Below are 52,256 nucleotides of genomic sequence, written 5' to 3'. Positions count from 1 at the left end.
AAAATGTCTCCTGTTGAATTTGAAAATAATTGGTTTGTTGAAAGTACTTTCAACAAACCAATTATTACTATCTTTAATAATGAAGTTAATGTTTAAAAAACGGTCAACTGTATTTAGGGATGTTCATTTCCTTTCTTCTCTCTTCTTTCTTCTTTCTTCTCTCCAATCAAAAATTAGTCAATTTTGAAAGTCAAAACTGAAATTGGTGAATGGTTAACTAAGTCTTCGCTAATACTTCCGTTAAAGAAGTGTGCCAAGCCTGTGCGACCATGCGTAGCGATAGCGATTAAGTCGGCATCTATTTTTTTACAGTAGTTTAAGATTCCTTTTTCTACATTGATGTCGTTGTAGATGCTTAGGTCAAATTCTTTATCTGTGATATCTTCTAAGAATGATTCTAGTGTTTCTTCTGCCACATGTGTAGGTTTGAAGCTATTGGGTGTGTTAACCATTAATAGGTGTAAATCTGCGCCTACTACTTTGTTTAACGCTAAAGTGCTTTTGAAAGAATCTTTCATTTCGCTTGTAAAATCTGAAGCGAAAACGATGTCTTTGATGCAGCTGTCTTCAAATTCTCCTTTTACTACAAATACTGGTACAGGAGACGTGCGTACTACTTTTTGTGTATTAGATCCCACAAAGTACTCTTTCATTCCACTTGCTCCGTGAGACCCCATAACGATTAGGTCTACTTCATTGTGTACCGCTGATTTAGTAACTCCTTGAGAGGTGCGGTCTAAGATCAAACTTGTTGAAACCGTTAATCCCTCGAATAACGGATCTAGTGCAATCTGTTGTAATTTTTGTTCCGCAGCGTTTTTGAAAAACATCACTTCCGGTGCAGGTGTACCTTTGCTAATACCATCACTTGCTTCTTGAGGCAAATCTAAGATGTGTAGTAAGATGATTTCTGCATGGTGTTTTTTTGCAAAATTCACTCCCGCTTTAATTGCGTTTTGTGCTTGTTGTGAAAAATCGGTTGGTATTAGTATTTTCTTCATAATTACGTATAAAAGTGGATTAAGTATTTAACATGTTTTTTTGGTGTTCTAAATTTAAGCATATAATTATCAATACACAAAAGTTTTTATTACTACAAAAAAAATAGTATATTTGCACCGTTATTTATTAAAGAAGTTAAATAATGAGGGGACGTAATAGTCCCCTCTTTTTATAGCATATGACATTTAAAAACAAAGTACAAGAGTTGTTGGATGCAGCTTTAGCGGAAAAGCAAGAGTTGTTTTTGATTGAAATGACAATTTCTCCAGACAATAAGATCATGGTGACCTTAGATGGAGATCACGGGGTTAATTTGCAAGACTGCATTGATGTAAGCAGAGCTATTGAGCACAATTTAGACAGAGAAGAACACGATTTCGGTTTAGAAGTTGCTTCAGCTGGTGCAACATCACCGTTAAAATTGTTGCGTCAGTATAAAAAGAATATTGGTCGAAAAGTGAAGTTAGTAACGTTGAACCAAGAGAAATACGAAGCAACAATAACGGAAGTAAGAGAAGCATCGATCGTATTACAGTGGAAAGCTCGCGAGGCAAAAGCTGTTGGAAAAGGAAAGGTTACAGTTGAAAAAGAAGCTGTTATACCATTCGAAAATATAAAAGAAGCTAGTATAATAATTTCATTTTAAAAAAATATCAGATGGAGAATAGTGGTTTAGTAGAATCGTTCTCAGAATTTCAAGAGTTAAAATACATTGATAGAGTTACGTTAATGGCCATCTTGGAAGATGTATTCAGAAATGCATTGAAAAAGAAATATGGTGATGACGATAACTTCGATATCATTATTAACCCTGATAAAGGAGATTTCCAGGTTTTTAGAAGCAGAATCGTTGTAAATGACGGGGAAGTAGAAGATGATAAATACGAGATTTCATTAAGTGAAGCGAGAAAGATTGAATCGGATTTTGAAGTAGGAGAAGAAGTTTCAGAAGAGGTGAAATTAGAAGATATTGGTAGAAGAGCAGTATTAGCTTTACGTCAATATTTGAATTCAAAAGTAACGGAGCATGACAATGCTACGCTATATAAGCAGTTTAAAGAGGTAATCGGAGAGATTTACGCAGCAGAAGTGCATCATATTCGTCCAAAAGTTGTAATTTTGATGGATGATGAAGGAAATGAGATTGTTTTGCCAAAAGAAAAACAAATTCCTTCTGACTTTTTCAGAAAAGGAGACACGGTAAAAGGAATTATTGAGGCAGTTGAATTGAAAGGAGCAAAACCTCAGATTATCATGTCTAGAACATCTAACCGTTTCTTAGAAAGATTATTAGAACAAGAAATTCCTGAAATTGGAGAAGATAAAATTTTCGTTAAGAAAGTAGTTCGTATCCCAGGAGAAAAAGCAAAAATTGCTGTTGAAGGATCAGACGATCGCATTGATCCAGTTGGAGCATGTGTGGGAATGAAAGGATCTCGTATTCACGGTATCGTAAGAGAACTAGGAAACGAAAATATCGATGTTATTCATTACACAGCTAATACAGACTTGTTTATCAAACGTGCTTTAGCACCGGCAAAAGTAAACAAGGTTGTATTTGACGAGGAGACGAAAAAGGCAAATGTATATTTAGATACAGAAGAAGTATCTAGAGCAATTGGTAAAGGAGGGCAAAACATTAAGTTAGCAGGAATGTTAACAGGATTTGATATCGATGTGATGCGCGAATTGAACCCAGAAGACGACGATGTTGAATTGAGAGAATTCAGCGATGAAATTGACGTGTGGGTAATTGAAGAGTTTGCTAAGATTGGATTAGATACAGCAAAAAGCGTGTTGAACTTAAGTGTTGAAGAGCTAATCAAACGCACCGACTTAGAAGAAGAGACCATTCAAGATGTTCTCCGTATTCTGAAGGAAGAGTTCGAAGATTAAATCGACACTTCTAGGAACAACACAACACAAATAATACACTAAAAAGATAATATGTCTGAAGAAAGAGCAATAAGAATAAATAAAGTTTTAAGGGAATTAAATATTTCTCTAGATAGAGCCGTGGACTTTTTGAAAGGCAAAGGGTATGAAATCGAGGCAACTCCAAATGCTAAGATTTCCCAAGAAGAATTTAACGTTCTAAATAAACAGTTTTCTGCTGATAGAGGGAAGAAGGAAGCTTCTATTGAAGTAAGTGAAGAGAAGAGAAAAGAAAAGGAAGCGCTTAAAGTTGAGCGTGAACGCGAATTAGAAGAAAAAAGAAAACAAGAAGAACAAGCTCGTATCAAGAAAGAACAAGAGATCATTAGAGCCAAAGCAGAAGAGCAAGTTGCTATTAAAACTGTGGGGCAAATTGATCTTGAACCTAAAAAAACTTTAGAATCTTCTTCAGCCGTATTGGATAAAGTTGTGGAGAAAGAAGAGATTAAAGCTGAGCCTGTAAAGAGAGAAGAACCAGTTGCGAAAGAAAGCGTTGCACAAGAAAAAGTAGAGGAGAAAGTTCAAGCTGCTCCTGCTGCTGAGGTTAATGTCGATTCTAAAACTGATTCAGCAAAAAATACGACAAAAAAAGGTGAAACTAAGAAAGTAGCCAATAAAGAATCAAAAGTAAAAGACAAACCTGTGGAAGAAAAGCAACATAAGGAGTCTGCTAAAGTAGCAAACGAAGAAACTAAAGTAGTTGAAGACGATAAGGTTGATGCGAAGTTAGGTGATGAGATCATCAAAACGAACTATCAAAAACTTTCGGGAACTACATTTACAGGGCAAACGATCGATTTATCTCAGTTTGACAAGCCTAAGAAGAAGAAGGAAGAGAAGAAAGATGACAAAAAGGGCAATGTAGCTGGTAGAAATAAAAGAAAGCGTATTGCAAAACCAACTAATGCAGAAGGTGCTGGAAATACTCCAAATAATGCTGGAGCAAATGCAAACAAAGCAGGTGGAAATAACGCAAATCGCCCAGGTGGAAATAATGCAAATCGCCCAGGCGGAAACAATGCAAATCGCCCAGGTGGAAACAATGGGAAATTCAATAAAAATAACAACAACAACCGTAGAAATGCTCCAGTTGTAAAAGCTGAGCCAACGGAAGAAGAAGTTAAAAACCAAATTAAAGAAACGCTAGAGCGTTTACAAGGTAAAGGTAACAGATCTAAAGCAGCGAAATATCGTAGAGATAAACGCGATGTTCACCGTAAGAAATCAGATGAGGAACAAAGAGCTTTAGAAGCAGGAAGCAAAGTGCTTAAAGTAACGGAATTCGTTACGGTAGGTGAAATTGCTACCATGATGGATGTGCCTATTACTAAAGTGATCGGAACATGTATGTCTTTGGGTATCATGGTAACGATGAACCAACGTTTGGATGCTGAAACATTGACTATTGTTGCTGATGAATTTGGTTATGAAGTAGACTTTACAACAGCTGATTTAGAAGAAGCTATTGAAGAGACACCAGATAGACCAGAAGATTTAAAATCTCGTGCACCTATCGTTACGGTAATGGGACACGTAGATCACGGTAAGACCTCTTTATTGGATTACGTGCGTAAAGCAAACGTAATCGCAGGAGAGTCTGGAGGAATTACACAACACATTGGTGCATATGGAGTAACGTTAGAGAATGGTCAACAAATTACCTTCTTAGATACACCAGGTCACGAGGCGTTTACCGCAATGCGTGCACGTGGAGCTCAAGTTACCGATATCGTAATTATCGTAATTGCTGCCGATGATGACATCATGCCACAAACAAAAGAGGCGATCAGTCACGCACAAGCAGCAGGTGTACCAATTATTTTCGCTATCAATAAAGTGGATAAGCCAACGGCTAACCCAGAGAAAATTAAAGAAAAATTAGCTTCGATGAACTTGTTAGTTGAAGAGTGGGGAGGTACATACCAATCACAAGATATTTCAGCAAAACAAGGAATCGGAATGAAAGAATTGTTAGAGAAAGTTTTACTTGAAGCAGAAATGCTTGAGTTAAAAGCAAACCCTGACAAACTTGCTTCTGGTACTGTTGTAGAAGCTTATTTAGATAAAGGACGTGGATATGTATCTACCGTATTAGTTCAAGCAGGTACATTAAGAGTAGGAGACTACCTATTAGCAGGATGTAACCACGGTAAAGTTCGTGCTATGCACGATGAACGTGGAAACTCTGTAAAAGAGGCAGGACCTTCAAGACCAATTTCAGTATTGGGATTAGATGGTGCACCAGGTGCGGGAGATAAATTCAACGTGTTTGAAGAAGAGAAAGAAGCAAAACAAATTGCAGCAAAACGTACACAATTGTTACGTGAGCAATCAGTTCGTGCACAAAGACATATTACGTTGGCAGAGATCGGACGTCGTATCGCTTTAGGAGATTTCAAAGAGTTGAACATCATCTTAAAAGGAGACGTGGATGGATCTGTAGAAGCACTTTCTGATTCATTCTCTAAATTGTCAACAGAAGAAATTCAAATCAATATCATCCACAAAGGAGTGGGTGCAATTACTGAATCTGACGTATTGTTAGCGTCTGCATCAGATGCGATTATTATCGGATTCAACGTACGTCCAATGGCTTCTGCTAAAGTATTAGCAGATAAAGAGGAAATCGATATCAGAAACTACTCGATTATCTATGACGCAATTGACGACTTGAAAGACGCAATGGAAGGTATGTTATCTCCAGAGTTGAAAGAAGAAGTTACAGGTACTGCAGAAATTAGAGAGCTATTCAAAATTTCTAAAGTGGGTACAATTGCTGGATGTATGGTTCTTGATGGAAAAATCTTCCGTAATTCTAAGATCCGCTTAATCCGCGAGGGAGTTGTTATCTATACAGGTGAACTTACTGCGCTTAAACGTTTCAAAGATGACGTAAAAGAAGTATCGAAAGGATATGATTGTGGTATCCAAATTAAGAACTACAACGATATTAAAGAATACGATACAATTGAGGCATTCCAAGAAGTAGAAGTGAAGAAAAAATTGAAGTAATTCAATAGGATTAAATAAGAAAAGAGAGATTCGCAAGAGTCTCTCTTTTTTTATGACAAAATGTCGCTTTTTTTTATTTGGCGCGCCATTTGCTATTTTACTTTATGAACATAAATTGTTGTATCTATGATGATATGGGTTTTTATGATTGCCATGATGGCTGCCAGTTGGTATGTAGGCAATCGTTTACAAACGAAGTTTAAGAAGTATTCTGAGGTTCATTTACAAAATGGCATGAGTGGTGCTGAGATCGCCCAAAAAATGCTTTTTGACCACGGAATTCGCGATGTACGTGTAATTTCTACACCTGGAAGATTGACGGATCATTATAATCCGATAGATAAGACGGTCAATTTAAGTGAAGCAGTGTACAATCAACGCAATGCTGCCGCTGCGGCTGTAGCAGCCCACGAGGTAGGTCACGCTGTGCAACATGCACAAGCCTATTCTTGGTTAACCATGCGTTCTCGTATGGTTCCTATCTTAGAAGTATCTTCTAAGTTTATGCCTTTCGTGTTGATTGGAGGAGTTTTATTGCTCAAAACCTTTCCTCAATTACTATTGTTGGGAATTGGATTATTTGCCTTAACAACAATCTTCTCATTCATTACCTTACCCGTAGAATACGACGCGAGTAACCGTGCTTTAAAATGGCTAGAAGCTAAAAATATTGTGACACCTCAGGAATTAGTAGGATCTAAAGATGCACTGAAATGGGCTGCAAGAACCTATGTAGTAGCCGCTCTTTCCTCTTTGGGTACTTTGTTATACTACGTCATGATTTACATGAATAGAAGGTAAATAAGTGTTTTTATTATATTTTAATTGTTTTAAAAAGGATTTCCAGTGGAAATCCTTTTTTTATTGTATTTCAATGAGCAAGGGGATGTGATCGGAGATCTTATTTGCTTCTTGTATAGTTTCAAAATCTTCGAAGAACAAAATTGCTTTGGCAGATTTAACAGTAAACACCTCTTGTTGAAGGAATATGTTGTCATACTCACTCGCCAAACAATCACCATTGATGCATTTTTGACGCAAAGACGTTTTTTGATTGGTAAACGCCGGGTTGTAGCCTTGTTTTTTGAGTGGATTAAACACAGAATGTGACTCAGTAAGATTGAAGTCACCTAAAAAAATCAGGTTGTTTTCGGCGTAGTGCTCGGGAAAGAATTTTAAGTATTTAATTTCTGTTTCCGGTTGGTGTTTCTTGGGTAAAGCGTGTAAACTAACCAACGTGAATTCCAAGTCTTTGTATTGAAAGGTGGCCATGTAGGGCTCACGTTCAATTTTTTCTTGGTAGTGTTGATCTAAAAACGCTTTCTTTTTTAACTTGATGTGTTGAGTCTTCCACAAATAAGCGTAGCGCTCTGAACGGTAAGGCGAACTAACGGTCGGATCACTAAGAGCATAATCCCATTTTGCCCCACTTTTTCGATTGAGCTCCTCGTGAAGGGCGGCAATGGCTTTTGCGCCTGCAGGATTTGTTACGACTTCTTGTATGGCAATGACATCCGCTTGTTTCATAATTTTAGCCATGTAGCTAAGGTGTTCTTCCGTTTTGCTACTTCCTATGTTCTTTAAATTCCAAGTCATTATTTTAACTTGAGAAAAGAGCATAAGGGGAACGAATACAAAAAGGAAAACCAATGTGGTTCTGATTAATGAGGGCATGTTAATTACTTTAGTTTAGGCGTATTATTATGTAAAATTTACGGTGATTTGTAAAAAATGAAGTATTTTTACGGCTTGAATATTTGTTTAGAAAAACGGGGCAAAACTAAGTAAAATCCCTTTAAAAGACTAAAGTTATCATCGTGAAAATATTTTCTTCCATTGGTGAATTTAAAACCGATAAAAAAGTTGTTGCAACTTTGGGAACCTTTGACGGGGTTCACATTGGGCATCAAATGATTATTAAAAAACTGGTTGATTCTGCTGAGGCCTTAGGAGCTGAAAGTTTGGTGTTGACCTTCTTTCCTCATCCGCGTATGGTATTGAAGCAAGATCACGGAATTCGCCTATTGAATACATTGGAAGAAAAGCAAGAGTTGTTAGCCGCTCTCGGATTAGACAACCTGGTGGTACAAAAGTTCGATTTGGATTTTGCTAATTTAAGCGCTGAAGAATTTGTGAAACAAGTATTGGTCGATACCTTTAATATTTCTAAAATAATTATTGGTTATGATCACCGTTTTGGAAAAAATAGAACCGCCGATATTCACGATTTAAAGCGCTTTGGTTTATTATATGGATTTGAAGTAGAGGAAATATCAGCACAAGAAATTGATCATGTTTCGATCAGTTCTACCAAAATTCGCGTGGCTTTAGAAGCTGGAAATATCGCATTAGCTAATGAGTTTTTAGGACACGAATATCATTTTTCTGGCGAGGTTATTCACGGTAAAAAGTTAGGGCGTACGTTGGGATTTCCGACAGCTAATTTCCAAATCTCAGAGTCGTATAAGATGATTCCGCAAAACGGAATTTATGTAGTTGAATCTGAAATAGAAGGTGAACGAGTAAAAGGAATGATGAGTATTGGTATTAATCCGACATTTGTCAACCATCCTCATACAATAGAAGTAAACTTTCTAGATTGGTCAGGCGATTTATATCATAAAACGTTAAAAGTTCGTATCTTGGATCGCATAAGAGATGAACAAAAATTTAATTCGCTCGAAGAACTTGTAGATCAATTAAAAAAGGACGAGCAAGCAACGCGAGCATATTTTGATCGCTATGTGGAAAAAAGCCCTGCAACCCGTTGATAACGCCCCTTTAATTATATTTAGAATCTTTTTTGGTTTTTTGTTTGCCTGTGAATCCTTTGGTGCTATTGCCACAGGTTGGGTAAGAGAAAACCTTGTGGATGTAAATTTTACCTTTTCCCATATTTACATGGACTTTTTGCAAGTGCTTGTTGGCCCGCAAATGTATGTCTATTTCTTTGTGATGGGATTGGCCTCTTTGGCCGTGATGCTGGGATATCGTTATAAATGGTCTATGCCACTACTGACCCTTTTGTGGGCTGGAGCCTATTTTATTCAGAAAACATCCTACAACAATCACTATTATCTGTTGATGATTATTTGTGTGTACATGTGTTTTCTCCCTGCCGCATCGTATAAATCCTTAGATGTGAAAGCGAATCGAGTAAAAGAAGAGCATGCAATGCCTCTTTATTTTAATTGGATTTTTATTTTCCAGGTTAGTGTGCTGTATATTTATGGAACAATAGCTAAATTTTATCCTGATTGGTTGGATGGTACTTTTACTGAATTAATGTATCAATCGGCCAATATACCCGATGTTTTTAAAAATGTATTTACGCAAAAAGAGTTTTATTTAATTATTGCTTACCTGGGAATCATATTTGATGGATTAATTGTACCCGCTTTGCTCTGGAAACGAACGCGTACTTTAGGGTTAATCGCTTCTCTGATTTTTCATTTGTTTAATTCAGCAACCCTACACATTGGGATTTTCCCTTATTTTGCGTTGACATTTGCCCTGTTCTTTTATCCGTCAGATCAAATTAGACGCATCTTCTTAAAGAAAAAATCAGCAATAGATACAAGTGAACGCTTTACAACGCCTCAATTGAGTAAACCTGTTTTAGGTTTCTTGGCCGTTTTTATGTTTTTTCAATTTGCACTGCCACTAAGACAACATTTTATTGAAGGCGATATTCTATGGACAGATGAGGCTCATCGCCTAAGCTGGCGCATGATGTTGCGTTCTAGGTCAGGGTATACATCCTATTTTGTAGAAGACAAAAAAACTGGAGAGCGCTTTTTGTATTCAACACATGGAGTGTTGACTCGTAAACAAGATGCGCGTTTGAATACTTCTGATATGATATGGCAAATGGCACAACGCATCAAAAAAGAATATGCCGCTCAAGGTAAAGAAGTGGCCGTTTATGCTGATAGTTGGGTGTCTATTAATGGTAGAGAATACAGCCGTTATGTTGATGAAAATGTTGATTTAGCTAGTGTTCCATGGAATTATTTTAGTCACAGTCCTTGGATTTTAGATAAACCGTTTTAGAAAAGAAAAGATGAACTTACCGATCACTGATAATCGATCACTGATCACTGATCACAAAAAAAGCCTCAATATTGAGGCTTTTTATATTTTTCAAGATGGAATTCTCCATCAAAGTAACCATACGTAAAATAGTGAATCCAATCTCCGAGGTTAATGTATTTAGATTGTTCATTCAGGTCAATGACCATCGGTAAATGGCGGTGTCCAAAAATGAAGTAATCATAGTGTTGACTTTCTAGCTTTCGCTTGGCATAAAGCACCAACCATTCTTTGTCTTCCCCTAAAAAAGTAACATCTTCATCACCAGAAATCAATTTGTTTTTAACAGATAGGTACTGTCCAAGACGTACGCCAATATCTGGATGTAACCAATTGAACAACCATTTAGAGAATTTATTGGTAAACACTTTTTTCATGCGTTTATAGCCCAGATCACCAGGTCCTAGACCATCGCCATGACCAATAAAAAAACGTTTACCATTAATGGTAAAAACTTGTGGTTCGTGAAAAACGGGAATGCCTAATTCTGTTTGGAAATAGTCATTCATCCATAGATCGTGGTTTCCCACAAAGAAATAGATCGGAATCCCTTTGTCTTTTAATTCGGCTAATTTGCCCAATATGCGTACAAATCCCTTAGGAACAACCGTTTTATATTCAAACCAGAAATCGAAAAGATCTCCGAGAATGAATAAGGCTCCCATATCCGCTTCCTTTTCGTTTAGCCAAGAGAGAAAAACTTTTTCTCGTGGTAAACTCTTTTCACGGGTGGGGGCTCCGAAATGTTGATCCGAGGCAAAGTAAATTCCCTTTGTTGTATCAATTGTAAAACTCACCTTAACTTAAACTTATAAATTATCAGATTGAAACCATTCCGCATAAGAAGATTCTGTCTCTTGTAAACGCAGGGAATACAAGGCGATGTTCTCAGGTAAACGACTTTTTATCTTGTTAGCAAAGTCAATAACCATATTCTCACTTGTTGGTTGATAGTCAACTAAAATAACGTGATGACCACGTTCTTTTAGTTCTTGTGCTAATTCAACATGGGGGGTGTTTTGATTGAATACAGTAGCGTGATCAAATACATCTACAATTTCTTCCTTTACTATTTTTTTTAGATCACTGAAATCAATCACCATTCCAAACTTTACATGTGCAGCATCTGTAATAGGTGTGCCAATTACTGTAACACCAAGTTTATAACTGTGTCCGTGTACATTGCGACATTTACCATCATAGCCGTATAAAGCATGACCCGTTTCAAAGGTGAATTGTTTTGTAATTCTAATTTTAGACATAACCAAAAATTTTGACAAAGGTAGTCAAAAAATGAGTGCACTCGTCCTTTCTTTTGGTTGGTTTTAACTCAGCATTGCGAAATTAAAAGAGGCGATAGGTGAGTTGTGCTTTTGCAATAGGATAGAATCGGAACCAATTTAAGTACGAATCAGCCGCTTCAAAGTTGTGTTCCTTCTTCAGTGTTTGATCTAATCGATGTCCATTTTGTTTGATGACATAGTCGCCTGAGAATAGGAGTCCCATTTCTATTTTTACACCTAATCGCTTTTTTGGGATCGCTCTACCTAAACCAAAACCGAAATAGGGTTTGACGAAATTTCCTAAAATAAGTTCGCCATCAAGTCGTCCATTAATGATGTCTAGTTTTTGGTTGTTGAAGGCTAGGGTTGGCCAGTCAGAAGGCCATCGTGATTGAGCAGGTGTGCCATCACTATTAGCAATAATTCCATGCGCACTTAATATGGTTCGTCCAAAGTATAGTCCCGTACTGAAGTAGAGCAATCCTTTTTGTAAAGGATAAAAATCGAGAACAACATGGCCATGTGTGTTTTTGGCTTGTCCTCTCATTAGATAAGACACATCCTGACCAAAGGTATGATGAAGTAAACCGTAAGGATCATTCAGTTGAACAGCATGTGTTTTGGTGTTGTAGTGGAATGTGTTAATCCCGGCACGTAAGAATAGCTTATGGCTAATTGGTGTAGTGAGTTCGGCTGTAAATCCGAGGGTGCTAAGTCCTGCTGAGATAGATAAGTGATTAAAGAAATAGGATTCATCAGCTGTATTTGTAGACTGAGCGGCACTAAGAAAGGGGTATAATAGGGAGAGGAATAGAGTTAAAATTAAAATTTTGCTTTTCATTTTTTCCTCAAAGATAGATAAGCAAATACACGACTTAATAGTAAATCGTGTATTTTTTAACTATTTTGTTATTTTTTCTTGAAAGAATTTAAAGCATTTATTGTGAATTCTGATAAAACTAATCGACCAGAAATCTCAGCGCGTTCTGTTAGTAGTTGATCCCAGTTTGCCGTTCCTTCCCAAAAAATGTTTTTCATTTCAGTGATAGCCTCGGGGTTGTATGCACTAACGCGTTGCGCAAAAGTTTGCAGTTCTAAGTCTAAACGGTCAATAGTATCATACACCTCGTCATATAGACCGTGTTGCTGCGCCCAAGATGCAGTTTTCCATTCGTGAGCAGCTAAAGACATAGAGGTGAAAGCAGTTTTTCCTATTTTTCTCGATACTGCTGGTTCGATAACAAAAGGTCCAATTCCAATAGCTAGTTCCGATAGTTTGATCGATGCATGCTCTGTTGCAAAACAATAATCGCATGAAGCTGCTAATCCAACACCGCCGCCAACTGTTTTTCCATGAATACGCCCAATGAATAATTTAGGACTTTTACGCATAGCATTAATCACATTGGCAAAACCAGAAAAGAATTTTTTTCCTGTTGCTTTGTCTTGAATAGAGAGTAATTCATCAAAAGATGCTCCAGCACAAAAAGCTCCCGTTCCTTCGCTTTGTAGGATAATAGTCGTAATGGCTGTAGAAGCGCTTAACTCCGTGATTGTATGAGTTAATTCATCCAGTAACGTACTTGGAAAAGAGTTACTAGCCGCGCTGTAAAAGGTAATTGTCGCAATTTTATCCGCTGTAGCGGTTTTTATATAAGCGTTTGTTTCCATATGTATAGTAGTCTTTTGCCAAATGTAAGGATTCTTGAGAAAGCGATAAAATGTTTAGTCGTTTATGCGTTGCATTCTCAATAAGAGATACAATAGTCTTCTATTTAGAAAGTATATAAATTAGAAAAAGGAGACATTTTTTTTTTAACTTTTTTTTATTCTTTTAAAGTGACAAAATGCGAATTAAATGCTTCGGTCGATTTGTTTTTGCATCTTAAAAAAGAGCGCGGTGTAATTGACGGAGAGAAAGTACCGTTAAGTGTTGTATAATCTGCATTTGTCCAAATTTTTGTCGAATATAAGAGCGATAATTTTTCTGTTTTTTGTTTGATTTTTGATGCGTTTAATGTCTGTTTAAAATAACTGATTTTGGAGTTAATCTTAAGAAAGTGTTTTGAAAAAAGAATGAAATGAGAATAATATCTACTTATTAACTTTTTTAATATTCTTTTCATTTAAGATTAACTTTTATTAATTCAGGACTGGTTTTTATTTTTATAAATTTTGACTTTATATGCAATATTTTAGTTTGTTTATTTTGTATTTATATTCTATAAAAGGTTTATTATGTTCATATTATTGATTATTTTTGTATGGATTTTATACATAATTGTGTAAAATAATGAAAATATATTTATACCTTTTACTTCTAAAATTGTATAAAAGCGAAAAAAAGACGTAAAAAAAATACGTATTTATAAGTATAAAGTACTTTTTAATAGTTTTCTAATAATTTACTTGGGCTGAGTGAATTTTAGAAGTTTTACGACTAAAAAGTGTGAAAAACAAAAAAAGACCTATAAGAAGAGACAACTTGTATTTCTGTAGATATTTTAAGTGGGATGCTTGAAAGCTACGCAGGATCGATCGAAAAAAAAAATGAATAACACCAAGTTTTCTGTTCGCTTGGGCTGAGTGAACAGAAAGCAGCAAATCGAAAAAAAGACTGGGCATAGTATTGTGAAGCTATGCTCAAGCTTTGTTGCATTTTTTACTCCCTATACACAGTTGTATTAGGGAACCTCTTATTCTATACTTTTAGTAGATCTTTTATGGATGACCAATGTGCTTAGCACATTGTTGTCGTGCGAACATATACACCTTACAACCTAAGAAATTCAAAAATATTATGTTTAACACACAACACATGAAAGAGAAAATTACAATTTCCTCCTGGATGAGGACATTAATTCTTCTGGTACTTTTTGTGCCATTGACCCAAGGTTATGGGCAAAGCAAAATACTTGTGAATGAAGTAGTATCTTCTTCTAATACGGGAAATCCTAGTTATGCGTTGATAGACAATGCTAGTTTTGCTCATATGGAAGCTTCTTCAGGGTTAGCTCTTGGACTTGGTGCATATGATAGCACGTTGATCCTTAAGTTTCCTTCCGTAGTACCAGCAAATCAAACCTCTTATATTAGAATCGCATCGGAAGGACAGATCCTTGATGCTTTGTTAGGCGGGTCATTAGGCAATTTACTGTCTTCTCTTTTGCAGATCGTTCTTGCTGGTGAGCAAGAGTTTGCTGTCGAAGCAAGAATGGGAAATACGCCTGTTCTAACAACAGATAGTAAAGATGCGTTAGTTGCTAATAGTGGACAATCAAAAGTTATTGAGGGACTTGGCGGAATTAAGTATATCGCTATTACTCCAACGGAGGCTTATGACCGAATCTATATTCAAAATAGAACAGGTGCTGCATTATTAGGCTTAGGATCAAAGAAATATCTTGATATTTTTAGTGCTTTTACCTATGCTGATAGTCCGTCTGCTTGTGGCAAACCCATCGGGACTTCATTTGATGGAGGTGGACTTAACCTAACTGTTTTACCTGTAGGAAATGGAACCCTATCTGATGCAATTGACAATGACCTTGATAGTTTTTCTAGTTTGAAAGCTGCGAGTTTATTAGATCTAAATGTGGCTGGACGTCTATCTCAATTTTTTTACTTTGCTGATAAGACTTCCGAAACAGGAACAGTTAATGTGAAATTAGCTGCAACAAAAGGAAACAACGTTTTAAATCTTAAACTCTTAGGCTCTATTGAGTTAGTGGCTTGGAATGAGGAGGAAGAAGTATATCGAATGCCATTAGATGGTGGAATCCTCAAGGGAACAAATCTTTTGGATTTACTAGGTAATGGAGAGGCTGTTACTGTGACTATTGCTCCTGGTAAAGCATTTGATAAAGTAGAAGTGCGATTGAATGCACCTGTGGGTGTGACACTTTTAGGATCTTCTGTTCAAATTTATGATGTAGAACGTTATGATGGTATACCTTGTACCAATCCGAATGTAACTATTCCGTCTCCAACTCAAGTGCCATTTGAAACATCAAGTTGTGCTACGTCGTTGGTTGATTTTGAAAATGTTAATTTTGCAACGAATGTTATCGATAACAATAATGAAACCTATGCAACGCTTTATGCCAACACGGGTTCTCTTCTGTCTTCACTGCCTTCTAATGGAATGATTCACATGGCTTATCCGTCTGTGGTACCGGCTTATACAACTTCTTATATCCGCATAGATATGGAACCAGAAATTATAAGTAAGTTATTAGGCGGAACGTTAGGTCAATTAATTGACAATGTAGCAGGATTGTTAATTGGCAATCACTACTTTGAAGTAGATGTTTTTGATGGAACTAATCCTTCTCCGATTGCTCATACAATCAGCAACAATGGTTTCAATTCAACAACTGGAGGAAAAATGGCCGTTGTTCAGGATAAAATTGGAAGATATTATCTTGCTGTTACACCCAATCAAGCGTATAAAAGTATCAAGATTACCAACAAAGTATCTGGTATTCCAAATGGAGAAATACGCGATTTAAAGGTGTATAATATGTGTCGCGAAATAGGAGCAGACCCTTGTTTCCCTCCACAGTTTACTTCGTATAATCAAAGTGGATTGACCGTGAATGTTGGAGAATTAAATGGAGCAGGAGTAACTAATCCATACTATGCAATTAGCGATAATTCATCTCAATATGCTGAAATTAGTACGGGTACTGTTTCTGTTCTTGGTTTAGTGAAACAAGCAATTTATTTTAGTAAACCTTCTCAAACGGGAGACCAATTAAAGGTTCGTTTGCAATTGAATTCACCTAGTTTATTGTCTTTAGAATTATTAGGTGGTTATAAAATAGTTACCTTCTTAGGTGACCAACAAAGAGAATCATTCACGCTTCAACAAGGATTGATTAACAATCTCAATGCGTTGAATTTACTTCAGTCGGGGGGTATTCAAACCTTGACTTTTGATACAGCGCAAACCTTTGATCGCGTTGAAATTCAAGTAGGAACAACAGTAAGTGCATCACTTGTATCAAGTATTCGCTTGTATGATGTAAAACGAGTTGGTTCTACTTGTCCTGAAATAAGCACAGCTTCTCCTTTTATCGCACCTGTTTGTGCAACTCAATTACTGGGAGCTAGTAATGCCAATGATATCGAAAACTTATTTGACGATAATTTTGACTCTTATGCAACATTGCAATCAGGATCAGGTATTTTATTGGGACTTGGAAATAAGTATGAAGGGTCAGTAGAATTAGGATATAATGCTCCTGTGCCAGCAAATACAACTTCTTATGTTCGCGTGGATTTTGAAGATACTGAATTGAACAAGTTACTGGGCGGAAGCTTAGGGAATTTGCTTTCTGGTGTATTGAATGGATTGGTATTTGGCAATCACGATTTTGAAGTTGAAGTGAAAGACGCTCAAGGAGCAATCATTTTAAATGCCGGAACACTTGCAACATCTTCTTCTACTAGCAATGGGAAAATTAGAGTTGTTTTGGATAAATTAGGTCGTACCTATTTAGCAATTACACCGACAAGTGCTTATAAATCAGTTCGTATTATTGATAAAACCAATAGTGCACTAGGTCTTTTAGCACAACCAAATAGCATGAGTGTCTACGGAATGTGCTATGAAACTGCTTCAGATGCTTGTGTTGCTCCATTCGCTACTTCATTTGAATATGAGGGAGTTAGTTTGGATGTGACAGATTTAAGCGGTGGTGGAGTACAATATCCAGAACGCGCCATTGATACTAATTCTACGCATGGCTCACAAATGAGTTTGGGTACGATCAACGTAGGTGGAAGTGTAAAACAGTGGTTTTATTTTAACTCGCTCTCTGAAATAGAGGATGTAGCCAACATTCGATTGAAAACAGGTACTGGCGCTATTGCAGTTCCTTTGTTGGAAAAATTAGAAATTAAAGCCTACAGAGGAGATACGTTTGTGGATCAACTGAATTGGGATAATGGCTTATTAGGAGGAACTGAAGTTGCTAATCTATTAGGAACAGGATCTATAGTGGATATCCCTTTTAAACCGAATGGTCAATATGATCGCATTAGCGTTGGATTAAAAAGTATGGTTAATGTTGGCGTGCTTTCAGCTCTTGAAATTTATAAAGTTGAAAGACTTTGTAGTCCATATGGATCCGATCAAAATTTAGTATCGTGGAAATCATACAAAGTAAATGGTTCTGCTTCTACTAATAGTGTATCAGGAGGCGAGCAAATAGAATATACGATTCACGTGAAAAATGTTGGTGCAACGACGGTTAATAACTTTGCAGTTTCAGATAGATTACCTATTGGTACTTCCTTCTATTCTGTGTTGCAAGGAAGATTGTCGGATGATGGTAAATCGGTACTCTACGATTTCGCCGGTACGATGACACCAGGGAATGAGCAAAGATTTGTTTTCACCGTGAATGTGGATCCTACATTAGAGGGTATCTTACAAATCAAGAATACCGCTTTTACCAAAGAAGCGGGAAGTATTATTTCATATCCTTCTTACCCTCCAATAGATAATACCAACCCGATAGAACCAGATCTAACAAAGAACCCTGGAACAATTATCCAAGTAACACATACCACGGCATTGCCTAAAGCGATTATCACTTCAGATCATGCAAATGCGGTATGTCCAGATACAGAGTTTACATTAGATTCTAATAAAGGTCCTGCTGAGGCAGATGCATACCAATGGTATGTTGATGGACAGGCAATTGATGCGACAATGGCAGGGTCGACGAATCCAAATTACGGAAAGGAAAAAACACTAACAACTAATTATCCAGGTAGTTATACGGTTGTGTATACCAAAGGAGTGGAAGTTTCAGTTGAATCAGATCCTTTTGTCGTGACGCAAAGTCCTGCACCAGTTATTGAATTTTCATCGAGTCAACGTATTAACGTGACGATACCAAGAGATCAAAATGCAGTAACGGTAACCTTGCCAACAGCTACTGTTGTGGGAGGAAATGGAACTATAAAATGGTATAATCATAATGCTGTAGAATTTGCGGGTACATCAATAGAATTTACAACACCTGGGGTTTATACCTTAACTGTAGTGGCAACTTCGGGTAATGGATGTGAATCTTTTGAGAATGTAATGATCACTGTTTATGATGATAGCTTATGTCCTCCAACGATAGAAAGAGTCTATGCAAGAGGTTCATCAAGCTGGGGATCTATCATTACAGGAGGAGTTAGTGGTACAGAGAATACCATCGACGGAGACCCAACAACTTACTCTACGTTAACTACGGGTATTGGACTTTTAGGGATCGGTACGGTATGGCAAAATATCTACTTTGAAGAAGAAGTTGCCGCAGGTACTCCTGTAACCATTAAGCTTGGAAAACAATACAGTGGATTGATGTTAGCTGGAGGTATTTCTGTCTTAGGATTAGATGCTGATGGCAATACCATCGGAACGTTAAAATCAGTTCAAGGTGGTTTGTTAGATTTATTAGCAGCGGATAATGTGATTGAATTTACTTTCGTGCCTTCTGATAAAAATGGACCTAAAAAGTATAAAGGGGTTCGCGTTTCTCAAGGATCTTTATTGAGTGTTGCTCAATTGGCTAAAGTATTCCACGTATACTATACGAAAAATGTTAGCGCATTTTCACCAACATATTGTGAACCTGTTTCAGATAATGTACATCCAGCAGTATTAGATGTATTACATGGAGTGCAAGATTTAGGTTTAGGTGTGGCAAGTGCAACAGCTTCTGTTACTAGTCCATGGAATGCCGTGGATGGAAATCTTGAAACTTTTGCTCAAATATCGAGAGGAGTTGCTGTATTAAACGCAGCGAGTTTAACAGTCGTCTTCAAACAACAAGCCATGCCAGGTGATAAATTACACATTGTAACAGAAGTTCCTGGAAACCCTATTTTGAGTTTAGAATTAATTAAAGGATATACAATCCAACGCTATTTAGGAGATCAAAAAGTAGGAGACGAAATTGATGGAACAAATGGTGCTCAAATTCTAGATCTAAAACTACTCGGATTGGGATACAGCAATAAGTACAAAATGATTATCAAAGAGATCGATCAACCTTTTGATCGCGTTAAGATTTCTTATGGAAGCGTTGTTGGAGTACTCGGAGACTTTACAAAAATATATGAAGTAACAGTAGCTCCTCGCATTGATGTTGGAATCGATATTGAAGAAGAATATTTGGATATATGTCAAGGGGGTATTCTAACGATTAATGCAGAAGACAACTGTTCTACTTATGAAGTTTATACCGAAGAAACAGGTGGTACACCAGTTCCGACAGAAGGGTTGAATAACTTCAGATTACCATATCATTTACCTGAATATCAGGATGAATTACCAGAAGGCGCTGGGTTTGGACCAAAATACAGTGTTGTTTATGTACAGACCTATAGAAATGGCTGTGTTGTAGGTAGAAGATTACCTATTCGTGTAATATTGAAAAATTGTTCAGTAAAATCAAATCTGAACGTCACACAAAAAATTAAATAAGATATACTAGAGAATTAAGACATATAGTACTATGAAAAAAATCACATTATTAGCAGCAGTATTAGGAGCATCGTATTTTGCAAATGCTCAAGTAGGTATTGGAACACCTACACCTATCACCTCTACTCAATTAGATGTAACAGCTAAAGATAAAGGTATTTTAATTCCTCGTGTTGCATTAACTTCATTAGATGTATTCAATCCTATCGAAGGTGCACAAACAGAGAGTTTATTAGTATATAATAGCAACGGTGTTGCTATTCCAACAGGATTTTACTATTGGGTAGATTCAAAGTGGAATAGAATAGTTGGTAAAGCTGAGCTAGACCAAGTAATAGAGAATTTAGGAGATAATATTACCAACCTAGAAGCAGATGTAAAAAATTTACAAGCAGTAATTAACTACATCTTGCCTTCAAACCCATCAAATGATGATACAACACCAGAGACACATACAACTGTGGTGTATAAAGATGGAAAATTTTATACTGTAACGTATGATGCTACAACGCAAACGTACACTACACAAGAAATCAATTTCGAAGACTTGGTGAATGGAGCAGAAACTAAAACATTCATGAGAGAGATATCGAATGCGGAAGGTAAAATAATCGGGGTCATCTATTTCTCTGAACAAACGATTCTCGATTGGTTAGAGGCAGCTGATGAAAATACAGTTGATAATATCCCAAATACAGCACCAGGGGCAACGACAATCAAAGTTACAGATATTGTGGTTAACAATATCCAAGAGATTTTAGAATCGCCAACGACTATTACAATCACAACGGTTGAAGGTGATAAAACATTTACAACAGTAGAAGAGTACTTACAATACATTACGCAGTTCTCTAATGGGAATGTAATCTATTCAGAGATTGCAGATCCAGCGAATCCAGGACAGACTATTTGGGCATTCCAATATTGGGATGAAGCAGCGAATAAATACCAAATTATTGACATCCAAGGTTTAGTAGAAGCTGCTGAAACGAATACAACGATTGTTAGCTACAACAACAAACAATACTACTTATCTGAATCGTATATCAAAGCAGGAGGAGAAACAAATCCAGCAAATTGGACAAGTGTTCCTGCGGGTGCTATCCACGTAGATGTAGTAGGTGGTGTGGTTAACAATATTCAAGAAATTTTAGAATCACCAACGACTATTACAATCACAACAGTTGAAGGTGATAAAACATTTACAACAGTAGAAGAGTACTTACAGTACATCTCACAGTATTCAAATGGTAATGTAATTTATACAGAGATTGCAGATCCAGCGAATCCTGGACAAACCATTTGGGCATTCCAATATTGGGATGAAGCAGCGAATAAATATCAAGTTATTGACATCCAAGGTTTAGTAGAGGCTGCTGAAACGAATACAACGATTGTTAGCTACAACAACAAACAATACTACTTATCTGAATCGTATATCAAAGCAGGAGGAGAAACAAATCCAGCAAATTGGACAAGTGTTCCTGCGGGTGCTATCCACGTAGATGTAGTAGGTGGTGTGATCAACAATATTCAAGAGATTTTAGAATCGCCAACGGATATTACAATCACAACAGTTGAAGGTGATAAAACATTTACAACAGTAGAAGAGTACTTACAGTACATCTCCCAGTATTCAAATGGTAATGTAATTTATACAGAGATTGCAGATCCAGCGAATCCTGGACAAACCATTTGGGCATTCCAATATTGGGATGAAGCAGCGAATAAATATCAAGTTATTGACATTCAAGGTTTAGTAGAAGCTGCTGAAACGAATACAACGATTGTTAGCTACAACAACAAACAATACTACTTATCTGAATCGTATATCAAAGCAGGAGGAGAAACAAATCCAGCAAATTGGACAAGTGTTCCTGCGGGTGCTATTCACGTAGACGTAGTAGGTGGTGTGATCAACAATATTCAAGAGATTTTAGAATCGCCAACGGATATTACAATCACAACAGTTGAAGGTGATAAAACATTTACAACAGTAGAAGAGTACTTACAGTACATTACACAGTTCTCTAATGGTAATGTGATTTATACACAAATTGACGATCCAGCAAACGCAGGTCAAAAGATTTGGGTATTCCAATATTGGGACGAGGCAACTAACTCATATGAAACAATTAATCTAAGAGATTTAGTTGCTGCAACAGAAACGAAAACGCAAATTAAACGTTCAGAGGTTTTAGCTGATGGTACATTACCAGCTTTTGAAGCGGTTCGTACGGCACCAGTAGCAGGAGATGTAAAACAAGGTGAAATCTTTTATGAGTACAGTGCTGAAGGAGATCAGAAAGATTACATCAACATGACGGAAGATATCTTAAACTCAATCAACAATAACGAAGAGATTAAGAATGCAATTACGAATGTGTTGAATCAAGGTGGTAACGTTTACTTTGGGGATCACGATGGAGATGATAGCAATGGAAATACAGCAACTCCTCACGTATTCTACCAAGTGATTACAAATCCTGATGGAACAAAAACGAATAAAGAGATTGAATTACCAGCTTCTTTCTTGGTTAACTTGATTAAGAAATACAAAGACATCGTCAAACAAGAGTTGGGTGATCACATCACAAACGAAGGTGATACAGTTTACACGGGTGATACATACAATGGATACAAAGTGTATTTAGGGAAAGGTGCAACAACAATTGTAGCTTATTCTGCAGAGGCAACTCCTGTAACATTAACCTTAGAAAATGGTGCAGAAATTAGACAAGTATTGTCAATAAAGCTTCTTACAGCAGCAGGACATATCGTGACGTCTAATACAACAGATGTTGTAATTAACGGAACAGAGATCAACTTTAATATCGGTGTGGGTAATCAATATATGATGTTGACACCAGGTACTTACGAAGTTGTCGTTGAATTTACTTCTAATGAAGAAGTACAACTCTAATTTAAATTAATCAATAGCGAAATGATGGGTGTCTACTAGTACAACCTAGAGCCCCATCATTTTAAACTAAAATTAAACAACAAGATGAAAAAGATATATTTAGGATTTTTATTTTCAGTGTTAAGCACTGTTGCTGTTGCTCAAACAAAAGTGGGAGGAACACCTACAATCAACGCTAATGCCATGCTTGAAATTGAAGCATCAAATAAAGGATTGTTATTGCCAAGATTAGAGTTGGTTAGTACAACAGATTTCGCTCCATTACAAGCGCATGTAGCAGGTATGACGGTGTACAATACAAAAAGACAAAATGATGTTGTACCTGGATTTTATTACAATGATGGAACAAAATGGCAACAGATGGTGACTTCAGATAATAAAGCCGTAAAATTCTTCTACATGCCTTCAATTGTTTTTAATACAGGAACACCTGGTGCTGGAAACAAAGATTTGTACCAAGAATATGTGAATCAATTTACCTTAGTAGGTAATACAGCTAGTAGCATTGGAGCACCTGCTGTTATACCTCATTTTCCAGAAGCAACAGATTTATATTATTATGTAACAGATTACGATGCAACGGTGTTTTCTAATATCGTTATTCAAGCAGATGGAAAAATGACATATGAGGTACTTGGAACGGGTAATCCTTACTCAGTGATGAATATTGTTTTCGTTGTTAAAGAATAAGTAGCAGATGAAGATAAACCACAAAATCTTGCTTGGCTCTTTGGTCTTGACTGGTGGTTTAGCGTTTGGACAAACTGTTAATTACGGAGGTTTGTACATTATGCCCAATACAGAAATGGCAACGCTATTCTCCTTAGAAAACAAAGAAAATGCCATGGTATTTAACAACGGTACGTTGTATGTATATCGAGATCTGACGAATAACGGACTATTCGATTTCAGAGAAGAAGGTAAACTGAAAACATCAGGGAAAACTATTTTTACATCTAATCAAAGACAAGCAATTGACGGAAACCAGTTGATTCGTTTCAATCACCTTGAATTTAACAACTCAACAGCGAAAAGTGCTTTTTATGTAGCAAATGGAATTTCGGCAAAAGGAGAAGTTGATTTCTTGGATGGCATTGTAACCATAGACGATGAAAAAGGAGCTTTTGCCTTTTTAAAAGGAGCAAAAGCTAACGATGCAACAGACGAAAGTCATGTTGATGGAACCATTGACAAAGTAGGAAATGAAGCTTTTACCTTTCCTATTGGAAACAAAGGGTACTATCGCGCTGCTTATATTACCGCACCAGATAAAGAAGAAGTATATGCTGGAGCGTATAAATATAACGATCAGGCATTTTTTACAGCGCATGCTAATGCTTCAGGAGTAATTAACACGTTAAATACAAATGAATATTGGTATGTAAGTAAAGGTAGTAAAGAAGAAAAAAATGTCATTCTTGAACTGACATGGGATGAGCGTACTACTTCACCAGAAGTTCTAAACAGTCCAGAAAAAGATTTACACATTGTCCGTTGGGATGAGGTGAAAAAAATATGGGTAGACGAAGGTGGAATTGTAGATGTTAGTGCTCGCCGTATTACTACACCCACATCAGTAAAAGGTTTGGGGTATTTTACATTGGCAACCGTAAAAACAGATTGGCTCTTGGAAGGAGATGTTGTAATCTACAATATTGTTACAGCTGATGGCGATGGAGTAAATGATTATTTCCTCATCGATAATATTCAGAGATTTCCAAACAATAGTGTCCAAATCTATAACAGATGGGGAGCAAAAGTTTTTGAAACCAAAAATTACGATTCAAACGGAAATGTTTTTGATGGTTATTCCAAAGGAAAAATGACGTTAAACGATAGCGAAAAGCTTCCTTCAGGCACCTATTATTATGTAATCGTTTATGAAGTAGAAAAAGAGGGAGTGTCGAGAACGATTAAGAAAGCCGGGTATTTACATTTAGAAACAAATTAATAATAAGGATGAAATTTATAAACAAACTCAAAAAAGTTGGTATAGCCTTAGTATTAATAAGTGCTGCTCAACAAGGTTTTGCTCAACAAGAACCACAGTTTGCCCAATACATGTACAATACGTCAATCTATAACCCAGCTTATGCAGGGAATAGAGAAGTATTAAGTTTATTTGGAAACTATAGAACGCAATGGGTAGGATTAGATGGTGCACCTAAAACAGCAAGTTTTTCTGTCTCTACACCCATTAATGATTCCAATGTTGGAATTGGATTCTCTTTTGTCAATGAGAAAATAGGTATCATGGACGAGAACAATATTGCAGTGGATGTTTCCTATAAAGTAAAATTAAACTACCACTATCAGTTGGCATTTGGATTAAAAGCATCGGCTGATTTACTAAATGTTGATTATGCCAAAGGACATCCATTTGATCCTTCAGACGTGAATATTCAAGAAAATATTACCAACAAATTTACCCCTAATATCGGTGCTGGAGTTTATCTCTATTCTGATCGTTCCTATTTGGGATTGTCTGTACCTAGTTTCTTAGAAACACATCGCTATGATGATAATGAGGTGACAACAATGAAACAACGCATGCAAGTGTATTTGATGGGGGGATATGTATTTGAAATCAATCCAGATGTGAAGTTCAAACCTGCTTTCTTGATGAAAGCAGTGCAAGGAGCACCTGTACAATTGGATTTGACAGCTAACTTTTTGTTTCTCGACAAGTTTACTGCAGGAATTGCTTATCGTTGGGATGCAGCCGTTAGCGGTTTAGTCGGATTCCAAATTAATGAAACGCTGTTTGTAGGGTATTCTTATGATGCCGATACATCCAAACTACGCCATTACAACAGTGGATCGCATGAGTTCTTCTTGCGTGCCGATATTTTTAATCGATACACGAGAAAAACTTCTCCGCGTTTCTTCTAACCTAAAGATGATAAATTATGCAAAAAAGATTAATTACTTTACTAGTTTTATCTTCCATAGCGTTTACAACATCTATAGGATGGGCTCAAGAAAAACGCGAGAATAAAGCAGATCAAAGATTTGAAAAGTACGAGTATATCAATGCCATAGAAATTTATGAAAAAGCAGTTGAAAAAGGATTCAAGAGTGTAAATACCTTGCAAAAACTTGGAGATGCTTATTATTTCAATGGAAAGCTAGTAGAAGCTAATAAATGGTATCAAGAACTATTTCAATTCGCCAAAGAAAGTCAGGAATCCATAGGATCAGAGTACTACTATCGCTATGCGCAAACGTTGCGTGCGATGCAAAAGTACGATGAGGCAGATACTTACATGGCTAAGTTTACTGCTCTAGAACAAAGCGATTCTCGTGCTCAATTATTCGAGGCGAACAAGAATAATTACAGAGCAGATATTGAAAAGCGCTCTAATCGTTATGAAGTAGCAGCATTAGAATTAAACAGTGCGTTTTCAGATTATGGAGCCACTATCTATAAAGGACAATTGATTTATACTTCAGCCAGAAATTCGGCTGAGGTTTCAGGGAACAAAGTACACAAGTGGACCAACGAAGCTTATACAAGTTTGTATGCTTCTACAATCAATAACGACGGAAGCTTTGAAGATCCTCAATTGTTTTTTAAGCAAGAAGATCAAACGATTAATCAATCTACTGCTGTTTTTACTAAAGAGGGAAATACGGTCTATTTTACACAAAACGCAACAGCTATTAAAGATGATGTGCAACAAAATAGATACAAAAATGCTTTGCTGCAATTGTTCAAATCTACGCGAATGGAAGATGGAACTTGGAGCAAACCTATTGCATTAACAATCAATGATCCTAAGGCAAATAATGCACATCCTGCACTAACTCCTGATGATAAATGGTTGTACTTTGTTTCGGATCGAAGTGGATCAATCGGACAAAGTGATTTGTTTCGCGTTGAAATACTAGCAGACGAAAGTTTTGGTAAAGTCGAAAATATTGGCAAGCAAATTAATACAGAAGGAAGGGAAACATTTCCGTTTATTTCTAGTGATTATATGCTGTACTTTTCTACCGATGGCCGACCTGGTTTAGGAGGATTAGACATCTTTATGGCGAAGATTAACGTCGATGGTTCTTTTGGGACGGTTACCAATATTGGCGAACCCATGAACAGCCCGGCTGATGATTTTGGATACTATTTTGATCCAAAAGCCAAGAAAGGTTTTGTTAGCTCCAATAGAGCAGGAGGAATAGGAGGAGATGATATCTACTTTGTACAAGAGAAGAAAGAAATTATCTGTAAACAAAGTATTGACGGTTGGGTATTTAATGCTTCTACTAGAGAATCTCTAGCAGGAAGTAAAATTACCTTGTACGATGCAACATATACGGTTTTAGATAGTATCCAGGCAGATGATCAAGGAAGATTTGCACTTGCTGATTTAGATTGTGGTAAGAAATACCGCCTAAAAGCAGAAGCTACAGGATTCCAAACCAAAGAAATTGCACAAACAATGAGTTTTGAATTAGGCGCTGTCAACAAAGTGGAAATAGGACTTGAACCCGTACAAGAAACCATTACAGAAGACGATGACCTGTTCAAAAAATTGAAATTACAACCAATTTATTTTGATTTTGATAAAGCCAATATTCGTCCAGATGCAGCTGCAGAACTTGCTAAAGTGGTTGAGGTATTAAAACTATATCCAAATATTAGCATTGATGTTCGTTCGCATACAGATAGCAGAGGTAATGACGCTTACAACATGAAGTTGTCTGATCGCAGAGCAAAATCAACCATGAAGTGGATGATTGATCAAGGTATAGATCCAGATCGCCTTACAGGAAGAGGCTATGGAGAAAGTCAATTGATTAATTCATGTGCAAATGGAGTGCCTTGTTCGAAAGAACAACACCAAGAGAATAGAAGAAGTGAATTTATTATTGTAAAAATGTAAATTCAGAGCCGCTATAAACAACAAATTTTACTTCCCATTAGGGCTACTTATTTTAAGTAGCCCTTTTTTTATTTCAATACACAAAAAAAGAGCCCTATTTAGAGCTCTTTAATTTATACTGGCTTAACATTAGGAGGAGGATCTACTAGTGTTATATATGGATTCGAATGGATGACAGGTTTGTAGAAGTACTGCTTCTCAACAAAAGAAATGCGCCTTTTGGTTTGGGGATGCTCTACCGTTTGGGCAATAAAGAAAGTCTCACAGCTAATGTTGGTTGCTTTACAGTTTTTACTTTTGGTGGTTTTTCCTGCATGATCTGCAGAAGAAGTCCCTAGCTGGTATACATACATATTGGCAATCGGACAAAAGGAGATCTTCGACTCGCAATCCTGTTGAGCGAAGAAATTAATCTTTTCTGCACCTAACAACACAAATAGGAGGCATAAAAATTGGGCAATATGTCGATTGTACTTCATCATGAATAGAGCAAATATATTTAGTTTTTAGAAATAGCTTCACCTTTTTAGGTAAAGTTTAGGAAGGAAAAATAATAAAAACTCGGTTTACATTTTAAATAAGAGAACTCTTTAATCTAATATGATGTCTTTTGTGAATAGGCGTATTGGTCAGGTAGCTCTTAAATAAGTCTGATGCAATACCCCTAAAGGTTTGTGTTTGGATTGGAAATAATGTACTTGCATTCTTTTGACTTTGCACGATACAAAGTATAACCTAAGCAGTTTTAACTTACTTCATCTCACTATAAAGGCATAAGTAACAAGGGGCGCTTCTAGTGGAGGAAGAATTAGTGGGCTAATAGCGGTTATTCTAGTTAAATAATTAGATAGAAATTACACGATTCAAAGTTATAAATACTTGAAAAAAATATTGTGCTTGATAAAAAGATAGGGCATAATATTTGTTTCTAGCGTAGAAAAATAATCCGTTTACGAGTTCTTAGATTTATCAGGGATTAGTCTTGCAAAACAATAAGCAAGACAAGTAAATCCTTCCTTTTTGTAGTAAATCCGTAGTCGAATAGCTGATTTTTTTGATTGATAAAGCAACCGTAGCGGGTGCATTATAAAATTTAAATATTGATTAATTTTAAAGAAGATGTATATGAGATATTCATTGTTAAGTGATACCAAAAACTGGATGAGTTGTATCGAAGATAGTAAGAGCATTGCTCACATATCAATACCAGGAACACATGATAGTTGTGCCCGAAAAGGGCAATCTGGACAAGCTCCTGGGATTGATGAATATGTTGCAGCGCAGAATTCTGACTGTACAATAAAAAAACAATTGGAAGATGGCATTCGTTATCTTGATATAAGATGCTGTGTAATTGATGGTGTATTTACTATTCATCACGGACAATTTTACCTGAACATTAATTTTGGAGATGTGCTGATTCAGTGTTTAAATTTCTTGAACACCAATAGTTCTGAAACAATTATTATGAGAATTAAGCAAGAAAATTCTTCAGTTTCAGATGCAGAGTTTCGTGCTGTTTTTGATACGAAATACGGTGAATATCATCAAAAAATGTATTTAGAAACTTCTATCCCAAACCTAGGTAGCGTTAGAGGAAAGATAGTTGTTCTTTCTAATGTATTATCTGTTCCTGGAATACCTTATAGTTCGATCAAAGTGCAAGACGATTACTCAGACACATCGGTATCGAGTAAAAGGGGAAAGATTGTTAATTTGGTTAATGAATCAGCAAGAGTAAACAGAAACGGTGGTAATCCTACCTTATACCTAAATCATTGTAGCGCAACAAATCCCCCCTTGTCAAGCCCAAAGTCATTTGCCGGTATATTGCTACCCGCTATTACTCGTGATTTTAAAGAGGGATTGGGGGCAAAGCAGGTCGATAATTCTCGAAACGAAGCAGCACATATAGGGATAATTGCGATGGATTTCTACACCAAAGATTTAGTTACTGAGATCATAAAAAGAAACGAAAACAAGTACTTTAAAGAGCTTCCGATATTCACTATCTATAACAATTACTATGGGCAGCATTATTTCTACGCTTCACTATATATGGATACCGCTAAGAAAAGACGAGAGGTATTTGGTTGGAAGCCAGGAGGTAAGGTTGTTAATGGTTTTTGGGTGTTACTTCCTTCTGGTAACACAGATGAATACTATATATTTAATACCTACTACAAAGAATTTTTATATGCTAGCTCTTTTATTACGGACAACAGAAGAACAGTTTATACCTGGGTAGACGCAGTGCCAACTGTCGAGTCTACATGGATTATACGCAATGGTGAGATACACAATGTTTATTACAATTGTAATCTTTATGAAAGTAGTCTTTCTTATTCTAATGATCGAAAACTTATTCCTTGTTGGGCTCCGAGTGCTAGAGTATTACAAGATTCCTGGAATTTGGAATTTGAGAATAGATCTTTGTGATGTTATTGGAATAATAGAATCTAAGTTTAAGCTGAGATCTCTGTATTTGATAGGAAGTAAAGTATTATCTTTAATTTATTATTTCCAATTAACAAAAACCAAAAACCATGAAAAAAATAGTCGTATTAGTCGTATTAGCCCTTGCCTTAGGTTCTTGTAAAGAAGATAAGAAGAACACCGTAGTAGACCTAGATCAACTTCAAGAAGGAGTTGCACAAACAGCATCTATAGATTGGCTTTTAGGAAACTGGAAGAGAACCAATGACCAAGAGGGGCGTTCAACTTTTGAGTCTTGGAATAAAACAAGCGCTTCTCAGTACGATGGAATTGGTTATACACTCGCACAAGGAGATACGATAAGCAAAGAATATATGCGTTTGATATTAGCTGATGAACAGTGGAACTTGGTCGTAAAAACTGCAGACGACGCCGATACAGTTACATTTGCCATGACGGAGTTACAAGAGAATTCTTTTGTTTGTGTAAACGAAACCCATGATTTTCCAACTCATATTGCCTATAAATTAGAAGAGGGTAAACTCAAAGCAAAGGTTTCAAATAAGGAAATGGAAATTGATTTTGAATTTATAAAGGAATAAAAAAAAGACTTAATCGATAGATTAAGTCTTTTTACCTTGTAGCGAAGACGGGAGTTGAACCCGTGACCTCAGGGTTATGAATCCTGCGCTCTAACCAACTGAGCTACCTCGCCATATATTGGACTGCATTATTTTGTTAATGCGAGTGCAAATATAGAACAAATTATATACAATGCAAGGCTTAAAAGCTCGATTTTATTTAGAGTTTTAAATTTTAACATATATTTTTTGTGTCTCTTGAGCTATCCTGTTTGTAATCAATAACTAACGATTTTTTATTTATTTTAGTAAAAAAATAGAAATGCAACGAGAGTACTTATACTTTCGGTTGAACCATTTTGCCAACGGTATAATTTAATCCAAAAGCAGCAACCAAAAAGATAGATCCCATAACAATCCACAACACATCATAACTAAAATAAGAAACGAGTTTTGTTCCTAAAACAGGAGAGATGATGAATCCAACCGCAAAAGTCAATCCATTTACTCCCATATAAGAGCCTTTGCTATTGTCATCTGCACGCATAGCCGTTACCGTTGAGGTATAAGGGAAGATCAACATTTCCGATACACTTAATAGGGTAATTGATAAAATGATGGAAACAATGCTGTAATCTAATAGAAAAATTAAAAAAGCAAAAGGAGCAACTAAAGCGCCATAAAAAATCGTTTTTTGCGTAGTCAAATGGCGTTCTGCTAGGTGTACTAATAGCATCTCAGTTAGGAAAATCAACAAACCGCTATACCCCAATACAAGCCCAATTTGAAACTCATTGAGGCCCCCTACTTTTTCGTAAAAGATAGGTAACGTGCTAAAGAGTTGTAAAAATGCGATGGAATACAATGTACAGAAAAAGCTGTAAAAAAGGAATAAACCATCTTTATAAGGAGATTGACGCTTAGTGCTTGACGTACCTAACGTAATATCATTGTCATCCTCAATAGAAACTGTTGGCTTGGGGTTTTCCTTACGTCCTTTAAAAAAGTAAATGAATACTATAGCAGCAAAGAAGGCAGCACCTGCATTGATGTAAAATAACAATGAGTAAGAAATCGCAGCTAACATCCCACCCATAGCCGGACCAATAGAAAAGCCCAAATTTACCGCCATTCGATTGAGAGAAAAGGCACGTGTAATATTTTCGGGTCTAGCGTATTTAGTAATGGCAACAGAGTTGGCAGGACGAAACATTTCACTAATTGTACTTTGAACGAGAATCATAATAGCCAAACTAACCACAGAGGTAAAATGAGGCAATAAGATAAACATGGGTATACTTCCCAATAAACTCAAATACTGTAATTTGTAATTTCCGATTTTATCCGTAATCCATCCTCCAATGGTTGAACCGATCATCGATCCGATACCATAACAAGCTAGAACATATCCCGTTTGCTCATCCTTAAAGTGGAGTTCTTTACTCATATAAACACCTAAGAAAGGAAATACCATCGATCCGGCTCTATTGATTAACATGACAATGGCTAACATCCAAGATGCTGAGGATAAACCTCGATAAGAGTCCAGATAAATTTGGTATATTTTTCTCATAAAGCGTTTAATCTATATAATCAGGGTTTGGGTTTTTCTTTTTTCAGCTTCTCAGCTTCTCGCATTGCGTTGTAATACGCCGCTCTGCTTAAAGGTTCGTATTCTTCAGTTTCACCAAGCATAACAATATCTTCACTCGCGGCTTTTCTGTAGCTATAGTGAGCCAAGTTACCTGTACGTGTACATACAGCGTGCACTTTGGTGACATATTCTGCAGTGGCCATCAACGCCGGCATCGGTCCAAATGGATTACCTTTGAAGTCCATATCCAAACCAGCAACGATAACGCGAATACCCGAATTGGCCAATTCATTGCAAACGTGGACAATCTCAGCATCGAAGAATTGAGCCTCATCAATCCCCACTACATCACAACCACTCGCCAAGAGTCGAATGCTATCCGCTGTGGGAACAGGAGTCGATCTTATCTCATTCGCATCGTGTGATACCACGTATTCATCGTGGTAACGCGTGTCTACAGCGGGTTTAAAAATTTCGACTTTTTGTTTGGCAAATTGCGCTCTTTTCAATCGGCGAATCAGTTCTTCTGTTTTTCCAGAAAACATTGATCCACAGATTACTTCGATCCATCCAAACTGCTCTTTGTGATTAACAGGAATTTCTAGAAACATTTTGTAATTTTCAGGCTGAAACCAGTAGTTTTTTTGTTACTTTGTGAAGGACAAATTTATCAAAAAAAGCTTGTATAATTTACTAAATGAAATTAAAAGTTATGAAGAAAGTCTTAGAGGCAGAGTTGTTGAGCATCGTTCATCGCGTATTGCAGATGAAAGATACTGATGTGGATAAGTTGTATGTTGAAGCAAAAGAACTATATGAAAAGCTTCAAATTTTAAAATTTTATCAAGATAACCTAGCTTTAGGACTTGTAAAAGACATCACTGAAGATCAGTTAGTAGAAAAATTAAGTGGGTTAACTGTTGCGGAAACAACCAAGCAAGAAACAGTACCTGTTGAACAACCTGCGGTTGAAGAAGAAGAAATGCGCTCACAGATTCCAACTGATTTAATCGTGGAAGATTATCCTATCGTAGTAGAAGCAGAAAAAGAAACGGTGGTCAATTTTGAAGCATTTGCTGATGCTAAGGAAGAACAAGCAACCTTAGAGGAAGAACTGGAGAAAGAAGAAAAAGATGAATTTGAGTCAGAAATCAAGGAAGAAGAAATACAAGAACAAACCCATTTCGGTGATGATCTAGTTGAGGAAGAGGAAATTGAAATTGAAGTCGAATTAGAAGAAGAAGCTGAAATTGAGATTGAATTGGAGCATGAAATTGAAGAAGAAGAGGAGGAAGATGAAATAGATACAGAAGAAGATGCTTTAGAATCTTTTGAAGAGCAGGAACTAGCAGATCAAATGGTAACGGAAACATCAAATACTGCGACTTTTGAACGAAATGAAGAGGAAATTGTAGAAGAAGATGTATTTGTCTCCTTAACAACAGATCAAAGAGAGGATAATCCTTTTGAAGGGTTTGATTTTGGGGAAATTGAGTTTATTCGCGTTGAAGATATAGCAAAAGAAGATACAATCTTGGTCGATGATCACATGTTTGAGCGTCTTGGAACGGAACAACCAGTAGAGACAGAAGAAGTACAAAGTACTGCTAGTTTCTTCGCACAACAAAAGGAAGAACAAGAAGAGAAAGAGGAGGCCCAAACAAAGGAAGAGGAAAAAACGGAGAATCAACAAAATATGTTGTTTAACCTAGATCAAGTATCCGTTAGAGAACCTCGAATTGTAAAGAAAACAATTAACGATATTTATCGCGGTACGATCATGGTAGGATTAAATGATCGCATTGCATTTGAAAAACATTTGTTCTCTAATAGTTCTGAAGACTTTAATCGCGTGTTGTCTCAATTGAACACAGTGAGTACGTTTGATGAAGCAAAGAGTTTTGTAGAGCACTTGGTAAAACCAGAATACAACAATTGGGAAGGTAAAGAAGAATATGCAGAGCGTTTTATGGCGCTAATAGAAAAGCGTTTCGAATAAGATTATGGGGAAATTATACGTTGTACCAACTCCGATTGGCAACTTAGAAGATATGACCTTTCGCGCCATTAAGGTATTAAAGGAGGTAGATTATATTTTAGCAGAAGACACGAGAAATAGTGGCAAATTGTTGAAACACTTTGAGGTGAATACACCCATGATGAGTCATCACATGCACAATGAACACAAAACGGTAGAAAGTTTAGTGAGACGCATGCAAACAGGCGAATCATTTGCACTAATTTCCGATGCAGGTACTCCTGCAATATCAGATCCTGGCTTTTTGTTGACCAGGGCCTGTATTGAAAATAAGGTAGAAGTAGAGTGTTTACCTGGAGCAACAGCCTTTGTCCCCGCTTTAGTGAATAGTGGTTTGCCAAATGATAAATTTGTCTTTGAAGGTTTTTTACCAGACAAGAAAGGACGTCAAACGCGTTATTTGCAATTAGCAGAAGAAACAAGAACAATGATTATTTATGTCTCGCCGCACAAATTGGTGAAAACCCTTGGAGAGTTTCAAACTTATTTTGGTGGTGATCGCGTGATTTCTGTTTCAAGAGAATTGTCTAAGCTACACGAAGAAACCGTAAGAGGTGAGGTAGTAGAAGTTCTCAAACACTTCGAAGAGAAACCGCCGAAAGGAGAAATAGTTGTTATAGTGGCAGGAAAAAAATAAAAAAGTAAAAGGAGTTGTAGCTGTAAAAGTTCAACTCCTTTTTCATTTTACGCAATTGAAATTATTCTACTGCTTTGTGTCAATTTTTGTAGCTAAGTATCTTACAAGAGTACATGTAAAAACTAAAACTGGCTTTTATTGCCGTTTTTTATTCTAATTTAGATAGGTATATTAGAATAAACGTCGCCTCTTTTACGTTAATTATTAACGTTTTGAAAAGATTAATCCTTAATATTTTTTGATACATTTGATAAAAATGAGAATAAATGATGTCACATAAAGTTACCACTACTTGGTTAGAGAATATGCAATTTGAATCAACGAATCCAAGTGGAGAAACCATGCGAATTGATGCTGGACCAGAAAATGGAGGAGATAATATGGGTTTTAGACCCAAAGCGTTGATGTTGTCTGCATTGGCTGGTTGTTCTGGCTTAGATGTTGCTTCTTTAATTAAAAAAATGAGATTGGATGTAACCGATTTCAAAATTGAAACAGAAGGAAAATTAACAGATGAAGATCCTGCTGTTTACCATACCGTTATTGTAGATTACCACTTCTATGGCCCTAATTTAGATGAGGCTAAGCTTAAAAAAGCAGTAGAACTATCGGTTGAGAAATATTGTGGAGTAATGCATATGTTTACGCAGTTTGCTAAAGTAGAAACCAATATTCATTACCATAAACAACAATAATGCGGTGGACATTAAAAGAGATAAAAGATCAAAAAAGCGTTAACCATTTAGTTCAAGTATTGGGAATCGATCCTGTTTTAGCTCAACTACTCGTTGATCGTGGGATTACTACTTTCCAAGAAGCAGAACGTTTCTTTCGACCGTCTTTAGCTGATTTACACGATCCTTATCTGATGAAAGATATGGATAAAGCGGTGAAAAGAATAGAGGAAGCCATTGCGAATAAACAGAAAATAATGGTTTTTGGCGATTATGATGTGGATGGAACTACAGCTGTATCTTTGGTTTATTCCTATATTCAATCCTATTATCCAGACGTAGATCGCTATATTCCCGATCGTTATAAAGAAGGATATGGCGTTTCTTATCAAGGTATTGACTATGCTGCAGATAATGATATTCAGTTGATTATTGCGCTAGATTGTGGAATTAAATCTGTAGAACATGTAAAGTATGCCAAACAAAAAGGAGTAGATTTTGTTATTTGCGATCATCACTTGCCTGGAGAACAAATACCCGATGCAGTAGCAGTATTAGATCCAAAGAGAAATGATTGTACTTACCCTTATGATGAGTTGTGTGGTTGTGGAGTCGGGTTTAAATTGGTACAAGCTTTGGCGGCCAATCGTGGATTAACCATCGATGATCTGATTCCTTATCTTGACCTTGTCGTAACAGCTATTGGAGCAGATATCGTTCCGATTACAGGTGAGAATAGGGTTTTAGCATTTTTTGGATTAAAAGTAATCAATAGCAATCCAAGACCTGGTATTCAAGCATTGCTCAATGTATATAAGCAAAGCAGTTATACGGTTAGTGATATTGTTTTTAAAGTTGCACCAAAAATTAATGCAGCAGGAAGAATACAACACGGCAATTACGCAGTAGATCTGTTAACGCGTTTCTCTATGAGAGAAGCCGAAGAAACAGCACAAATGATTATTGCCTTTAACGAAGAACGCAAAGTACTAGATCAAAATATAACAGAAGAAGCCAAAGTTCAAATTGTAGAAAACAAAGAGATTAATAGTAAATCAACTGTTGTTTTTCAAGAATCGTGGCATAAAGGAGTTATCGGTATTGTAGCCTCTCGCTTAATTGAAACATATTATCGACCAACTGTGGTGTTTACAACAAGTGGAGATGTGTTAGCCGCTTCGGCACGTTCAGTGAAAAACTTTGATTTGTATGCCGCTTTAGAAGCGTGTTCTGATGAGTTGATTCAATTTGGTGGACATATGTATGCCGCTGGAATGACGTGCAAGAAGGAAAATTATCACAACTTCAAAGCAAAATTTGAAACAGTAGTCTCAAGCACCATTCGAGATCGAGACTTGATACCAGAAGTGGAGATAGATGCGATTTTAAACTTTGCAGAGATTACCCCGAAGTTCTGTCGTATTTTAAGACAGTTTGAACCCTTTGGTCCAGAAAATATGAGCCCTGTGTTCTTGACGAAGAATGTATATGATACAGGATACGCCCGAGGCTTAGGAGCAAATCAAGAGCATTTGAAAATGTATGTAAGACAACGAGGCTACCTAGATAAAGGATTTAGTGCCATCGGTTTTTCTTTCGGTAAGTTTCTAAATGACATCCAAAACCGAACTTTTTTTGATTTAGTCTATTCGATTGAAGAAAATGAGTGGAAAGGAGAGGTGAATAACCAGTTGCAAATTAAAGATATGCAATTGGTATAACGTAAAAAATGAGTGTAACCAATATATAATTTTTATTCATTAAAATGAAAGTAGCAGTAGTAGGCGCTACCGGAATGGTAGGAGAGATTATGCTAAAAGTGTTAGCAGAACGCAATTTTCCAGTAACAGAATTAATACCTGTGGCTTCTGAACGATCAGTAGGAAGTGAGATAGAATTTAAAGGAAAGAAGTTTGTAGTACAATCAATAGCCGAAGCTGTCAAGATGAAACCGGCCATTGCTCTTTTTTCTGCAGGTGGATCTATTTCTTTAGAATGGGCACCAAAATTTGCTGAAGTAGGTACAGTCGTTATTGACAACTCTTCTGCATGGAGAATGGACCCAACTAAAAAACTTGTTGTTCCAGAGATTAATGCAACTAGTTTGACAAAAGAAGATAAAATTATTGCAAATCCAAACTGTTCAACAATTCAGTTAGTGATGGCTTTAGCTCCTTTAAATAAAAAATACAACGTCAAACGCGTTGTTGTTTCAACATACCAATCCATCACCGGAACGGGAGTAAAGGCAGTGAAACAATTAGAAAATGAATATGCAGGTGAAAAAGGAGAAATGGCTTATGCTTATCCTATTCACCGCAATGCAATCCCGCATTGTGATGTCTTTGAAGCCAATGGATATACAAAAGAAGAGATGAAATTGGTCAATGAAACTAAGAAAATTTTAGAAGATGATACGGTTTTAGTAACAGCGACTGCAGTGCGAATTCCTGTTGTTGGCGGACATAGTGAAGCGGTAAATGTTGCTTTTGAACGCGATTTTGAAGTAGAAGATGTGCGTCGTCTCTTACATGAAACACCTGGAATCATTGTGCAAGATAATTTAGATACTAATACGTATCCTATGCCTCTTTACGCACAAGGAAAAAACGAGGTCTTTGTAGGGCGTATTCGCCGTGATGAAACTCAACCCAATACACTAAATATGTGGATTGTTGCTGATAATTTACGAAAAGGAGCAGCTACAAATACCATTCAAATTGCAGAGTATTTAGTTGCAAATGGGCTAGTATAAAAAAAGGATAGAATAAAAAAAGGTCAACTAGTGCGCTAGTTGACCTTTTTTATGGATGGTTCCATTTTGTTGGTGAGAGCTTTTATCCTTTTGGGATAAAAAATAAATAAATATAAGAGAGGAAACAGAAAGAAGGGGTGTTTTTTCTTACATTAGCAATCAACAGGAAGTTGTGTTATAAACCTACTGTAACCAGAGTCTAGTTACTTTCTATTGTATCTGTTGGGGAATTGATACATAGACTGCAAAAGGTAAATGACTTGTATTATAGAGATATTAAAGTTTGTTGTATGAAAAAAATTTTGTTAGTAGACGATCATCCTTTAATTGTTGAAGGATATCGAATGGCTTTACAAAGTAATGAGACATTCGCTCAATTTTGTGTTTTTGAAAAAGCCTTTGATTGTACTGAAGCAAAACAAAAGATAGATCAAGCAATTGTGGAAAAAGAACCTTATGATCTTGCGCTTGTAGATTTTTCACTTCCTAAAGGGCAAAATTCCATTTGGGAAGATGGTGGAGATATTATTCGGTATATCAAAAAAGAAATGCCTTCTTGCCGCACGGTTACAATTACAGGGCACACGGAAATATTGACTATTTACGATATTGTTAAAAATATTCGACCAACGAATATTATTGGCAAAAATGAAATAACACCTCAAGTACTCATCGATCTTGTTAGTGCAGTGCTTAGAGGAGACTCTTTTCAAAGTCCACTAGTTAAAAAGTGCCTAGAAGAAATGGTGTTTAAAGAAGTGATGTATGACGATTACAATCGAGCGATATTAATTTTGTTAGCGAAAGGCTATAAGCTTATTGATTTGGAACATCATGTGCCTTTATCCGCTCCAACAATAAAAAAGCGAATTGCTAAAATGAAAGCTGCTTTTGGTTCACCTGATTCAGCTACTTTAGTTCAAGATGCTATCAAGCAAGGATTTGTTTAAAAAAAAGGCCGTTCATATGAACAGCCTTTTTTTATTTAGTTTTTTAGAAAATCCCTCAATACATATTGAAGAATCCCATCGTTTTTATAATATTCAATTTCAATTAAAGAATCGAATCGGGCCAACGCTTGGAATTTAATCACTTGATTTGCTTCACCTGTGGCAGTTACTTCTACAATTTTATGAGGAGTAAGGCCATTGGCTAATCCTGTAATGGAATACGTTTCTTTTCCTGTTAATCCTAAACTTTCTGCTGATTGGTTAGGCATGAACTGCAACGGAGCAATTCCCATACCAATTAGATTACTGCGGTGAATACGCTCAAAACTTTCTGCAATAACGGCTTTAATTCCCAGTAAATAAGCTCCTTTAGCAGCCCAATCACGAGAAGAACCACTTCCATATTCTTTTCCTGCAAGAACGACTAACGGTGTTTCCGTTTCCTTGTATTTCATCGCCGCATCGTAAACCGTTAAAGATTCATTTGTCGGAAAATAGGTACTATATCCACCTTCGCGTTGTGCAACTTTATTTTTAATGCGCACATTGGCAAATGTACCACGCATCATGACTTCGTGATTTCCACGTCTTGATCCATAAGAGTTGAAATCTTCAGGTTTCACCCCTTGAGAAAGAAGATATTTTCCAGCTGCGGATTCTTCATTAAACGATCCCGCTGGCGAGATATGGTCTGTCGTTACAGAATCTCCTAAGTAAAGTAAAACTCTAGCTCCGTTGATATCTGTTAACGGTTTAGGCTCTTTCGGTAAGTTCTCAAAAAATGGAGCATGGCGAATATAGGTCGATGCCGGATTCCATTCAAAACTAGCGCCTGTAGGTGCCTGTAGGTTTTTCCAGTTTTCTTCGCCCTCGAAAATTTGATCGTAAACTTCTTTAAAGTCTTCACGCTTTAAGGAGTCATTAATTACAGCTCTGATTTCTTCATGTGTAGGCCAAATATCCCTTAAGTAAACAGGCTCACCGTTAGGATCATAATCCAGAGGATCTGTTAATAAGTTGATATCAACACGCCCTACTAATGCATACGCAACAACAAGCATTGGAGACATTAAGAAATTCATTTTTACTTGTGGATGAACCCTTGCTTCAAAGTTTCTATTTCCAGATAATACTGATGCAACTACTAAATCACCCTGCGTAACCGCTTCTGCAATTGGCGCTGGTAATGGACCGCTATTTCCAATACACGACGTACAGCCGTAGCCTACAGTATGAAAACGCAAAGCCTCTAAATCTTCAGAAAGACCTGAGCGATCCAAGTAATGGGTTACAACTTTAGATCCTGGGGCTAAACTCGTTTTTACCCATGATTTTGTGCGTAATCCACGTTGTATCGCTTTGCGTGCAACCAATCCCGCTCCAATCATTACTTCAGGGTTTGATGTATTCGTACAACTTGTAATAGCTGCTAAAACAATACTACCATCACTGACAACATATTCTTTGTTTTTTTGTTTGATGCGTACTGCATGCATAGCTTCTTTGACAACTTCTGTCGGTTGCCCAGTTGCGGCTTCTTTTTGTTTATAAATATATTCTGTTCCAGAACCTCCTTCAGATAACCAAGCCGATTCGCGTCTGTCTTTTACAGCTACATATGCTCGGTTGTACTCCTCTTCTAATAAGGTAGAGAACGTTTGATCTAATTCGCGTACAAGAATTTTGTCTTGAGGTCGTTTAGGCCCTGAAACCGTAGGCTCAAGTGTGTTTAGGTCAACTTCTACAACAGCAGAATAAACAATATCTTCATTTCCTGTTCGCCATAAGAGATTCTCTTTGCAATAGTCTTCAACAAGTTGAACATGCGAGTCTTCTCTATTGGTCTGACGCATATAATGCAAAGTCTGATTGTCAATCGGGAAATACGTTACGGTACAACCAAATTCGGGTGACATATTAGAGATTGTCGCTCGATCAGTTACAGACAAATGATCCAGTGCATCTCCAAATACTTCGACAAACTTTCCAACAACACCTTGTTTGCGCAGTACTTTGGTAATCGATAGTACCATATCCGTTGCAGTGGCACCTTCTGGAATTTTACCCGTTAGTTTCAGTCCAACAACTTCAGGACAAGTAAAGTAAATCGGCTGACCAAGCATGGCTGCTTCCGCCTCAATTCCTCCTACTCCCCAAGCAATTACACCAATTCCATTGACCATTGGCGTATGAGAATCTGTTCCTACTAAAGTGTCAGGAAATAACCAACCATCTCGATTGATTACCCCTTTAGCGAGATACTCTAGATTAACTTGATGGCAAATACCCATTCCTGGAGGAACAACAGTAAAGCCTTTTAATTCTTGTTGGGCCCATTTGAGTAACTCATAACGCTCTGCGTTTCGCTCGTACTCTTTGGTTACATTTTCTTTATAGGAATAATCCGTTCCATAATAGTCTACTTGTACAGAGTGATCAATAACAAGATCGACTGGAATAGCGGGGGTAATCTTTTCTCCATTTTTGCCTTGACGTACATATTCTGCACGCAAAGAAGCAAGGTCTACAACTCCAGGTACACCAGTAAAATCCTGCATTAATACACGAGCAGGTTTGAAAGGGATATCTTTATCTGTGGGTTGAGGTTGCCAATTGACTAACGTATCAATATGCTCATCCGTAATAGCAAACCCGTCGTGATTTCTCAATACATTTTCTAAAAGAATGCGAATTGAAAAAGGCAAGCGATGGATATCTTTGCCTTCATCCTGTAGCTTTTTAAGCGAAGCTATTTTGTAATTTCTCATAATTGTTAGTTTTTCCCAATTTACGAAAAAAAAGTGGTTTTTTTCTGATTGAAAAGGGATTTAATTCTTTAAATAAAGCTCAAATGACCATAAGACGTATGATAATTGTCATTTTTATGTAGGGATAGATGATCTACTTTTACCTGACAAAAAAGAGTAGTTATGATAATCGAACAAATTTATACGGGATGTATCGCTCATGCGGCCTATTATATAGCAAGTAAAGGGGAGGCAGCCATTTTTGACCCCCTGCGCGATGTACAACCTTATATCGATCGTGCTCTAAAGGATAATGCGTCAATTAAGTATGTATTCGAAACCCATTTTCACGCCGATTTCGTTAGCGGTCATTTGGATTTAATGCAAAAAACAGGTGCGCAAATTGTATTTGGACCTACAGCTTCGCCAAGTTATGATGCGATTATTGCCACAGATAATCAAGTTTTTTATGTTGGAGATATAAAAATACAAGTGTTACATACGCCTGGTCATACCATGGAAAGTTGTACGTATTTGATTTTTGATGAAGCAGGTGAACCACACGCTATAATTACTGGAGATACCTTGTTTATTGGCGATGTTGGACGACCTGATTTAGTGCAATTGGTTAAATCAGAATTAACACAAGAAAAATTAGCAAGACATTTATATCAATCACTACGCCACAAAATTATGCCACTACCGGATCACTTAATTGTGTTTCCCAATCATGGAGCAGGAAGTGCATGTGGTAAAAACATGAGTAAGGAAACGACAGATACGTTGGGAAATCAAAAGAAAACCAACTATGCTCTTCGTGCTGATATGACGGAAGATGAATTTGTAGAGGAGTTGCTTACTGGGCTGGCTACCCCTCCTCAATATTTTCCGAAAAATGTCTTGCTCAATATAGGGGGATATGAACAACTCGATCAAGTATTGAATCGCGCTTATAAACCTTTGACTTTGGAAATGGTCGATGAAATGGTTGCCACAGGAAATGTACTGCTGCTCGATACGAGATCACCTCAAGCTTTTGCTGAAGGATTTATTCCCGATAGTATTAATATTGGTCTAAACGGACCATTTGCAGTTTGGGTAGGTGAATTAATCCAAAATTTACAACAACCCCTTATTTTGATTACTGATCCAGGGAAAGAAGAAGAAAGTATGATTCGCCTTTCTCGTGTAGGATATGATCATACTGTAGGTTTTGTCAAAGGTGGGATCGATGCGTGGAAAGCCGATAATCGCCCATTAAATCGCATTCCCCGCTTAGAAGCTCAACAGTTTGATGCTTATATTCAAAGTGAAAAAGCGGTTATAGTAGATGTTCGAAAAGAAAATGAGTATCATTCAGAGCATTTAGTAGATGCAACCTTTATTTCTTTAAATGAATTAGAGCAAAAATGGAACACATTAGATAAAGAAAAAACACAAGTCGTGTACTGTGCTGGGGGGTATCGCAGTATGATTGCAGCCTCTATCTTACGCGCACATGGATTCTTGAAGGTAGTAGATGTGATAGGAGGCTTTCAAGGCTTAGCTCCTGTTACAACCTTGGATAAAACAGCTTTTGTTTGTCCGACTTCCATGTTGTAAGAAAAGCACTTTGTTGTTTATTGGTTTAATTATTCTCTTCCATAGAATAGTTAAGTTAGTTATTATGTTTTTAGTTTAAGACAGCTCTCTTGGTTTTGGGAGCTGTTTTTTTATTTGTCTATGGTGCGAAAGGTGAGGTTAATTCTTGGGTGATGTACTATTTTTGTTGGTGGTAATCGATGGAGCCAAAAGGTTTGTGTTTCATCTTTCATAACCAACAAATGACCACTAGCTAAGGTAAAATCTACTTTCTCTTGGGTTGATTTGTGTTTGAATGCAAATTTTCGCGTTGCACCTAAACTTAAAGAAGCAATAGCCCCGTTTTTCTTCAAGTCTTTTTCTCCATCACTATGCCACGCCATGCCTTCATTTCCGTCGTGATACAGGTTGAGCAAACACGAATTATACGTTTCTCCCGTTGCGTGTTCAATGCGCGTTTTGAGTTCTATTAATTCTGGCGTCCAAGGTAAAGCAAATCGCGTTACATTGGAGTACGTATAGAGAAAGGGATGTGAACCATACCAAGCCACCTTTCGCTTAGTAATAATTTTTTTGCCGAAAATAATCGCTTCGTCATTTTTCCACTCGATGTGATGCAGGAGATGATCAAAGTAGAAAGCAGCTTCCTCCGTTGAGAGTAGAAAACCATAAAAGTGTACTGTCCCATTGTAGGGCAAGTAATTGTGTTTTTCATTGTCGGGAGTGGTAAATAAGTCCATCATTTGTGCTATTTAATTTGTTCTTTTTCTCCGTAAACTTGAGCTCCTTCCCATCCAATAAGAGCCGTTTTTCGCGTTGCTCCCCACATGTAATTACCAAAGAGCCCAGAAGATTGAATCACGCGGTGACAAGGAATTAAAAAAGCAACAGGATTACTACCAATAGCGGTACCCACGGCTCTAGAGGCCTTAGGATTGTCAATGGCTTGCGCAATTGCTCCGTATGTGGTTAGTTCGCCCATGGGAATAGCCAGCAGGCTTTGCCATACTTTGAGTTGAAATTCGGTTCCTTTTAGGTGTAGCTTAATTTGTTTCAAATCAGGCGAAGTATGTTGAAAAATTTGCAACGCTTGAAGTTGTAATTGATCCGTTTGAGGAATAAATGTAGCCTGTGGAAATTTAGCTTTAAGCTCTTGTAGTGCCAAGGTTTCGTCTGTGATAAAAACGAGATGACAAATGCCTTTAGTCGTTGAAGCTATCAAAAGTGGACCAAAGAAACTCGAAGCAAAACTGTAGCGAATAGAGAGTTGTTGTCCTCCATTTTGATATTCTGCCGGACTCATGCCTTCTAAGGTGATAAAGAGATCATGTAATCGACTTGTACTGGATAACCCCGTTTCATACGTGGTATCGAATAGCGTAGCTTGCTTTTCTTTTAGCAGCCATTTGGCGTATTCTAAACTTGTGAATTGTAAGAATTTCTTCGGACTTGTACCTGCCCATTCCGTAAATAAACGCTGAAAGTGTGCAGGGCTTAAATTTAAAGCACTGGCTACCTCTTCCAAGCGAGGTTGTTGCTTGAAGTTTGCTTGGATATACTCAATAGCTTCTGCTATTCGTGTGTAGTTTACAGGTTCTTTCATAGGGATAAGAGAAGTTATAATCATCAACGAGTAACAAAGATCACGTTATTTCTGCATTTATAAAATCCGAAACATGCTAATTTTTGACGCAAATTAGCAAATAAAAAGCCTGAATAATCTTCAGGCTTTTTATTGTATTTAACTTATTTCTTTTTTTGTAAATCGTAGAGATCCAAACGTCTATCTTTCATAATTCGAACGCTACCGTGCTCGTGAAGTTCTTTAAGCAAATCAAGGTTTACATCGACAATCAAAGTCATTTCTGTATTAGGTGTTGCCTCTGCTTTTACCCCATTGGTAGGAAAGGCAAAGTCAGAAGGAGTAAATACAGCAGCTTGAGCAAATTGAATATCCATGTTATTTACTTTTGGTAAGTTTCCAACACATCCTGCAATGGCAACATAACATTCGTTTTCAATAGCACGAGCAGCGGCACAATTGCGTACACGTGTATATCCATTTTGAGTATCGGTTAAAAATGGTACAAAGAGAATTTCCATGCCTTCCTCTGCTAATAAACGCGGAAGTTCAGGGAATTCTACATCGTAACAAACGATAATTCCAATTTTTCCGCAGTCGGTATCAAAAGTCTGAATAGCTGATCCTCCTTGCATTCCCCAATAGTGTACTTCGTTTGGAGTAATGTGAATTTTAGAATACATCTCATACGTTCCGTCGCGCTTGCAAAGGAAGCCTACGTTGTATAATGTCCCGTCAATCATATAAGGCATACTACCAGAAATGATGTTGATGTTATAGGAAATAGCAAACTCCTGAAAACGCTTGCGAATTGGCGTAGTATAACGTGCAAGTTCACGAATAGAATCGGCTTCCGATAGGTGATTATACGCCGCCATTAAAGGAGCAGTAAACAATTCAGGGAACATGGCAAAGTCACTTTCATAATCCGAAACGGCATTGATGAAAAATTCCGCCTGATCAAAGAATTCCTCTAAATCGTTAAATGGACGCATTTGCCATTGGATTAATCCTAAACGAACGACGCTTTTCTTGGTGTTGATTAACTGTACTTCTTTTTCGTAGTAAATGTTGTTCCACTCCAATAAAACCGCATAATCTTTCGATTCTTTATCTCCATCTAAGTAGTTGCGCATCAAGCGAACCATGTGAAAATCATTCGACATTTGGAATGACATCACCGGGTCATTAATTTCTTTAGCTCTTACTTTTTCTAAGTATTGCTTAGGAGTTAGTTCATTTGCATATTTTGCGTATTTGGGTATTCGTCCTGCAAATACAATAGATTTTAGGTTGAGTTGCTCACATAACTCTTTACGAGCATCGTATAAACGACGACCCAAGCGCAAGCCTCTATATTTAGGATGGATAAATACGTCAATCCCGTACAAAACATTGCCTTTTGGGTTGTGTGTGCTAAACGAAGAATAGCCTGTAATCTGGTCATAATTGTGCGTAGACATTGCCTTTTTCTCATCAATGATGATCGAAAGGGCAGAGCCAACAACAATATCATCCACCAAAACAACCAATTGTCCTTCGGGGAAAATACTCAATAGGTTCTCAATTTCACTCTTATTCCAATACGGATCTTCCATTCCCGTATAAGACTCAAGCATTGAATTTTTAAGCTCCAAATAGTCATCTAGTTGAAGATTGCGAAGTTCAATCTTGTTAATTGTAGTATCCATGAATTTTTTATTGCAAATTACAAATAATACTTGTAATAAGTAAATATTTTGGGGACTAAGTGGGAATTGTTTCCTGTATTTGGTGCGTTTTTTGCTAAAAAAATTAATAGTTTATTTCTAATTTTTTAATACAAATCTATTATGAGTTCATTGCGAAATCGCGTTCAATTAATTGGACGAGCAGGTCAAGATGCGGAAATTATCGTTTTTGGTACGGAAAAAAAAAGGGCGACTTTCTCTATTGCTATTAATGAATTTTATTACAACGACAAAGGAGATAAGATTGAGAATGTCCAATGGCACAATGTGGTAGTATGGGGAAAATTAGCTGATGTAGCCGAAAAATACGTGATTAAGGGTAAAGAAGTTGCCATCGAAGGTAAACTGGTCAATCGCTCCTACGAAGACAAGGATAATAAGAAGAGATATATTACAGAAATCGTTGTTTCAGAATTGCTTTTCTAAAGATGTATCGCGTCTCAAAAAGGGAATTTGGGGTTGTTTTACAACAGAAACAACCTCTTTTTTTCTAAAAAGACTTATCTTGCTCAAGATTAATTTAAATGGAGAATCTTTTGAGCCAAATATTAGTAATAGAAGACGATGTTCGCGTTGCTGAATTGCTTCAACGTAGCTTGCAAGAACAAAACTTTGCTGTGGATGTTGTCTATGATGGTTACATGGGAAAAAAACTCGCACTACAGAAAAAATACCAATTAATCATTACAGATGTCATCCTGCCCAAGATTAACGGTATAGATCTGTGTAAAGAACTCAAAATAATCTTACCGAATACGCCCATTATCATGCTCACGGCATTGGGTACAACGGATGATAAAGTAGAGGGATTTGATGCAGGAGCAGATGATTATCTGGTTAAACCCTTTGAATTAAGAGAACTCTATGTTCGCATTCGAGCCCTGCTTAAGCGCTTTGAAAATGCAACAGAAATAAATAATCATATTCTTAAATATGCAGACTTAGAAATCGACTTGAATCAGAAAAAATTCAAACGAGCAGAACAAGAAATTCACTTAACTCCCAAAGAGTTTAATTTAATGCAATTTATGATGGAGAATCCTGAACGCGTTTTATCTCGTGCAGAAATCTCTGAGAAGGTTTGGGACACCCATTTTGACACTGGAACAAATTTTATTGATGTTTATATCAATTACTTGAGAAAAAAAATAGAACTTGATGTTGCGAATAAATTGATCCACACCAAGTCTGGTATGGGTTTTATACTAAAGAGCAATGAGAATTAAAACAAGACTTAGCTTATTGTTTACTTTGCTGGTAGCCTCTATTTTATTGGTGTTTGCCAGCGTTATTTATTGGTCTTCCTCCAAGAGTAGAGAAATAGAGTTTTATGAAGAACTCGAAAAAGAAGCAATCACTAAGGCGAAGTTGTTTTTAGAAGCGCAAGTGAAACCTACAACACTGCACAAGATTTACCTCAATAATAGTGAAATTATCAATGAAGTTGAAGTCGCTGTTTATGACTATGACTTTAATTTATTGTATCATGATGCCGTAGAAATCGATCGCGTAAAAGAAACAAAAGAAATGATTCATTCCATTATTCAAAGTGGAAGCCTGCATTATACCCAAGAAGATTGGCAAGTGATTGGGATGAAGTATTCGTTTGGAGATCGCAACTATATTATTACGGCTACAGCATATGATGAATATGGATACACCAAATTGCAAAATCTCTTTGTTACGATCGTTGTCTTAGTTGTTATTTCTTTGTTAGTTATTTATTTTGTCGGTCTGTTTTTTGCAGATAAAGTACTTCTACCCATCACCAAAATGAATGATGAGGTGAATAAAATAACCGCAACGAATTTAGATTTACGCATTAGTACGAAAAAAAATAAAGATGAGTTAGCCGCTTTAGGTGATACCTTCAACGAAATGCTCAATCGCCTAGAAAACTCCTTTGATTCTCAAAAGCAATTTGTATCTAATATTTCCCATGAGCTAAGAACACCTTTAGCCGCGATTATCGCCGAATTAGAATTGGCTTTGAGTAAAGAACAGGATAAAGCGTACTATGTACAAACCCTACAGAATGCACTGAGTGACTCTCAAAAAATTGTGAGATTATCCAATAGCTTATTGGATTTTGCTAAAGCGAGTTACGATCCAACTGAAATTGTCTTTAAGTCTGTTCGCGTGGATGAGGTGATTATTGATGCTTGTCAGAAATTACAAAGAATGAATGCCTCCTATAAATTTAATTTTCTCATAGATGAATCAGTCAGCAGTGAAGAAATGATGATCGTTAAGGCAAATCCATACTTACTGGAAGTGGCTTTAGTCAACTTATTGGAAAATGCATGTAAATTTTCGGAACAAAATGCATGTACAATTCAAGTACTGTACCTCGATTATCGATTGACAATTCAGGTAATTGACAAAGGAATAGGTATAGCACAAGAAGACTTGGAACATATCTTTATCCCTTTCTACAGAGGACAAAATCAAAACTACAAGGAAGGAAACGGCATTGGATTACCCCTGACCAATAAAATCATCAATCTACACAAAGGTACATTGCAAGTTGTATCAAAAGTAGGTGAAGGAACTACATTTACCATTCAACTATAAATAGAAAAAAGCGCCTACGAAAAGTAAGCGCTTTTTTTGTTCTAATAGAATTCTAATTTTTTTCTAAAGGCTTTCTAATAGCCTCTAGCGCTCATAACATCTACTTTTGTCACATCAAAAAAATAGATGATGGACACAGAATCCTTTTTAACGAAAGAATGTTAATCATCCTGCTGATTGTTGATAACGACATTTGTTTACAAGAAGTAGGAGTAAAAAAATGAAGTTATGGCAATTACAGTATTTATTTTAAGATTATTACTTGCTTTTATATTAGGAGCATTGATTGGTGCTGAACGTCAGGTAAGACAAAAAAGTGCAGGATTGAGAACCAATACATTGGTTTGTATTGGAGCAGCAGGATTTGTTTTGATGTCGTATCAAATTGGAGGAACTGCAGTAGGACGTGTTGCTTCTTATGTTGTAAGTGGAATAGGTTTTTTAGGAGCAGGCGTAATTATGAAAGACGGATTCAGTATCCGCGGTTTGAATACAGCAGCGACAATTTGGTGTTCAGCTTCAGTTGGCTCTATGTGTGGGGTAGGATTATGGAAAGAAGCAGTTGTGATGACGGTTTTAATCGTTTGTGCTCACCTTTTACTACGTCCAATTGGCAATTTGATGAATAAAATGTCTTTTGAAACGGAAGGCGATTCTTCAGAAGTACATTATGAAATTATTGTCGGCTGTAAAGAGCAAGTGGAAAATGATATAAGAGTCATGGTACTCAAACACCTAAAAGCGCAAAAAGAACTGCAAATGCGCTCCTTGAAAAGTTCTGATAACGGCAACCCCGCTTTTTCCTATCTCAAATTTGAGGTATACTGTATCGGACGTAAAGATGATATTTTAGAACAAATTGCACAAAAAGTTTCCTTAGAGTTTGGCGTATCTGAAGTTGCATGGGAGTTAACTACATACTAATCTTTAAAAACAGCAAGTCATGAGAACAATGAAGTATGAACACAGCAGTTTTCGTAAAATCGCCGAAGATTTTAAAGGGTTAGATCAAATGATCAAAATGCTCCCTGTACTAAAGAAAATGCCGATTATCGATGTAAGTGAAGCAATGTCTTTGATGAATACACAAGATTTAGTGGTCATTTTACGTGAATTTCCTTTGGAACATCAAGCTGAGATATTTGCCGCTTTTCCTTTGGTGAAACAATTATCCATTTTTCAACAATTGAGCATGAAGCGATTCTCTCGCTTATTTGAGCAAATGCCCTCAGAAGATCGAGCAGATTTGTTTCAAATTTTAACCCAACAAGAGCAAATTGATTTATTGCCCTTTATAAATAAACAAGTTAGAGAAAATGTGTTAGCCTTAAGTTCTTATCCAGAAGATACCGCTGGAGGTATTATGAGCACAGATTTTGCAACTGTTTCTAAAACAATGACCTGTTTTGAAGCAATCCACAAAGTACGACAAGATGCACCGTCTAAAAAGACAATCTACTATGTCTACGTAGTAAATGAAGATCAAACTCTTTTAGGGTTTATCACGTTAAAAGATTTGATTATTGCCGAACCACATCAACTAGTAGAGGAGGAACTCCATAGTGATTTTGTCTTTGGTTATGTAGATGAAGATAGCGAAGAAGTAGCAGCGAAAATTGACAAGTATGAACTAGTTGCACTGCCCATTCTAAATCGAAAAAAACAATTAGTTGGTATTGTAACACACGATGATGCTTTAGATATTATTCAGGCAGAGCACACAGAAGACATGCAAAAGTTTATGGGAATTATGGGAAGTAGTGAAGATGCAGATTATGCCCAAACCCCAATTGTAGAGCACTTTAAGAAACGTGTATTTTGGTTGGTAACCTTAGCTGTGGTGGGCTTAATTTCGGGCTTGATCATTCACAGTTTTGAAGGTGCACTCGCGCAGATGGTCATCCTTGCTTTGTATATGCCTATGGTAGCCGATTCTGGCGGAAATGCAGGAAGTCAGTCAGCAACAGTTGTCGTTCGAGCAATGGCATTGGGTCAAATTACGGTGAAATCGTGGACGAGCGTATTGTGGAAAGAAACGAGAATCGCTTTATTATTAGCACTTTGTTTAGGATTGCTCGCCTTTGGTAAAGTAGCCTTTCTCAGTTGGGAAACGGATATTTCAGCAAATTTTTCCCTATGGACTATCGGAGTTGTCATTGCTTTTGCTCTGTTTTTACAAGTTGTTTTCTCTACCGTAATCGGCGCAGCTTTACCTCTGATTGTCAAAAAAATGGGTGCTGATCCTGCTGTTGTTGCCAGTCCAGCAATTCGAACGATCGTCAATAGTATCGGGTTGTTAATTTACTTTGGATTAGCCGCCTATATTTTCGATCTACATTAATACAAACAAGAAGAATTCAACAATTCTTCACTAAACTAGATAAAATGAAAAAAGGACGTTTTCGCTGTGATTTGACTCCTTATGGATAAATAATAATTGTTTTTTATTGTTAAATAAACGTAATCTTTTATTCGTATATTGAGAATTGTGAATTAAAAATTCGTAAATTAAGAAAATATTAGAAAGTAAAAATTTAAAACAAACATAATGGCAAAAAAAGTACAAATAGCAGGAGTTTTAGGCTTGAGTATCTTAATGAGTTTTTGCTCGGATAAAAAGGAACAAACTACTGATGTTGCTCAGTATCAGGTGAACAATAAAGTCATTTCCTTAACAGCAGATTCAAATCTAAAAAGCAGAATTAAAGTCATACAAGTAGAGGAGGAAGACTTCACTTTTGATTTAGTCACTGCAG

The 52,256-nt window shown here is 36.8% G+C and carries 40 protein-coding genes and 1 tRNA gene (1 of these 41 only partly in view); 27 read left to right on the top strand and 14 right to left on the bottom strand.

Translation table 11 applies throughout. The annotated features are described in order from the left end of the window. Positions 1-173: 173 nt before the first annotated feature. Positions 174-1,001, bottom strand: a complete 828-nt coding sequence (locus H4K33_RS12190) for a universal stress protein (RefSeq protein WP_182649346.1) — start codon at positions 999-1,001, stop codon at positions 174-176. Positions 1,002-1,180: 179 nt separating this feature from the next. Here H4K33_RS12190 and rimP point away from each other — a divergent pair, with 179 nt between their 5' ends. The 4 genes from rimP (at position 1,181) to H4K33_RS12170 (ending at position 6,750) form a co-directional block, all read left to right on the top strand. Continuing rightward, a complete protein-coding gene (rimP, locus tag H4K33_RS12185; protein WP_182649344.1) occupies positions 1,181-1,648 on the top strand; it encodes a ribosome assembly cofactor RimP in 468 nt (155 codons plus the stop codon). Positions 1,649-1,659: 11 nt separating this feature from the next. Further along, on the top strand, positions 1,660-2,898 hold the full coding sequence (gene nusA, locus H4K33_RS12180) for a transcription termination factor NusA (protein ID WP_182649341.1): 1,239 nt from the start codon (positions 1,660-1,662) through the stop codon (positions 2,896-2,898). 51 nt (positions 2,899-2,949) lie between these two features. After that, positions 2,950-5,949, top strand: coding sequence for a translation initiation factor IF-2 (gene infB / locus H4K33_RS12175; RefSeq protein WP_182649338.1), 3,000 nt, complete (start codon positions 2,950-2,952; stop codon positions 5,947-5,949). Between the two features lie 129 nt (positions 5,950-6,078). Beyond that, on the top strand, positions 6,079-6,750 hold the full coding sequence (locus tag H4K33_RS12170; RefSeq protein WP_182649356.1) for a zinc metallopeptidase: 672 nt from the start codon (positions 6,079-6,081) through the stop codon (positions 6,748-6,750). Between the two features lie 60 nt (positions 6,751-6,810). Here the strand turns inward: H4K33_RS12170 and H4K33_RS12165 are convergent, their stop codons facing one another. After that, complete coding sequence (locus H4K33_RS12165) at positions 6,811-7,569, bottom strand: endonuclease/exonuclease/phosphatase family protein (protein WP_370576679.1); 759 nt, start codon at positions 7,567-7,569, stop codon at positions 6,811-6,813. Between the two features lie 197 nt (positions 7,570-7,766). Between H4K33_RS12165 and H4K33_RS12160 the strand changes: the two genes are divergently transcribed. Together H4K33_RS12160 and H4K33_RS12155 are read left to right on the top strand one after the other, a co-directional pair. Beyond that, entirely contained in the window at positions 7,767-8,720 is a 954-nt protein-coding gene (locus H4K33_RS12160) for a bifunctional riboflavin kinase/FAD synthetase (protein WP_182649334.1), read from the top strand. Then, a complete protein-coding gene (locus tag H4K33_RS12155; protein WP_182649332.1) occupies positions 8,692-10,002 on the top strand; it encodes an HTTM domain-containing protein in 1,311 nt (436 codons plus the stop codon). The genes H4K33_RS12160 and H4K33_RS12155 overlap by 29 nt, the downstream gene beginning before the upstream one ends. 65 nt (positions 10,003-10,067) lie before the next feature. Here H4K33_RS12155 and H4K33_RS12150 read toward each other — a convergent pair whose 3' ends face one another. The 4 genes from H4K33_RS12150 to H4K33_RS12135 all read right to left on the bottom strand — a co-directional run bounded on the left by H4K33_RS12150 (position 10,068) and on the right by H4K33_RS12135 (position 12,995). Next, positions 10,068-10,838: a UDP-2,3-diacylglucosamine diphosphatase gene (locus tag H4K33_RS12150; protein WP_182649329.1), complete on the bottom strand. Its 771-nt coding sequence runs from the start codon at positions 10,836-10,838 to the stop codon at positions 10,068-10,070. Between the two features lie 12 nt (positions 10,839-10,850). After that, a complete protein-coding gene (locus tag H4K33_RS12145) occupies positions 10,851-11,303 on the bottom strand; it encodes a 6-carboxytetrahydropterin synthase (protein WP_182649326.1) in 453 nt (150 codons plus the stop codon). Between the two features lie 82 nt (positions 11,304-11,385). Beyond that, positions 11,386-12,165 (bottom strand): hypothetical protein, encoded by a 780-nt coding sequence (locus tag H4K33_RS12140; RefSeq protein WP_182649323.1) that lies wholly within the window; start codon positions 12,163-12,165, stop codon positions 11,386-11,388. Positions 12,166-12,233: 68 nt separating this feature from the next. Further along, on the bottom strand, positions 12,234-12,995 hold the full coding sequence (locus tag H4K33_RS12135) for an enoyl-CoA hydratase/isomerase family protein (protein WP_182649320.1): 762 nt from the start codon (positions 12,993-12,995) through the stop codon (positions 12,234-12,236). 1,147 nt (positions 12,996-14,142) lie between these two features. Between H4K33_RS12135 and H4K33_RS12130 the strand changes: the two genes are divergently transcribed. The 6 genes from H4K33_RS12130 (at position 14,143) to H4K33_RS12105 (ending at position 27,621) form a co-directional block, all read left to right on the top strand. Then, complete coding sequence (locus H4K33_RS12130; RefSeq protein ID WP_255493681.1) at positions 14,143-19,815, top strand: DUF11 domain-containing protein; 5,673 nt, start codon at positions 14,143-14,145, stop codon at positions 19,813-19,815. 31 nt (positions 19,816-19,846) lie between these two features. Further along, positions 19,847-22,738, top strand: coding sequence for a hypothetical protein (locus H4K33_RS12125; protein ID WP_182649316.1), 2,892 nt, complete (start codon positions 19,847-19,849; stop codon positions 22,736-22,738). 84 nt (positions 22,739-22,822) lie between these two features. Beyond that, a complete protein-coding gene (locus tag H4K33_RS12120) occupies positions 22,823-23,428 on the top strand; it encodes a hypothetical protein (RefSeq protein ID WP_182649314.1) in 606 nt (201 codons plus the stop codon). 7 nt (positions 23,429-23,435) lie between these two features. Next, positions 23,436-24,689 carry a gliding motility-associated C-terminal domain-containing protein gene (locus H4K33_RS12115; RefSeq protein ID WP_182649312.1) on the top strand — a complete coding sequence of 418 codons (1,254 nt, stop codon included), beginning with the start codon at positions 23,436-23,438 and terminating at the stop codon, positions 24,687-24,689. Positions 24,690-24,697: 8 nt separating this feature from the next. Further along, on the top strand, positions 24,698-25,630 hold the full coding sequence (locus H4K33_RS12110; protein ID WP_182649310.1) for a type IX secretion system membrane protein PorP/SprF: 933 nt from the start codon (positions 24,698-24,700) through the stop codon (positions 25,628-25,630). Positions 25,631-25,647: 17 nt separating this feature from the next. Next, positions 25,648-27,621: an OmpA family protein gene (locus tag H4K33_RS12105; protein ID WP_182649308.1), complete on the top strand. Its 1,974-nt coding sequence runs from the start codon at positions 25,648-25,650 to the stop codon at positions 27,619-27,621. Between the two features lie 113 nt (positions 27,622-27,734). On the opposite strand, the gene H4K33_RS12100 is transcribed toward H4K33_RS12105, so the two are convergent. Next, positions 27,735-28,103 (bottom strand): hypothetical protein, encoded by a 369-nt coding sequence (locus H4K33_RS12100; protein ID WP_182649306.1) that lies wholly within the window; start codon positions 28,101-28,103, stop codon positions 27,735-27,737. Positions 28,104-28,746: 643 nt separating this feature from the next. Here H4K33_RS12100 and H4K33_RS12095 point away from each other — a divergent pair. Continuing rightward, on the top strand, positions 28,747-30,060 hold the full coding sequence (locus H4K33_RS12095; RefSeq protein WP_182649304.1) for a phosphatidylinositol-specific phospholipase C: 1,314 nt from the start codon (positions 28,747-28,749) through the stop codon (positions 30,058-30,060). Positions 30,061-30,167: 107 nt separating this feature from the next. Beyond that, on the top strand, positions 30,168-30,659 hold the full coding sequence (locus H4K33_RS12090; protein WP_182649302.1) for a DUF6265 family protein: 492 nt from the start codon (positions 30,168-30,170) through the stop codon (positions 30,657-30,659). 39 nt (positions 30,660-30,698) lie between these two features. On the opposite strand, the gene H4K33_RS12085 is transcribed toward H4K33_RS12090, so the two are convergent. The 3 genes from H4K33_RS12085 to H4K33_RS12075 form a co-directional block, all read right to left on the bottom strand. Beyond that, positions 30,699-30,772, bottom strand: a tRNA-Met gene (locus H4K33_RS12085). 203 nt (positions 30,773-30,975) lie between these two features. Continuing rightward, positions 30,976-32,211, bottom strand: coding sequence for an MFS transporter (locus H4K33_RS12080; protein ID WP_182649300.1), 1,236 nt, complete (start codon positions 32,209-32,211; stop codon positions 30,976-30,978). Between the two features lie 20 nt (positions 32,212-32,231). Beyond that, on the bottom strand, positions 32,232-32,843 hold the full coding sequence (locus H4K33_RS12075) for a thymidine kinase (protein ID WP_182649298.1): 612 nt from the start codon (positions 32,841-32,843) through the stop codon (positions 32,232-32,234). Positions 32,844-32,944: 101 nt separating this feature from the next. Here H4K33_RS12075 and H4K33_RS12070 point away from each other — a divergent pair, with 101 nt between their 5' ends. The 6 genes from H4K33_RS12070 to H4K33_RS12045 all read left to right on the top strand — a co-directional run bounded on the left by H4K33_RS12070 (position 32,945) and on the right by H4K33_RS12045 (position 39,286). Further along, complete coding sequence (locus H4K33_RS12070) at positions 32,945-34,231, top strand: hypothetical protein (protein ID WP_255493680.1); 1,287 nt, start codon at positions 32,945-32,947, stop codon at positions 34,229-34,231. 4 nt (positions 34,232-34,235) lie between these two features. Then, on the top strand, positions 34,236-34,907 hold the full coding sequence (gene rsmI, locus H4K33_RS12065; protein WP_182649293.1) for a 16S rRNA (cytidine(1402)-2'-O)-methyltransferase: 672 nt from the start codon (positions 34,236-34,238) through the stop codon (positions 34,905-34,907). Positions 34,908-35,176: 269 nt separating this feature from the next. Then, the gene (locus H4K33_RS12060) at positions 35,177-35,602 is read left to right on the top strand and encodes an OsmC family protein (protein ID WP_182649354.1); all 426 of its coding nucleotides are present in this window, start codon (positions 35,177-35,179) and stop codon (positions 35,600-35,602) included. Continuing rightward, positions 35,602-37,302 carry a single-stranded-DNA-specific exonuclease RecJ gene (gene recJ, locus H4K33_RS12055; protein WP_182649291.1) on the top strand — a complete coding sequence of 567 codons (1,701 nt, stop codon included), beginning with the start codon at positions 35,602-35,604 and terminating at the stop codon, positions 37,300-37,302. Before H4K33_RS12060 ends, recJ begins: the two co-directional genes overlap by 1 nt. Before the next feature lie 44 nt (positions 37,303-37,346). After that, a complete protein-coding gene (locus tag H4K33_RS12050; RefSeq protein ID WP_182649289.1) occupies positions 37,347-38,336 on the top strand; it encodes an aspartate-semialdehyde dehydrogenase in 990 nt (329 codons plus the stop codon). Between the two features lie 290 nt (positions 38,337-38,626). Beyond that, positions 38,627-39,286 (top strand): response regulator, encoded by a 660-nt coding sequence (locus H4K33_RS12045; RefSeq protein ID WP_182649287.1) that lies wholly within the window; start codon positions 38,627-38,629, stop codon positions 39,284-39,286. Positions 39,287-39,321: 35 nt separating this feature from the next. Here the strand turns inward: H4K33_RS12045 and acnA are convergent, their stop codons facing one another. Further along, positions 39,322-42,054, bottom strand: coding sequence for an aconitate hydratase AcnA (acnA, locus tag H4K33_RS12040; protein WP_182649285.1), 2,733 nt, complete (start codon positions 42,052-42,054; stop codon positions 39,322-39,324). A 162-nt stretch (positions 42,055-42,216) separates the two neighbouring features. Between acnA and H4K33_RS12035 the strand changes: the two genes are divergently transcribed. Next, complete coding sequence (locus tag H4K33_RS12035) at positions 42,217-43,635, top strand: rhodanese-like domain-containing protein (protein ID WP_182649282.1); 1,419 nt, start codon at positions 42,217-42,219, stop codon at positions 43,633-43,635. 110 nt (positions 43,636-43,745) lie between these two features. On the opposite strand, the gene H4K33_RS12030 is transcribed toward H4K33_RS12035, so the two are convergent. The 3 genes from H4K33_RS12030 to H4K33_RS12020 all read right to left on the bottom strand — a co-directional run bounded on the left by H4K33_RS12030 (position 43,746) and on the right by H4K33_RS12020 (position 46,887). After that, a complete protein-coding gene (locus H4K33_RS12030; protein WP_182649352.1) occupies positions 43,746-44,354 on the bottom strand; it encodes an alpha-ketoglutarate-dependent dioxygenase AlkB in 609 nt (202 codons plus the stop codon). 8 nt (positions 44,355-44,362) lie between these two features. Beyond that, positions 44,363-45,217: a methylated-DNA--[protein]-cysteine S-methyltransferase gene (locus tag H4K33_RS12025; RefSeq protein ID WP_182649280.1), complete on the bottom strand. Its 855-nt coding sequence runs from the start codon at positions 45,215-45,217 to the stop codon at positions 44,363-44,365. Between the two features lie 143 nt (positions 45,218-45,360). Further along, on the bottom strand, positions 45,361-46,887 hold the full coding sequence (locus H4K33_RS12020; RefSeq protein WP_182649278.1) for a GNAT family N-acetyltransferase: 1,527 nt from the start codon (positions 46,885-46,887) through the stop codon (positions 45,361-45,363). Positions 46,888-47,028: 141 nt separating this feature from the next. On the opposite strand from H4K33_RS12020, the gene H4K33_RS12015 reads away from it, so the two are divergent. The 6 genes from H4K33_RS12015 to H4K33_RS11990 form a co-directional block, all read left to right on the top strand. Further along, positions 47,029-47,352 (top strand): single-stranded DNA-binding protein, encoded by a 324-nt coding sequence (locus tag H4K33_RS12015; protein WP_182649276.1) that lies wholly within the window; start codon positions 47,029-47,031, stop codon positions 47,350-47,352. 98 nt (positions 47,353-47,450) lie between these two features. Further along, the gene (locus H4K33_RS12010; RefSeq protein WP_182649274.1) at positions 47,451-48,152 is read left to right on the top strand and encodes a response regulator transcription factor; all 702 of its coding nucleotides are present in this window, start codon (positions 47,451-47,453) and stop codon (positions 48,150-48,152) included. After that, positions 48,142-49,500, top strand: a complete 1,359-nt coding sequence (locus tag H4K33_RS12005) for a HAMP domain-containing sensor histidine kinase (protein WP_182649272.1) — start codon at positions 48,142-48,144, stop codon at positions 49,498-49,500. Before H4K33_RS12010 ends, H4K33_RS12005 begins: the two co-directional genes overlap by 11 nt. A gap of 228 nt (positions 49,501-49,728) precedes the next feature. Then, positions 49,729-50,424, top strand: a complete 696-nt coding sequence (locus tag H4K33_RS12000) for an MgtC/SapB family protein (RefSeq protein WP_182649269.1) — start codon at positions 49,729-49,731, stop codon at positions 50,422-50,424. 19 nt (positions 50,425-50,443) lie between these two features. Next, complete coding sequence (gene mgtE, locus H4K33_RS11995; protein ID WP_182649266.1) at positions 50,444-51,841, top strand: magnesium transporter; 1,398 nt, start codon at positions 50,444-50,446, stop codon at positions 51,839-51,841. Positions 51,842-52,048: 207 nt separating this feature from the next. Further along, on the top strand, positions 52,049-52,256 hold the start of the coding sequence (locus H4K33_RS11990; protein ID WP_182649264.1) for an efflux RND transporter periplasmic adaptor subunit. The gene runs 908 nt beyond the window's last position; 208 of the gene's 1,116 nt are visible here — the first part of the coding sequence; its start codon is at positions 52,049-52,051; its stop codon lies beyond the right edge, outside the window.

The sequence above is a fragment of the Myroides sp. WP-1 genome, from assembly GCF_014145635.1.
GTDB lineage: Bacteria > Bacteroidota > Bacteroidia > Flavobacteriales > Flavobacteriaceae > Flavobacterium.
Note: the sequence above shows the minus strand (reverse complement) of the source record. Positions and strands in the feature narration are given on the sequence as shown.

Coding starts and splice junctions, on each gene's coding strand:
- H4K33_RS12190 (WP_182649346.1), bottom strand. CDS start 1,001: ATGAAGAAAATACTAATACCAACCGATTTTTCACAACAAGCACAAAAC.
- rimP (WP_182649344.1), top strand. CDS start 1,181: ATGACATTTAAAAACAAAGTACAAGAGTTGTTGGATGCAGCTTTAGCG.
- nusA (WP_182649341.1), top strand. CDS start 1,660: ATGGAGAATAGTGGTTTAGTAGAATCGTTCTCAGAATTTCAAGAGTTA.
- infB (WP_182649338.1), top strand. CDS start 2,950: ATGTCTGAAGAAAGAGCAATAAGAATAAATAAAGTTTTAAGGGAATTA.
- H4K33_RS12170 (WP_182649356.1), top strand. CDS start 6,079: ATGATATGGGTTTTTATGATTGCCATGATGGCTGCCAGTTGGTATGTA.
- H4K33_RS12165 (WP_370576679.1), bottom strand. CDS start 7,569: ATGCTCTTTTCTCAAGTTAAAATAATGACTTGGAATTTAAAGAACATA.
- H4K33_RS12155 (WP_182649332.1), top strand. CDS start 8,692: ATGTGGAAAAAAGCCCTGCAACCCGTTGATAACGCCCCTTTAATTATA.
- H4K33_RS12145 (WP_182649326.1), bottom strand. CDS start 11,303: ATGTCTAAAATTAGAATTACAAAACAATTCACCTTTGAAACGGGTCAT.
- H4K33_RS12140 (WP_182649323.1), bottom strand. CDS start 12,165: ATGAAAAGCAAAATTTTAATTTTAACTCTATTCCTCTCCCTATTATAC.
- H4K33_RS12135 (WP_182649320.1), bottom strand. CDS start 12,995: ATGGAAACAAACGCTTATATAAAAACCGCTACAGCGGATAAAATTGCG.
- H4K33_RS12130 (WP_255493681.1), top strand. CDS start 14,143: ATGAAAGAGAAAATTACAATTTCCTCCTGGATGAGGACATTAATTCTT.
- H4K33_RS12125 (WP_182649316.1), top strand. CDS start 19,847: ATGAAAAAAATCACATTATTAGCAGCAGTATTAGGAGCATCGTATTTT.
- H4K33_RS12120 (WP_182649314.1), top strand. CDS start 22,823: ATGAAAAAGATATATTTAGGATTTTTATTTTCAGTGTTAAGCACTGTT.
- H4K33_RS12115 (WP_182649312.1), top strand. CDS start 23,436: ATGAAGATAAACCACAAAATCTTGCTTGGCTCTTTGGTCTTGACTGGT.
- H4K33_RS12110 (WP_182649310.1), top strand. CDS start 24,698: ATGAAATTTATAAACAAACTCAAAAAAGTTGGTATAGCCTTAGTATTA.
- H4K33_RS12105 (WP_182649308.1), top strand. CDS start 25,648: ATGCAAAAAAGATTAATTACTTTACTAGTTTTATCTTCCATAGCGTTT.
- H4K33_RS12100 (WP_182649306.1), bottom strand. CDS start 28,103: ATGATGAAGTACAATCGACATATTGCCCAATTTTTATGCCTCCTATTT.
- H4K33_RS12095 (WP_182649304.1), top strand. CDS start 28,747: ATGAGATATTCATTGTTAAGTGATACCAAAAACTGGATGAGTTGTATC.
- H4K33_RS12090 (WP_182649302.1), top strand. CDS start 30,168: ATGAAAAAAATAGTCGTATTAGTCGTATTAGCCCTTGCCTTAGGTTCT.
- H4K33_RS12080 (WP_182649300.1), bottom strand. CDS start 32,211: ATGAGAAAAATATACCAAATTTATCTGGACTCTTATCGAGGTTTATCC.
- H4K33_RS12075 (WP_182649298.1), bottom strand. CDS start 32,843: ATGTTTCTAGAAATTCCTGTTAATCACAAAGAGCAGTTTGGATGGATC.
- H4K33_RS12070 (WP_255493680.1), top strand. CDS start 32,945: ATGAAGAAAGTCTTAGAGGCAGAGTTGTTGAGCATCGTTCATCGCGTA.
- rsmI (WP_182649293.1), top strand. CDS start 34,236: ATGGGGAAATTATACGTTGTACCAACTCCGATTGGCAACTTAGAAGAT.
- H4K33_RS12060 (WP_182649354.1), top strand. CDS start 35,177: ATGTCACATAAAGTTACCACTACTTGGTTAGAGAATATGCAATTTGAA.
- recJ (WP_182649291.1), top strand. CDS start 35,602: ATGCGGTGGACATTAAAAGAGATAAAAGATCAAAAAAGCGTTAACCAT.
- H4K33_RS12050 (WP_182649289.1), top strand. CDS start 37,347: ATGAAAGTAGCAGTAGTAGGCGCTACCGGAATGGTAGGAGAGATTATG.
- H4K33_RS12045 (WP_182649287.1), top strand. CDS start 38,627: ATGAAAAAAATTTTGTTAGTAGACGATCATCCTTTAATTGTTGAAGGA.
- acnA (WP_182649285.1), bottom strand. CDS start 42,054: ATGAGAAATTACAAAATAGCTTCGCTTAAAAAGCTACAGGATGAAGGC.
- H4K33_RS12035 (WP_182649282.1), top strand. CDS start 42,217: ATGATAATCGAACAAATTTATACGGGATGTATCGCTCATGCGGCCTAT.
- H4K33_RS12030 (WP_182649352.1), bottom strand. CDS start 44,354: ATGGACTTATTTACCACTCCCGACAATGAAAAACACAATTACTTGCCC.
- H4K33_RS12025 (WP_182649280.1), bottom strand. CDS start 45,217: ATGAAAGAACCTGTAAACTACACACGAATAGCAGAAGCTATTGAGTAT.
- H4K33_RS12020 (WP_182649278.1), bottom strand. CDS start 46,887: ATGGATACTACAATTAACAAGATTGAACTTCGCAATCTTCAACTAGAT.
- H4K33_RS12015 (WP_182649276.1), top strand. CDS start 47,029: ATGAGTTCATTGCGAAATCGCGTTCAATTAATTGGACGAGCAGGTCAA.
- H4K33_RS12010 (WP_182649274.1), top strand. CDS start 47,451: ATGGAGAATCTTTTGAGCCAAATATTAGTAATAGAAGACGATGTTCGC.
- H4K33_RS12005 (WP_182649272.1), top strand. CDS start 48,142: ATGAGAATTAAAACAAGACTTAGCTTATTGTTTACTTTGCTGGTAGCC.
- H4K33_RS12000 (WP_182649269.1), top strand. CDS start 49,729: ATGGCAATTACAGTATTTATTTTAAGATTATTACTTGCTTTTATATTA.
- mgtE (WP_182649266.1), top strand. CDS start 50,444: ATGAGAACAATGAAGTATGAACACAGCAGTTTTCGTAAAATCGCCGAA.